Genomic DNA, 56,992 nt, shown 5'->3' on the forward strand with positions numbered 1-56,992 from the left:
CGGCTTTTATTTGGCCACTTGATTTGGTATAAAGGCCACGTACTGGATCTTCTTCAAACCCAAATTTATCGAACTTAATAGCGAAAGTGTCTTGCACGGTTACCAATTCATAGGTGCCTTCACCTCTAAAGCGATTGCGCGAAATGATTTCTATTTTGGCATCGTATAATCGGTGGTTTGTATTGGCCGTATCGAATACAATGATCGCATTTTCCATTACTCCAAGCTCAGAGTTTTCTAGAATCAGTACTTCATTATTTTCGGGAGTAATGAGTGCATCTGCCACAACAATGTATGGAATACCTTCCACTTTTAACTCTTGTTTTTCAATATCGTAATTGGCGTTTGTTCCCATAAACACCAGTGAATCCATGCTCTTTTTGGTTGAATAGAAAAACGACTTTTCCAACGCAACAGTGTCTGGTTTGGTCATGGTAATCATGTTATTCGCTATGTCCCATTCGGCTGTTGGAATAGAGGTTTTGTATTGTGCGAAAGGGAAGGCCAAAGCTGCGTTGCCTTGTACTTCGGGCTGAATGATGGCCCTGTTATTGGCTAAATCGTAATTCACACGTACATCGGCAGAACTCAATATTGGTTTTTGAGGGTTTCCAGAATCCAACTCAAAGTCTGAATTTCTAGATTCAAATGAGGTTTCTTCTAAAGTGTAATTTTCTGAATTAGTTTTAGAGCCCTGCATTTTCATTTCTCCTTTACCAAACAACCCCTTTGTAGATAGCGTAAGCATACCGCTAAATGCACCAAGGCTGTCATACATTTTAAATGGGGCTTCCAAGTTTCTTAGATTCATGCTGTCCTTTTTGGCCAGCCAGTTTACTTCATATCGGGCTAATTTTACCGCAGGATAGGAAACACCATCTAATGTGCCTGACAAAATTTGACCTTCAATTCCCTTTTTCGAATACATGGAATCCAGGTAAAAAGTAACCGATTCGGTATTGAAATTACCTGTAAGAAAATCGATTGCCCCCGGTGACTGAAGGCCTGCTTGATCCATTTTTATTTCGCCATAAAGCTTGCCTGTAGTGCCATAAAGGCTGTAACCAGAATCTGGAATGGTGTGAATAAAGCCAAACGATTTATCGGGCATGGCCCTAAGGCTTTCTTTGAATTCAGGAAAAATTCCGTTGGAATAGAAAGTTCCTTCAAAAGCATAAGCTGAAGGGTCGGCTTTAGAGGCACTATCAAGTTGAAAAGGCGGTACATCAAAGTAAACAGTGCTGTCATAAGCTCCGCCTAAAACGCCATTTTTATCGAACATCACGCTGGCGCTTTCATTTGAGGTGAAAATAGGGTACTCAGGTTTCGAAATTCTTGCCGACTTGTTATTTGGGTCGTTAATATTCAAAACTCCTGAGGTATTTACCAACTGGTTATTCAGGGCTTCTTTTCTGCCTTCTTCTAGTTCTACTTGTAGTTTAATCGAATCAATTTGAGGCAACTCGACTAAAAAGTTGTTATAGTCGAATTTGAATTTCTGGCCATTGAACTGGAAGTTACCCGCTTCTAGTGCACCATCAAATTCTATGGTTCTATTATTAGAAATTTTAACCACTCCGTTGGTGGGAGTAATCATTACATCGAGCGAATCGCTCACATAAAACTTTTCCACTCCTCTAACCGTCAGGGTATCATTTACCAAATTGATAGTGGCATTGGGTGAAGAACTGATTACCGAAGGAATTACTAGGTCGTCAAAATCAGATTCATCTCGGCCAGAATCGTAATAATGAAGCCCTTTTGGGGTAATAATTACCTTACCAGTGTATTCGTTGTAGAGCACCAATCCTTTCGACATTAAGTCGATCATGCTTCTTTTTAAAATTCCGAGGCTAATTTTTCGGTCTTCTGACAGCTCAGAAATGTAGAACTCATTTTTAGGGTCATATTTTTGGGCCTGTCGTACCGAAAGAATTAAGGGATTAAAATCATACAATTGCGAAAGGCTGTAAAACCTTGATGAACTGAAGAAGTTCTTCGATTCCACAATGAGTGGAACTTCACTTCGGGCTGAACCAATGGTGAGGTGTAAGGAATCAGATTTCAAATCCCAAATAAGCCTGTCACCCGTGAGGTCCACACCATAATAGGAAGAACTAAAAGGTGTACTCCCAAAATCGCCTTTATTTGGTTCAAGATTTAGGTGGTAATTTCCATAGTTATAAACCATCTCTACGCTCGGGTTATAGATTGAGTCTGTACCATGGTAAATCGTTACTTTAGCCACGGTAGAACTCACCATGGAGTCTGCTTTATTGAAAACAAAGTTGGGCGCCTCTGCCCTAAATTTTAATTCCCCGTTCAGAAAGCCTTCTACCCTTGAAAGTTCGTTGAAGGCAGATTTACTGTAAAAATCTCTTCCTTCATAACTTACCCCACCTCGATACGTCAGGTCGCTGGTGCCTAAATCGTTTATGGGTGCGTCAGCAAAGTCTGATACGAACTTAGGGTAGGTATCTACTGTGCTTCGCTGCGGTGCAAGGGTAATTTCCACAGCGCCTACTACGGGTTGATCTAATTTGCCTTCGTAATGAAAATAGGCTTCGTCAAACTTTATGTCAGTTTGGGTAACTGAGAAAAAGTAATTGCGCAGCTTGGCATAAGTAGTTTCTGCTGGTAACCCTACATTCGTCCAGTCAATGGCTCCATCTTGGCCTGTGAATTCGAGTGTTTCGAAAGAGAAATTCCCTTGTGTGTTTCGGAGATATATTGTGTCTAAACGATTTACAAAGGCTAGATCTAGTTTTTTAAACTCAATTACTGGCCCCATTTGGGTGGGCATGGCTGGCAAAGGGGCTTCTACCTGTGGCTCGTTGGTGATAATATCTTCTTCACTTGAAATTAAGCCTTGCTGCTTCATGAGTAAAAGCTCAATGGCATCGGGACCTTTTTGAGCCTCGGCTACAAATGGTTCTTCTTCAGAAATGTCTTCACTTCCGTTGAATTTCAATGCATAATCTGCATTCTCTACATAAATGCCATAACTACGGTCTTTAAAAAGCGCCATATCGCCCAAAAAGAAAGCAGCATATTGGTGAAACTGGTCAATGATTTTCTTATCGTAGTTTTCCGAAACTTTCAGGCAAGCCTTCACTAAATCGTCTAGTTGAGTTTGACTGAAGTTTCGTTTTTCTTTGGCAAGAATCAATATGTTAAAGATTGCTTTGAAATCGAAGCGGGGCCTAAAACCCTTTTTTTCCATGTTTAATAGGGCCTGGCCTAATTGGTTTTTTTGGGTTTGGGTAAAGATATTCCCTTGCCAAGCTTCTATAAAAGGTTTGTAATCTACCCCAAAACTTGCGGGGTTGGGAGTGGTTAAAATTCGGGCAATATCTGGGGTATAAACAATAGAATCCGTTTGAGTTGCTTCTTGCGCAAAAGTGTTTGGCAGAAACAACAACAGTATCAATAAACTATATATAATCCTTTTGACCAGAAATTGCATATGACCCCTCAACTGACCTTTAATAACGATAAAAAGACGGAAATAATACTTAGAAACTACAGTTTCTTTAAAAGTATGGCCGCCCAGTTTTTCCTTTCTGTAGAATTCAATTTTTCAAAACCGTTTGCTGCGGTACACTCCAGAATATCGGCCTCATCATAAGTGTAAAAGCCACTCAAGAATAAATGCCCTCCTGGTTTTGTGAGTTTTGCATAATATTCCATTTCAGCCAAAAGCACATTTTTATTGATGTTGGCGTAAAGAATATCGAAAGGTTCATCAAAACTTAACTCATCGATGGTGCCCAATAATACATCTTTCGGTGCAATACCATTCAATGCAAAATTCTCCTTAGCGTTGTCAATGCACCAATCGTCAATGTCGGTAGCAGATACTTCTGAAGCACCAAGTTTCGAAGCCATAATGGCCAAAATCCCTGTTCCAGCGCCTACATCTAAAACCTTTTTCCCTTGATGGTCTAGCGTCATTTCTAGCGCCAGCATTTGGTGGGTGGTTTCGTGGTGCCCTGTTCCGAACGACATCTGCGGATGGATAATTATTTCGTGCTTAAAGCCGGGCTTCGATTCATGAAAGGTAGCACGTACAAAAATATCTGTACCTACTTCAATCGGATCGTAGTTCTTTTCCCACTCTTCGTTCCAATTTTGCTTTTCAATTTTTTTCAATTCATACCAAATACGGGTTTGCTTGCGGTAATTATTGAAAAGTTGCTGTAAAGCGGGGTGACTAAAAACGTCTTCCGAAATATATGCGTCAAAACCCACCTCGGTTTCAACGAAGGTGTCAAAGTCCAATTCGCCCATTTCGGCAATTAAAATTTCGCCAAAAGGCGGGTCGCAATGGACTTTGATTTCTATGTAATTCATGGGTTTCAATTAAAATGACTTAGCAATTTCTACAAAGTCTCTGGCTTTTAAAGATGCTCCGCCAATTAGGCCGCCATCCACATCGGGCTGAGCAAAAAGTTCTTTTGCATTATCTGGCTTGGCGCTTCCTCCGTAAAGAATAGAGATTTTATCGGCCACTTCTTGCCCAAACTGACCTGCCAAGAAATCGCGTATGGCTTTGTGCATGTCTTGTGCTTGTTGCGATGAAGCCGTTTTTCCTGTTCCAATTGCCCAAATGGGTTCGTAGGCAATTACAATTTTCTGAATTTCATCTTCTGTAAGATGGAAAAGGCTTTCTGTAAGTTGGTTGCACACGTAGCTCACTTCTTTGCCAGATTCTCTGATTTCAAGCGATTCGCCACAGCAGAAAATTGGGTTTAAGCCTATTTCTAAAGCTAAATCTACTCGCTTGGCAAGTTGCTCGTTTGTTTCGTTGTGGTATTCTCTTCTTTCGCTATGACCAAGAATAACGTATTCTGCACCTACAGACTTAATCATTTCGGCAGAAATATCACCTGTATAAGCACCTGAAGCGTGTTCGCTCATGTTTTGCGCACCTACAAATACCTTGTCGCTTTCTTGGGCATTTTTTGCTACTTGGGCCAGGTGAATAAAAGGAGAACACATGATTACGGTTACATCATCATTCAGTTCATCGTTCACAATGTTTACCACTTCAGAGGCCAGTGTAAGGCCTTCACTGAAGTTTTTGTTCATTTTCCAGTTACCTGCAACAATCTTTTTTCTCATTATCGGTTTGTTGTGTTTTGCCCAAAGATAATTCATTCTAACTTAGTTCGATGGCTTTTCAATACGAAGAACGTAAACCAAAGCGACTAGACCCCAAAGTGGCCAAACTTAAAGCTGCCGATTTTTGCGCTTATCAGGAGCGTTCGCAGCAAGAGGTACGCGATAAGCTGTATGGCTATGGCCTTCATCATGACGAGGTTGAGGAAATTTTGTCGGAACTTATTACCGAAAATTTCATTAATGAAGAGCGTTTTGCTAAGGCTTATGTGGGTGGAAAGTTTAGGATTAAGGGTTGGGGCAAACGCAAAATTTTGCAAGGGCTGAAACAGCATCGTATTTCTGATTACTGTATAAAGAAAGGCTTTCAAGAAATTGACCCCGATGATTATTATGCTACCCTAAAACGCCATGCAGAGAAAAAATTACCGACCATTAAAGCCGAAAACCAATACACTGTGCGTGGCAAACTAACACAGCATTTGGTAATGAAAGGCTTTGAGGGTGATTTGATAAGAGAGGTAATTGAGGAGCTGTTAAAATAAGAATACATCATTATGGAAATGCGGTCTGACCTTCGGTACCTACCGATTACACGAGACGCTACTCAAAGGTCGGCACCGAAGGTCAGACCTAGATTTCCCTTTCAATTCACCTTTCTATTGTTCTAAAAGTCAAGTTCACTTAAGGATTTCTTATTAGAAAATGGGCTCAACTCGATCATTAAAACACATTATTTAGGAATGACTTTGTCATAATGGAGTTGAGTTATCCATTGGTATTTAAGCTCGTGCTTGGTCAACTCTGCAATTAGTTGTTACTAGATTGAGCGTCCATAATTAATGCCAATCAACCTCTTTCCCAGAAAAAAGGAGGCTCAATATCTAAAGTGCGCAGGTATACATAACCTTGCCCTCTGTGGTGAATTTCGTTATCGATACAGTAAAAAATCAAAGCGTGATTGGTGCCCTCATATTGGCCAAAAGCTTTTTCTACTTCCTGAAAACGCTCAATTTTAATTTGAGGAAATAACTCATTCAGTTTTTCTGTTGACTCGTCCCAAAGCTTGAGCAGCTCTGCTTTAGTAGTAGGTTTTTCTTCTGCCTCTGATTCGCCAAAAGTTTTCCATTCTCCAGTAATGATTCCAGCTACGCTCGGCACAGCCATGTGAATCATTTCTAGGGCTAATTCAGAAAAGGGACGCATTCCGCCTACTGAGTAACTAAAAAGTTTGTCTTCTGGAAAAGCTTCAATTACTCTTCGGGTAAGGCTTCGGTGTCCTTGCCATTGGGCTAGTAGGTCGTTTGAGCTAATGACTACTGGTGCTAATGTTTCGTTTTTCATATCGTGCGATTTAAGATTATGGAATAAACTTAAAGGGCACTTATGACAACCCTATGTCAGTAGGTTTTTGAGAAGGAAGATTTTTTTTGGTTTGCGCTTGGCTCAGAAATAGACACGGTCTGACCTTCGGTACCGACCGATTGCATCAGGAGCTACTCTAAGGTCAGACCTGAAATGATAACAGCTTTCCATTTTATGGACATTATAGGGGTTAATTTTGTTGTAAAGGAATAGCTAGAGAGAGTAGTTATTGAAATTACCTTAATTTGAGATTCATTATAAGCCTTATATTATTGACCCAATATTAGATTTTTTGAATAATGAATGATAAAAGAATTGCTGAATTACTTAAGGCTATTGCAGATCAATTTAAGACAAAGCTTGAAAATTATTCTGATAGTGCCCCGTTGGTGCTAATTGATGAAAGCATCATTCAAAGTGAGAGGCTAAATTTATTGTTTAAAATAAGTAAAGCTGCTTCTGTTTCTGTTTTGAATACCAATGTAAAACTTAGTCTGACTATTTCCGATTTTGAATCTTCAGCATTTACCATAAGCATGCACAATGGAATTTTTAGGGTGTTCGAAAAAAAGAGATATATCACTGCGGGAGATAGTGATAATAAGTTTGCTAAATATTGGATTTATGAATTGGAAAAGAATCAGGTTTCTGGACTCACATCTTTTCGTCTCGCTGTTCAAAGTAATGTGTTTAGCCTAGATATAAGAACTCCTCATTTGAATAATATAGAAAAGGTTTTGTTAATTCTCTTAACTTTTTCTAGAGCCCAAATAGAATGAGTAATGTGTCAAAGTATCTGGCTTTTCTTTTCTAAGAGTTCAGCGCAGGATAGTAAACAAATTGCAAATGGAAGAATTCTCATCTTTTTTGGGGTACGGTCTGACCTTCGGTACCGACCGATCACAATGGGGCTCTTCTAAGGTCGGCACCGAAGGTCAGACCTGAATATCAATTTTAACTTACCTCTCTATCGTTCTGAAAGTCAAATTCACCCTTGGGGCATTTACTTTTTTGGTGGGAGGCAAACGATGAAGCCAATGGCTTTGGGTAGCATCTTTCATCACTAAGAGACTGCCGTGTTCTAAGAAAATATCAACCTTCTCTTTGGTTTCTTTGTGCTTAAAAGCGAATTTTCTTTCCGCCCCAAAACTCACCGAAGCAATTGCTCCATTTTTCTTCAAGTCCTTTTCGCCATCGCTGTGCCAAGCCATTCCTTCTTCGCCTGTGTGGTATAAATTGAGCAAACAAGAGTTGAATTTTTCACCCGTTTTTCCTTCTACTATAGCTTTTAAGCTTAGAAGTTCAGGTGTCCAAAGCAGGGCTTTTTTGGTGACGTTGGAATAACTGTATTCGTAGGGTTGGTCGGCATACCAAGCTACTTTGCGTTTGGTAATGTAATGCTTACCAAAAATAACGGCTTCATCGTTTCTCCATTCAATTGTATCGTAGAGTTTTCTGAAATAGAAGTTGGCGTCTTCTTCAGAAACTAATTTTCCATAATAGTTAACCGTACCTTCTTTGGGCAACCAGTTTTTGGTTTCGTCTATTTCTTCAGGAAAGAGGTTCATTTCCCTAATTTAGGTATTCGGTTTTTATTGAATGTGAAAACCTGCTGATTTTAGTTTTAACAAATGAATTGAAAAAGGGATAGGCTAGACTATTTCAGGGTTAGGTTTTGGTTTAATGTTCGCGTCATTCCGAACAGAAACAGGAATAGGCTGACCTTCTTGGTAAATTTTAAGTTCAATAATATCCGCAGGCATATTGAAGCCAGCTTCTGATAAACGCAATAATACCTGATGCATTACCACACTTTTGAGCTGTAAAGACGAGCCTGTAAAATCATAAGTGTTAATCCAAAAGTAGGTTTTTAAGTTGATGGTGCTGGTTCCAAAATCATTGATAATTACAAAAGGCTCAACCCCTTCAGCTTTGGTGATATTTGCCATATTGTTTAATTCATCTATAATTACTCTAATGGCTTCGGCAATATTATCTCCATAATCAAGCCCAATTATAAAGTCATAACGCATTAGGCCATCGCGGGTAAAGTTGGTTAAGGGGCTCTTGATAAGCATTGAATTTGGAATAAATACGTCTCGGCCATCGAAAGTGCGGACATGTGTATTTCTGAAGTTCAGCGCTCTGGCTTTGCCTGTAATATCTGTTACCTGAATTACATCGCCAATGCTAAAAGGGCGACTGAAGGCTAAAAAGAAGCCGGCCAAAAAATTCTCTCCTATATCTTTAAATGCCAAGCCGATAATCAATGCAGAAACACCTGCGCCTGCCAGCAAACCACCAGCCGCTTGGCCCAAGCCAATTTGATTTAAAAACATGACTATACCGATAATCAGGAAAATCAAAAAAATGAGCCTTCCAATAAAATTAGAAAGTAGCTGATCATTAATGCGCACCATGATTCTCTTCTTAACCAATCGAGAAATGAGCACAGCCAAGCCCCACATTATAAACAAGAGCACTAGGCCTAAAACAATTGAAGGACTTTTGTCAAGTATGGTTTCCCAAAACTCTTGAAAAGAAGAAATAAAACGATCTTTCATTGCGAGAGATGATCAGAATTAATTTGGTTCAAAGAGAAAGAATTAATCACGTTTGGGTGATTCATATATGTTTCCGCTTTTGCTTTTTATGCCTTCAATCTCAATTCCTTTGTTCACAAAGTCATAAGCAGAGTGCACAAAAAAGACAGTGTTATTCAGCATTGCAATTGGCGTTTTCAGTATTTCTGGGTGTTGCTTTACGATTTTCATCATTTCTTCATTCGAAAAGCGCTGATCCTTAATCTCATTTAAATAAGCGTCTGATTTTTTATCTATTAAATCAAGAATCTGTAATCCCATATCGTTTGCTACTTGGTTCAGCTGTGTTTCGGTCAGTGGGTTTTTATCTATGTTTCTTTCGTTCACGGTATATTTTTGAACGGCACTTGCATAGCCTAGTACTTTTGTGTCATGCGACTTTCGACCATTATAAATAAGAAGAATTTCGTTTTCCTGTGGTTTCATAATAATAAGTTAAAAAGTGGAGAAGAATTCGGGATGTTAATTCAGAACGGTTTCTGAATTTTCAGAAACCGTTCTATCTAATCTATATAAAGAGTAGTGCCTATCGTCCACTGGTGACTCCTCTTAAAAGAGAGACAACAAGCAGTACCACGAAAATGAAGAATACAATTTTAGCCAAAGAAGCAGCACCAGCGGCAATGCCTCCAAAACCTAAAATACCTGCAATAATTGCTATAACTAAGAATGTGATTGTCCAACGTAACATATCTGTGGGGTTTTAGTGATTAATTGATTTCACTCCCACTAGTAGCAAAACTGTGCCAAGCCAATTTTCAGCAAAAAATCAGGTTTTTATTGAATTTAATGAGACGTTAAGACCCAGCTTGTAGAGATGTCTCCACAACAAGGTGTTTGAAAATGAGATGCTTAGTGCAGGCTATGCCAAACCCTTTACCCATAAAAAGGCATACCGCACAGCTAAGAGTAACATGATTGGTAGTAAGGCAATGGAAAATACTTGTAGTTGGAAAACCCAAATAAAGGTCATTCCAATTAAAAGAATAAACAGAAAGCGGACATAGCCTCTAGTCCATACAGGTGCATTTTTTTTCACTACATAGAAAGCCACAATAAGGTTAGGGGCAAAAGCCCAAAGCAAGTTTAGGTTTTTGGCCGTAGCGGTATGGTCTGTAGCAAACCAAAGCAAGGCTACAACTACCCCGACTAAACCTGTTAAGAATAGAATGGTGAAATCTAAATATCGTGCCCTTGTGTTTTGGAGCGTGTCTTTGTAAGTGAATACTACAACAACGAGCAATAGGATTGAAAATATCATCCAAGGCGAAATGGTTTCTCGGTGTGTCTCGTAATAATCCGATTCGAAAAGCTTATTGGTTGCTTTTACTGCCGGAACTTCCTCCCCATCTCTGGTGATCGTAGCATTGGCATAAGCCTGCATAACGTAATCGGGCAAAAACATATGCTCTGCTGCAGTGGCATTTACATCAATTACAGCTCCTAAGGCAAGGTCAATTCCAAAATCCCACCAAGGAAAGTTGAAGGTGTTTTCTTGAATTAGGTCTCGAAAGGTTTTTTCTTCTGTAAGGTGGCTGTTATTAAATGTAAGCTTGTCGCCTAACACATCACCCACCACATCACGTAATTTGGTAGCACAGTTATCGTAGAAGAAATCGTATAAATAATAACTGTTTTCGGGAATGGCATTGTTTTCTAAGAATTCGAAAATCTCTTGCTTCTCGGCTTGAGTCAGACTTAAAACCTGTTCGGTTATCCAACGGTTTTGAGCTTGGTAGTTCCCTAGAAAACGATTGAAGTCCTGAATTGAAAGTTTATAATTGAGTTTTCCCTGTGCAAATTTCAAGTAGAAACCATCTTCAAAAGAATCAAATGTTCCATAATTATAAACCCTGTCAATACTCAAATAAGGGTCTTGAACTCTAATTGCACCATGCCCAAAGCTGTCATATAAATTTTCACCTGGCCCAATGGTAATAATACTAATTTCAGCTTGGCCAGAAAGTCCTGGAAACTGTGCCTTCGCGCTGAAAACAAAAAGGAGCAAACTGAAAAAAAGTACAAACCGCTTCATTCGTAATTAGATTGTGTTGTACGAAGATAAAGAGACTTATTTGATTAAAAACCCTTAAGGGTTTTGAAAGTGAACTTTGCCAACCTAATTTGACGCAATGAACAGAAATTTCACCGATGGACTTAATTATGCGTCAAAACTGACGCCCCTTCGGCTGTGGAATATGTTTCAATTGGTGGGTAGTTATTGGCTTTCTAAAATCACCAAAAAGGCAAGTCATTCTGGAATGCCTACCAGCATTAGCTTAGAGCCGACCACTTCCTGCAATTTACGTTGCCCCGAATGTCCTAGTGGAATGCGCAGTTTTTCTCGAGATACGGGAATGCTCACTGACGAAATTTTTCAGAAAACCATTGATGAACTGGCGCCAAGGCTCACTTATCTTATTTTCTACTTTCAGGGCGAACCTTATTTAAACGCCAGTTTTTTAGATCACGTAAAGTATGCTTCGCGAAAGAAAATCTATACGGCTACTTCGACCAATGCACATTACCTCCACGATAAAAATGCGAAGGCCACAGTTGAATCAGGTTTAGACCGACTTATTATTTCCATTGATGGTACCACACAAGAAACCTATGAGCAATACCGCGTTGGCGGAAAACTGGAAAAGGTAATTGAAGGCACAAAGAATATTATCCGTTGGAAGAAGGAACTGAAGAGTAAAACCCCACATGTCATTTTTCAATATTTGGTGGTAAAGCCAAATCAGCATCAGTTAGATGATGTACAAAAGCTGGCCAAAGAATTGGGTGTGGGCGAAGTGGCTTTTAAAACCGCACAGATTTATGATTACGAAAACGGTTCAGAGCTTATTCCAACTATAGAAAAGTATGCACGTTACCGCCAAACGGCCAATGGAAAATGGGAGATCAAAAACCGATTACTCAACCATTGTTGGAAAATGTGGCACTCCTGCGTAATCACTTGGGACGGAAAAGTAGTGCCCTGCTGTTTCGATAAAGACGCCCATTACCAATTGGGCAGCATGCAGGCCGAAAGTTTTCAGCAGGTTTGGAAAGGAAAAGCCTATCAGAGTTTCCGTCAGGCACTGATTAAATCCAGAAGTGAAATTGAAATGTGTAAGAATTGTTCAGAAGGAACCAGGGTTTGGGCTTAATTCTTTAAATGCTCAGGCATTTTAAAGTCCATCTTTTTCACCTCTTTAGAAATATCACAAGAGCCACAGCCTTTCGGGCAACCGCTTTCGGACTTGTATTGATTATAAAAGTGTCTTCCAATAAAGATTAGCGCTACTAAAAAAACTATACCGACAATTACCTCTTGCATTTCGCTGAACTTTTGAAGGGTTAACCCAAAACTCGCTGGCGAAGTTCGGTTTTATTTAGAATTATTCCAAATAAAGTAGATGCCTATTGATACCTCTTTTGTTCCTTTCTATGAAGCCTCTGAGTCAGAATGAAAAGCAGTGTGCATACAATTAAAACTGGTAGTGAATACTCCATCGGGATGGACTCTCCTCAAAATGACTGTAGTAGAAATGATTTATTTCCTGTCCTGACTCCGAGACTTTGGAGGAAAGATCTAAAGTTTCAAAAAGACACTTAATTTCAAGGCTATACATAAATAAAGCCCCAATTCAGTGAGGCTTTATGTTGTGGATTTGAATTTATATAGGTTTTTAAAAATCTAGCTTGGCGAGTGAGGCCTTGGTTGTTTTCTCCCATTCTGCTTTTTGTTGTGCCGCTCTTATTTTATCTTTTTCATATTTCTCGTTGGTGGTCAAGTCTAATTGATATGTGTAGATTTTCTCTTTTTTGGCATTACGATATAGGTTACTCTTAGAGTAATGAGAAAAATCCGAAGCCTTGTAATTGCTCATAACAGAATTGTCTACTTTTTTGCCATCGATCCAAATTCCATAAATGGTGGAGTCACTCCAATTGTCTACAATTTCTTGTGTTGGCTGACTTTTTTCAAAATATGGGAGTGGTGATAAAGTAAGAGACTTTAAAGCTTGGGTTTGCTCAACAGATAGGTTTGCCATGTCTTTAATAATAGGCTTCTCATTCTTCCTTATGAATATGGCTTTATTGTCATCATAGATAACTTTTTCGTATTCAAACCCAGAGCCCAAGCTTACATCGTAATGCTCTTCTTCTACAGCATAGACTGCTACATTTTTTGGGTCTCTTGATTTTTGTTCCAGGATTAAGATGGCTGGACGAGTTGGTGTATCAGAAGTCGCCTTATAATAATCTTTCGGGTCGACCTTTTCGCCATTTTTGATTACCTCATAATGAAGATGCGGGCCTGTACTGTGGCCTGTGTTGCCAACTTTTCCAATCAGCTGTCCTTTTTCTACTTTATCACCCACCTGAACGTCCATTTCGCTAAGCTGTGCATACAGGCTTTGGTATTGTTCGTCATGCTTAATTTGAATGTAATTGCCATAACCACCCTTCAGAGATTCTACCTTTTCTACTGTTCCTGAGGCGGTAGCAATTACTGGCGTTCCTGTTTTGGCTGAAAAATCTACTCCTTTATGCATTTTGTCTTTTTTGGTCACAGGGTCTTTACGCATGCCATAAGTGGAAGTGGTGCGTAGGTATTTATAATCCCCTAAAGGATGTAGCTCTGGTTTGTTCTCTTGAAAAATGGAATTTTCAATGGTGGAAATAAGCTCGCTAGCGTTGTTACCAATGGCTTCTGCCTTAATTTTTAAACTGAAGCAAAGCGTGGTCACTGCCAATAACGGCAGCAAAATAGCCGCACGAACCAGAGCAGCCATTTTAGTGGTTTGTTGTGTCATCATTTTGAATCTTTTTTTAGTTAATGAATAATTTGAAAGGCAGGCCAAGTTCATTTCATTGCTGTGGTTGCGGTTGGTAAACTTGAGCAACAGACGCTGATAAGTGGCGATGTCATTAAACTTGCCAAGCACCATCGCATCTGCTAAATACTCGTGGTTCAGCCGAATGGCTTTGGCATAGAAATAATACATTGGATTGAACCAGAACAGCACTTGAAGCAACTCTACCAATAGAATGTCTAATGAATGTCGTTGCAGCGCATGACCAAGCTCATGTGCTAAAAGTTGTTCCCTCAAAGCTTCCTTTTTATAGTCTTCATTATACATGAAAATGAATTTTAGGAAGTTATGAGGAATTGTGGGTTGCCGAAGAAGCACCACTTTAGCCGATTTGTACGGAATGCGAGTGTTGTTTTTAGCCTTAGTAAAGAGTCTGCGAATATTCCTTCCGAAACGAATTAGCAGAACAAAGGCAATTACCAAATAAAGCCCACCAATTGCCCAAGCTGAATAGTTGGTGTTCGTTTTAGGTTTTGCTTCGGTGACTTCCGGTGGGCTAACAGCTTCTAGAGTTACCGCCTGCTCATTGGCTACTACTTCGTAAAGTGTTTCCGAAATCATTTCTCCGGTTGGAATCATGATTTTATCCGAACTGATTTCTAGGTTCAACCAAGGGGTGGTCAATGAGAAAATCAAAGCGAAAAGGAGGTAAAACCTTTTTACTCGGTGCAGCGCAGTTTGCTCTAAAACCAGTTTATAAATGCCAAAGAGCACCAATAAGCATAAGAAGATTTCGAATAGACCCGCAATCATTGTTTCTTCTTTATCTGTTCGTCAATCATTTTTTTAAGGTCTTCCAATTCTTCTGTGCTCAAATCAGTTTCGTTAGTAAAAAACGAGGCAAACTGAGTGCTCGAATCATTAAAGAAATCCTTAATTAATCCTTTGAGGTGCTGCGAAAAATATTCGCTTTTACGCACCAGCGGATAGTATTCTCGTGAGTTTCCAAAAAGTTTGTAATCCACAAAACCCTTGTCTTTCATTCTTTTTAAGAGCGTAGCTACTGTAGTGGTAGCAGGCTTTGGTTCAGGAAACTCAGTGAGTAAATCTTTCATGAAGGCTTTTTTTAGCTTCCATAAATAATTCATCAGTTGTTCTTCGCTTTTCGATAAATTCATGCTCTACTTCTTTAGAGTGTATTCTACAAATGTAGAGTATTAAATTTAATTTCCAAATTCTTTCTAAGTGCGAGATAAAATCACAGAATTGATACTTAATCGAAAGCCTTTTATATTTTTGCTACATGCACATTAATCTTTTCGATCCGCCCCAAATCAGGGAGAATCTTCTTCCTTTTACTTTTACCAGACCAGTGGCCTGCATTCGTGTTGGAATTTTAACCATTGGCGAAAAATGGGAGAAATATGGTTTTCATGTTGGTTTCGAAACCCAAGATTACTTGGGAAAGAAGTTTGAGGCCTTGCCAACAAACGTAAAAGTGAATGGCGCGTTGTGTCCGTCAAAAGAATTATCTGAAGCAATTTTAGCCTTAACAGCAAATACAAAACTGGTGTCGGGAGATACCGTTTTAGCAGTTTCAGGAAATGGCTCGGAAGAAGTAAGTTATGAGGGCACCTTTAGAATGATCAACCAGCCTTGGGAGATTTTTCAATTCAACAAAGAACAGATTGAAGCGGATTTTTCGCTCATCACCAAAGGCCGAACTTCTCAGCCCATCATCGATCCGCATACGGTGGTGTATGGAAAGGAAAATGTGTTTTTGGAAGAGGGCGCTACAATTCGGGCAGCCATTATTAATGCTGAAAACGGCCCTGTGTATATCGGTAAGAATGCGCATGTGCACGAAGGAGCGATTATTAGCGGAGCCTTTGCTTTGTGTGAAGGAGCGCATGTAAATATGGGTGCAAAAATAAAAGGAGATAGCACGGTAGGTCCTCATTCTAAAGTGGGGGGTGAGGTAAGCAATTCAGTTATTTTTGGTTTCAGCAACAAAGGACACGATGGTTTTTTGGGCAATTCAGTGATTGGCGAATGGTGTAACCTAGGTGCCGATACCAACACTTCTAACCTAAAAAATAACTACGCACCTGTTAAGCTTTGGAACTACACCAGCGAACGTTTTGTGCAAACAGGCTTACAGTTTTGTGGGCTGATGATGGGCGACCATGCCAAGTGCGGTATTAATACTATGTTTAATACAGGTACAGTGGTGGGCGTAGGGTCGAATATATTTGGCGCTGGCTTTCCAAAAAACTTTATTCCTTCTTTCTCTTGGGGTGGGTCTTCTGGTTTAATTACCTTCCAACCAAGAAAGTTTTATGAAGTAGCCGAAGCGGTAATGCAGCGCAGAGGAATGGCTTTTGATGATACCGAAAAAGAGATCATCGACCGAATTTTTGAAATTACCACCCAATACAGAACTTGGGATAAAAAATAAACATGCGTTTTCAAGACATACCCGGTTTAGACGAAGTTAAGAATAAGCTCATTGAGGCCGTTAAGGTAGATCATGTGGCGCATGCACAGCTCTTTTTAGGCGCTGAAGGCTCGGCAAATTTGCCTATGGCGCTGGCTTTTGCTACCTATTTAAACTGTGAAAACAAACAGGAGAATGATGCCTGCGGAGAGTGTTCGTCTTGCACAAAACAGTCAAAACACATTCACCCCGATGTTCACTTTGTTTTTCCAACTGCGGCAACCCCTAAAATTAAAAGGGAAGACGCTACCAGTGAAAAATTCCTGAAAGAATGGAGGGAATACCTTCTAAAATCACCTTACGGAAACGTAAGCGATTGGAGCTTTCACTTTGGTTGGGAAAACAAGCAGTTGCTTATTCCCCGTCAGGAAAGTAGAAATATTATTACCAACCTTTCGCTTAAGGCTTTTGAGGGCAGATATAAGGTAATGCTCATTTGGTTGCCTGAGCTAATGAATAGCAATGCGGCCAACGGAATTTTGAAAGTATTAGAAGAACCGCCAGAGAAAACTATTTTCTTGATGGTGTCGAATGATGAGAATAAGCTGCTTACCACCATTCGTTCTAGGGTTCAGTTAATGAAAATCCCTTCTTTTACCGATGAGAACATTCTTTCCACAGTAAGTAAAGCGGAAGGCGTGAGTACTGAACGCGCCCAAGAAATCACCTATTTGGCCGAAGGAAATATGCGCGAGGCGTTGCACTTGGTGCAAGGCGGACAAGATGCAATGGGTGTGCAGTTTAAGCAGTGGATGCGTCTGTGTTTTACTTATGATTTTCAGGCTTTGGTAAAAATGGCCGATGAATTTCAGAGTGGTGGAAAGGAGTTTCAGAAAGGGCTGCTCAATACCGGAAGTAAAGTAATGCGCGATACCCTGATTCACCAATACGGAGTTAGTGAACTGGAAAGAATTCCAGATACAGAAAAGGATTTTGTAGCCAACTTTGGTAAGGTATTCAATGCAGAAAAAATAACAGAAGTGGTGCCTAAAATCGAAGAGGCCAACTATCATATAGAGCGGAATGCTAACCCTAAGATTCTCTTTCTTGATTTATCTCTGGCGATTGCACAAATTGCACGTTCTAAAAAGTAGAATGTCGAAACCATTACAGCTAATAGGAAGGCAAGATTTCATCAATCTGCCAGAATTCGGATTGAAAGATGTAAACGCTAAAATTGACACTGGCGCTTACACTTCGTCTATTAACTGTTCAAAAGTAAAACTAACCAAGGTGGAAGGTGTGCCAACACTTACCTTTCAATTATCGGCCAATAAGATTCATGAAAAAAAGGCCAGAAAGTTTTCGACCACTAATTTTAAGAAGAAGAAAATTCGGAGCTCAAATGGAGTAACCGAAGAACGTTTTATTATCAAAACAACGGTAGTACTAATGAAGAGGCGCATTAATGCAGAGTTCTCTTTATCAGACCGGAGCAAGATGAAATTCCCTATACTTTTAGGCCGAAAGTTGCTCACGAATCGTTTTATTGTGGATGTAAGTCAAAAGGATCTTTCCCTTAAGATGACACCCAAAAGTATCAAGGCCGAAAGTGCCGAATAATCTAAAAACCAAGAAAAAATGAAGATTGCAGTGCTCTCTCGAAATTCAGCCCTTTACAGTACAAAGCGGTTGGTAGAAGCGATTGAAACCAGGGGGCATGAAGCCGTCATATTGGACCATCTAAAATGCGACCTCGTTATTGAAGATGCTGGCCCAGCAGTATATTATATGGGAGAAAGAGTGGAAGGTATTGATGCCGTAATTCCTAGAATAGGTGCTTCAGTTACCTTTTACGGAACAGCCACAGTTCGTCAGTTCGAAATGATGGGCGTTTTTAGCACTACCGATTCTCAGGCCATAGTTCGTTCTAGAGATAAACTAAGGTCGATGCAGATTTTAGCAGGAGCTGGTTTGCCAATGCCACGCACAGCCTTTACCAATTATTCTAAAGAAGAAAAATCTTTGATAGAGCACGTAGGCGGAGCACCCGTAATTATTAAATTATTAGAAGGAACTCAAGGTTTGGGCGTTGTTTTGGCCGAAACCCGAAAAGCCGCACAGTCGGTAATTGAGGCTTTTCATGGCTTAAAAGCACGAATTTTAGTGCAAGAATTTATTAAAGAAGCCAAAGCTACCGACATACGCGTTTTCGTTGTGAATGGCAAAGTAGTAGGCGCCATGCGCAGAAGAGGAATGGAGGGCGAGTTTCGTTCTAACCTTCACCGTGGCGGTTCGGCCGAGGTAATTAAACTCTCAAGGCAAGAGAGATCGGTTGCGGTAAAAGCAGCCAACGCAATGGGACTTTCCGTAGCAGGTGTTGATATGCTACCATCATCAAGAGGGCCATTGGTTTTAGAAGTAAATTCTTCGCCAGGTTTAGAAGGAATAGAAAAGGCAACAGGAGTAGATATTGCAGGAACCATCGTTGAGTTTATTGAGAACAATCAGCCTAAGAAAAGAGGATCGAAAGCAAAATTGAACGCTTAAATGAAAATTAGAATAGGAACACGAGGTAGTAAGTTGGCCCTATGGCAAGCTTATTTTGTGGAAGATAAGCTGGTAGCGGCTGGTGTAAAAACTGAAATTGTTAAAATAGAAACCAAAGGAGATAAAATCTTAGATGTTTCAATTTCCAAGATTGGAAGCAAAGGGGTTTTTACCGAGGAAATAGAAGAGCAATTGGCCAATGGAGCGATTGACATTGCCGTGCATAGCGCCAAAGACATGCAGTCTACCCTTCCTGATGGCTTCGAACTCATTTCGTTTTCAGAACGCGAATTGGCCAATGATGTACTGATTAGTGATAATAAGGAAGCTTCACTTAATAATAAAAATCTAGTAGTCGGTACTTCTTCCAATAGAAGAATTGCCACGTTAAAACACTTTTATCCTCATATCAAAACCGTTCCAGTTCGGGGCAATCTTCAAACCAGAATAATGCGAATGGAAGAAGGAGCCTGCGATGCTTTATTGCTCGCATATGCGGGAGTACACAGAATGGGCTACGATGACAAAATTGTTCAAAAGCTAAATTTAACAGAGTTTACGCCCGCTGTAGGGCAAGGCTCTGTAGCCATTGAAGTACACAAAGGATTGAGTAAAGCCAAGAAAGATTTAGTTAGAAAAGCACTGAACCATGAACCTACTGAGGTGTGCCTTTTGGCTGAGCGATCGTTCTTAAAAACCATGGATGGAGGCTGTTCAATTCCGGTATTCGGTTTGGCTCAAATCAAAGATGACAGCCTTCAAATGACTGGAGGAATTACCAGTTTGGATGGCAAAGAAATGATTCGTAAAGTGTTCATTGGTAAGCTAAAGGATGCCAAATCAATAGGCAAAAAACTTGCCGAAGAAGTATTATCTTCGGGCGGAGATCGCATATTAAAATCCATAAAAACCGAATTATCAAACCAATGAAAAAGTATATACAGTTGGCCATAATGGCCTTGCTAATTGCAGTTGTCGCTTCATGCGGAGGCTCAGGCGAAGAAAAAGTAAAGGGCAATGATTATTTGGTGACTATCAAAACCGACATGGGCGAAATGAAGGCCATTCTTTATGATGAAACCCCAAAGCACAAAGAGAACTTTCTTAAACTGGCCAAAGAAGGCTTTTTCGATAGCCTTTTGTTTCACAGAGTAATGACTGGCTTTATGATTCAGGGTGGTGACCCAAATTCAAAAGATGCCGAACCAGGAGCTCGTTTAGGCTCTGGAGGCCCGGGGTATACCATTCCTGCAGAATTTGTAAAGAGCTTCTTCCATAAAAAGGGGGCATTATCTGCTGCCAGACAGCCAGATTATGTAAACCCAGAAAAAGCATCGAGCGGAAGCCAGTTTTTCATAGTTCAAGGTAGAGTGTTTACAGAACAAGAAACAGGTATGGACATGCAGGCTTTGTCGCAATCCATATCTACTTTAAGAAGAACTGATCCAGACAACCCTTTGAATAAAGAATTGGAAGATTCTTTTAATGAAGGAGGGGATGAAACCTTTAGGGTTAAGGCAATGGAACTGGCAGACAAATTAAGTGAGGCTACTGGAATCATGATTAAAATGCCAGCAGAAAGAGTAGAGGCTTATACTACTGTAGGAGGCTACCCTCCGTTGGATGAGGAATATACAGTTTTTGGTCAGGTAATTCAGGGCTTAGAAGTGATTGATGCTATTACCACGGTTGGGGTAGACCCAAACAACAGGCCTTTTGAAGATGTGCGTATGTATATCTCGGTAGAAGAAATGCCAAAAGAAGAAATCGTAAAAAAATACGGCCCAGTTTATCAATAATTAGCCATGAAAAAGACTTTTTTAAACTTAGCGTTCCTTGTTTCTTTCAGTCTGTTTTTTTCAGCCTGTAATACTGAAATGGATGAGATAGTAGTAATTTCAACTCCTTATGGAGATATGACAGCTGTGCTGTATGATGATACTCCGCTACACAAGGCCAATTTTTTGAGTTTGGCCAAAGAAGGAAAATACGATTCGGTGATCTTCCATAGAGTGATTGAAAACTTTATGATTCAGACGGGTGATCTGTCTACGGGTACTCAAGAAAAGGATGCCAATTATAGAATAGATGCCGAATTTCTTCCTGAAAAATATATTCATGTAAAAGGAGCTTTGGCGGCTGCCCGAATGGGAGATAACGTCAACCCTCAAAAGCAATCAAGCGGATCTCAATTTTATATTGTCGATGGCGAAGTGTACGATCAGGCGAGTTTGCAAACCAGAGCAGATAGAAGGGAATATTTAAAGCTTAATGGTTTATTTGACCGCATGCGCAAAATGGACAAATACATTGAGTTGAATGAGAAGTATAACTACCATGTAAATAAGTATCAAGAAGATACTACTTACGATTTCCAACAGGCGCAGCGCGAACTGGTTTTTAATTCGAAAGATTTGATTGAAGAAGAATTTGGACCACAGGTAGACCCTGGATTTACTACCCAACAAGTGGAGGCTTATACAACCGTTGGTGGCGCACCACATTTGGATGGAGAATACACAGTTTTTGGTCAGGTGGTTGAAGGTTTAGATGTAATCGATAAAATTGCTGCGGTAGAAACCAATAGAAGAGACAAGCCAACAGAAGACATTCGAATGACTATTGCTGTTATCGAAATGTCGAAAAAAGAGATTACAAAGAAATACGGAATAGAATACCCTAAAAAGGAGCAATGAAAATTTTAGTTACAGGTTCTAACGGTTTACTTGGTCAAAAGCTGGTTCAGCTTATTTTAGATGAAGCAAATCACCAATTGGTGGCTACTGCCAGAGGAACTAACCGACTACCTATTCCCGAAGAAAAATATACTTTTCAATCGCTTGATATCACCAATCGCGAACAAGTACTAGAAGTAATTGCCCAGCACAAACCCGATGTGGTAATTCATACCGCAGCCATGACCAACGTGGACCAATGTGAATTAGAAAAAGAGGCCTGCTGGGATTTAAATGTTACTGCTGTAAAACATTTGGTTGAAGCTTGTAAATTGAATAATGCCTTTCTAGTACACCTTTCTACCGACTTTATTTTTGATGGTGAAAATGGTCCATACGATGAAGAAGCCGAAGCCAACCCGATTAGCTATTATGGAGAAAGTAAACTTGCTGCCGAGCGTATAATAGAAGAAAGTAAAATTGATTGGGCTATTGCTCGTACTGTTTTGGTGTACGGCATTGCGCACGACATGAGCCGTTCTAACATTATTCTTTGGGTGAAGAATAGCTTGGAAGAAGGCAAAGAAATTAAGGTGGTAGATGACCAATTGCGAAGCCCTACCTTGGCAGAAGATTTGGCCAGGGGCTGTTTGCTAATTTCAGAACAAAAGGCGAATGGTATTTTTAACGTTAGCGGAAGCGATTTACTGACCCCTTATGAAATGGCGATTAAAACTGCCCAGTTCTTCAACCTAAGTACGGCTACTATGCAAAAGGCCGATGCTTCTACCTTTACTCAAACTGCCAAAAGACCTCCGAAAACTGGGCTATTAATAGAAAAGGCCCGCACCGTTTTGGGGTACGAGCCTCATACTTTTGACCAAGGTATAGCCATCGTTTCCGAACAAATGGCTGGTAAGTAAGTCAAAGTTTATTCTTCTGCGTTTGCGTTTTCAGTTTTCTTATCTGATTTAAGTGCGATTGTAAGAAAGGTGATGAAACCTCCGAAGGTAATCGCTAAACATATGATCATTCCTATTATAGCTTCTTGACTCATTTTTTCACGAATTTTTTGTAGAACCATCCATTAAATACAATTGCAATAATGAGGGCAATGGCCCATTGTGTTACAATTGAAGCATTACTAAACGTATCGAATACGTTCCAATTACCCTTTTCATCAAACCAAGGGTATTTGCTGTAGCCTTGGTCCATCCACCAATACACCAAGAATAGCCCGGCAAAAAAGATAAAGTAGATCATGCCAGTAAAGTATTTAGAAGAGACTTTAAAATCGGAGTTTTCATCTATAAAGTCCCTCTTAAATTTCGATGGGCCATAACGCATAATAAGAAAGGAAATGAAAATTCCGCTCACTAAAAGACCCACACCCCAAACCCAATCTTGATTTTCGAATATGGCAAGGCTCCATGCCGAAGGAAAACCAATGATAAAACATGCAGCACCTGTGATTAATGCGGCCTGTTTTTTAGAAATGTTATAGTCCGTTAAGTTTCTGATTATTAATTGCATCATGGGGAGTACCGAACTAAATGCCGCCATAGCGAATGCGCCAAAGAAAATCCATGATAAGAATGGTCCGCCTGTCATTTGGGAGAATAGTTGAGGCAGCACGGTAAACACTAATGCTGTGTTACCGCCATGCAAAAAATCAATGGCATCGGCCGATGTAGCTGACATGGCAAAAACGGCTGGTAAAATAGCCATGGCCGCTAAAAGTGCTGCCGAGTTGTTTCCAAACGCTCCTAAGAATGTATTAAGCGTTACATCTTCCTTCTTCCTTGAGAACGACCCAATAGTAATCATTAGCCCCCAGCCTGCCCCTGTACTCCAAGCAGAGTCGGTAATAGCCTGAATCCAAATGTTAGGGTCTTTAAAAAGCTCAACATTAATTGTGAATAAGTACTCAAGCCCTTTTACTCCTCCTGGCATCTGAATAGCAAAAGCGGCCACAACCATAAGTAGAATGAAGAGCGTAGGAATTAATATCTTATTTACCTTCTCTAACCCTTGTTTAATTCCTTTGCTCAAAACCCATATGGCTATGGCAATGGTAAACATATAACAAAGAACTGCCTCCCAGCTTGAGTTAGATAAATGCGCCCAAAAGTTGTCCATGTAGTTCACGTTGGGGTCTGCAAACTTCTCGTTCATGGCGCCTGAACCAAAAATATAATCGACTAAGTTTTGTGTGTTGAGGAGGAAGTACCTGAAAGACCAACCCGTTACCACGGAGTAATAAAAGGCAATGCCCATGGTGACAAGCGTAACAAACACGCCCATCCAATTAAATTTTTTGCCCGACAAACTACCAAGGGCGCCTATGGTTCCCTTTTTATAGTGTTTACCTATGGCCAATTCGGCCATAAGTAAAGGTATAGACCATATTACAAGGAAAAACATCCATAAAATAATGAATGTTCCACCGTACTCTCCTGCTATTCTTGGGAAGCGCCAAAGGTTACCCGCCCCAATGGCCATACCTAAGGCGGCTAAAATAATTCCCCACCGATTACTAAATTCTTCTGGTTTTTCTTGCGTGCTCAATTACCTGTAAGTTTTGTTCAAAGTTTAAGAAAAATCGATTTTCAAGCCGCACAAGGTAGTTTTTTGAGGCACAAACCCAAGCTTTACAGGGTTTTTCTCACATAAAACTTTATTTACGGTAAATCTGATTTAAAAATTTTGGTAGCCACAGGTGTTCTAACCACTTGGTTTTTAAGAAGAAAATTCTCAATATTCTACGTTATTTTTTTCAATACTCAACTCAATTTTTAAGAATATGGCGGTTAACGTTAGTAATGAGGGCAGAGGCCAGTGGGGGTCCAAATTTGGATTTATCATGGCTGCGGCCGGTTCAGCTGTCGGGTTAGGGAACATCTGGAGATTCCCTTACATCACAGGTCAGAATGGAGGCGGAGCCTTTGTTTTGGTTTATTTGCTTTGTGTAATACTTATTGGAGTGCCTTTGCTCTTTACAGAGATGGGCTTTGGTAGGTACACAAAAAAGGGCACCATTGGTGCATTTAAAGATACTGGCGCCAATCCTCTGTTTATGGGTTTGGGTGCCATTATGGCTTTGTTGGTCAGCTTTTTTGTGCTTTCTTATTATGGCAATATTGCTGGTTGGACAATCGGCTATATTTTCAAATCGTTAAGTGGTAGCGAAGTTCCTTTTGAAGAATTTGCCTCAAACCCAATGAACACAATTCCCTTAATGGGACTGTTTACGCTGGTTACAATTCTTATTGTGCGAAAAGGGATTTCTGGAGGAATTGAAAAGGCCGCCAAAATATTGATGCCTGTACTCTTCTTGCTTATTCTTATTGTGGCCATTCGAAGTATGTCATTAGAAGGCGCAATGAAAGGCGTAGACTTCTACTTAAACCCAGATTTCAGTAAAATTTCGGGTCAAACGTTTTTGGTAGCTCTAGGGCAAGCTTTCTTTTCTATGAGTATTGGTTGGGGAATTATGATTACTTATGGCTCATATTTACCAAAAACAGCCAATATTGTTAGTAGCGGTGTTTGGGTAGGTTTGATGGACGCTGGTGTTGCTTTGCTTGCAGGTTTCATGATCTTCCCTGCTGTTTTTGCTTTCGGAAAAGATCCTGCCGCTGGCCCTACTTTGGTGTTTCAGGTATTGCCTGAGATTTTCAGCAGTATGCCGGGCGGAGCCATTATAGGTGCCTTCTTCTTCCTTTTATTAATGGTGGCAGCTTTAACATCTTCTATTTCCATGTTGGAGGTACCCGCCTCTTATTTTATGGATGAGAAAAAATGGAGCAGAAATAAATCTGCTTGGGTAGTTGGTATTTTACTTTTCATTGTAGGTATTCCTTCAGCGCTTTCACAAGGCGGTTCTGAATTTTTCTCCACCATGAATGTCACGGTTTTCGGAGCAACATACACTGGTTTTCAAGATATTCTCGACTTCTTCTTTGGTACCTTCTTTATTGTAGTGGTGGCTTTGATTACTTGTATTTATGTGGCTTGGAAAATGCCAATCAAGAATATAGTCTCCGAAATTGATTTGGGAGCACCAGGTTGGAAACCAGGTACATTTGCTTCTAATGCTTTTGTCTTTTTTATCCGTTACGTATGCCCAGTAGTTATTCTTATTGTATTACTGAACATGATGGGCTTATTCGGAATTTTTGGTGGAGGCGGTTAATAGATGCTGGACAGAATCGATCAAAATGACACTCTAAGGGGTGTCATTTTTTGTTTGAGTAGTTCAGAATGCTCAACTTAGCTTTATGGCAAAAGATCACAGCAACTTTTTTAATAATGTTTACGAAGTAGTTAAACTCATTCCTGCAGGGCGAGTTACTTCATATGGAGCCATTGCTCAATATTTAGGCACAAAGGGTGGCGCCCGAATGGTAGGCTGGGCCATGAATGCAGCGCATGGACTTAGCGATGTCCCTGCGCATAGGGTAGTAAACCGATCTGGAGTTTTAACCGGTCGTCATCATTTTCAGACACCCACCCTGATGCAAGAACGTTTAGAAGCCGAAGGAGTAAAAGTGAGCGAAGATAAAATTGTGGGGTTTAAAGAGGTGTATTGGGAACCGATTAAAGAGTTAGAATTTTAAACTTTTTTGGCTCGAAATTCCGTTAATTTTGCAGTGGATTTATAATCATGATTAAGACGAGAGTAAAAGCAAATAAGCCTATTGATCAGGCAAAAAAGGAAGGAAGAAGACGACTGTTTTTCTTCCTGAAATTTATTGTGCTGGTGATTATATTGGTTTGGAGGTTTTGGTTAAAACCTGACTTTGAAGAAGGGAGCTTTTTTGGAACTAGAATAGTCCCTGCGGTTATCTCTTACATCTCAGGTATATTGCTTGTGTCGCTCGGTCGAATCTTGATGGTGTATTTCTACCTCAAGCGAAAGAAGAAAGGAACTGACTTTAAAGATAACTTCATTTTAGGGATCAATGGAATCTCAGCTATTCTCCATGTTATCATTTTACTGTTTGCATTGTTGGCTCTTTTTGGCTTAGATGCTAAGGAGTTTTTCACTTCCATTAGTATTGTTGCTGCTGCGATTGCCATTATTTCTAAGGATTACATAGCAAACACCATCAACGGATTTATTCTTATGTTCTCCAATCAGCTTTCGTTGAACGACTATATTGTTATTGAAGAACACAGTGGCAGAATAACTGATATTACTTTGCTGAACGTGGTGCTGTTAAGCGATGAAGACGAGATTATTTATGTGCCTAATACTTTGCTTGTTACCCATAATGTGGTGAATACCAGTAAAAAGAATTTTAAAAAACTAAGCTTCGATTTTGAAATGGACAGGCAAACTTTGGGCAATCCAGACGATCTTGAAGAGTATATCATAAAGGCCCTTAAGTCTGAGTTTCCTAGTATCAATCTTGAAAAATTTAGCTTAAGGGTTTTCCATATTCTGAAGGATACGGTGAATCTGAAACTTTACATTACACTCGATAAAAAGAGCAAGGAAATGGAAAGGGCGGTTTGGAGGTTTACCAATAAAACCATTCTGAATTACGCCAAAGAAAACTATGTGCCTCTTGCCCAACAATAAACTGTCAATTTGAATGGAAGCATTACTTACATCAGAAGGCCTTGTCGCACTATTAACCCTTACTTTTTTAGAGGTTATTCTCGGGGTCGATAATATTATTTTCATTTCCATTGTATCAAACCGATTGCCAGAAGCTGATAGAAAAAAAACTCGAAACTTAGGTTTGGGACTCGCCTTGATCATGCGTATTGGTTTGCTTTTGGGAATCAGCTGGATCATTGGTTTTACTGAACCCCTCTTTACCGTTTTAGAGCATGATGTAAGTATAAAAGACTTGATTTTAATTTTGGGAGGTTTATTCCTAATCGGAAAAAGTACGACCGAAATCCACCATACTTTAGAAGGGGATGAGCATCAGGTAAAAAAGAGTAAGGGTGTTACGGTAAGCAAAGTGATTCTTCAAACCGTAGCTTTAGATATCGTTTTCTCTTTCGACTCAATACTGACTGCGGTGGGGCTTACGGATCAAATCACGATCATGATTATTGCAGTTACTTTAGCTATGATTGTGATGATGTCTTCTGCAGGAAAAATCAGTGCTTTTATCAACAAACATCCATCGCTGCAAATGTTGGCCATGTCGTTTTTGATTTTAATTGGTTTTATGCTAGTGCTCGAAGGCATTGGTGAACACATTGAAAAGGGCTATATCTACTTTGCGGTATTCTTCTCGTTAGCGGTGGAAGCTCTCAATATGAGAAAGCGTAGCAAAGACCGCGTGGTGAAACTCAGAAAGAGAATTGTTGGAGAAGAATAGTCTAAACTCTCTTCTCTATTTCTTCCTTAAAACCTTTCTTATCATCTAAATGAATGGCAAGTTTAGTGAAGGTCTTATTAATGCCATACAACCCCTTTGCATTAATGTCAGTATTGAAAGTTAAGAGAACATTGGCATCTCCAGTCAGTGCAAAATTTTGAAAACTTTCCTTTTCTTTATCGGGTGTTCTATATTCAATTGTCTCAATTTGACTATATAAAGCTTTAGTTCTCCATCTCAGTCCAGCCCGAAAAACGATTCCTTCATCCGTAAAGAAGATGGGGCGTAAACGGGCAGCATTTAAGTCGCCCATCAAGAAGAAGGATGAGTAAATGCTTATTCCTGTTAATATCCATGCTAAAATACTGTTCCAGCCTGCTATCCAAATATGAAGGATTACAGTTTCAGCAATTAGCGCTAATGCGATGGTTATCATAAAGGCCACATAACCATTTTCTTTATGATAAGTGAAGTAAGTAGAATTTTCAGTTTCTATTTTCTTTTTCCACCCCAAAAGAGCATAATGAAATACTGAAATTTCTGTGGACAAAACGTTGGCAAAAACACCTTTCCCAAAAGCATTTTCTGTGGCTTGATTTACGGTTTCTATGAAGCCTAAATGTTGACCCTCACCTTTCTGATGACGATAAGCTTTAATCGTTTTTCGAACATTATAAATGGTAAAACCGATAACGAATAACTCCAAAAGTGGAATAGCATATTCAATAACAGAAAGTGTTTGCTGATGCTCTTTCGGTAATAAAATACTTGCTGCAATAAAGCTGAGCACAAACACAGGAATCACTGTAAGCTTGGGGATATAGCTCTTCCGAATAAAAAGAAAATAAATGCCCGGAATCAGTATTGTAATATCTAAGGTTGAAGCCATGGCCATTAGGCTTGGCATTTCCTTAAACTGTGGGGAATTAATGATAAAATAAGAGGCGGTAATAATACCCGCTGCCAATAGAAAAAAGGGCAAGAGGGTGTTCCGAAGCACTTGAAGCATAATCTCTTGAGTTTAGATTTTATGAATTTGCACTTTCTTAATTCTAATAAGAAGACTGAGTAAGAGGGGCGGTTAAGGCTATGGTTTAAAGGAGGAAATTAGGGCTTGGCAAAAAGAGAAACAAATTCACTTACTTGATCTGCATGTGAAACTATCAAAAAATGTGAGCCATTCTCAATACGTAAATCAATCTTTTGGTTTCTTAAAGGGAGGATTCGATCTTTGCCACCATGTATTCTTATTGCCATTCCATTTTCTTTTGGATCCCATTTTACTATCGCACCTAATGCCCATTTCAGGAACTTGACCTCAGTGTTTCTAATTATCTCATTGAGCAGTTTCTTTTCAGTTACACAAGAAGTTCCAAAAAGGAATTGAGCGAAAAAGTTAGGTGTTCTGAAAAATAGATCAGGTACAATATTGTATAATTTGGTTCGTGCCAAAAGCCTGAACAGGAAGGGAATTTCTAATGAACTTTGAGCGCTGGAAACGAGAAAAACATTTGAAGGATTAGTAATCTTTGAAGCTTCTATGGCAATCATTCCACCAAAAGAAACCCCCATAAATGAATACGGAGTTTGTAAATCCAAAGTGTTTACGATTTTTTGGCTATAACTTTCTAGTGATTCGTTTTTGAGCGGTTGAATCCATTCTACAAAATGCAATTTTACTTCTTCAATTTTAAGATACTGGAAAACAGTTTTGTCTGCTCCAAGCCCACTAAAACAGTAGATGTTCATTAGGCCAATTGTTCTGATGAACGTTTCGATATTATCAACATCCCTAAGAAAGTCAACGCTCCATTAAAAATTAGAATAAAGAAACCAAACTGAAAGCCGTTGAACCAGGCAGCTGAGTTCATATCTACTAGGTAAGATATAGCTGGAGAAAGTAAACAAACAGGCAGTACCAGATTGTCCCTCACTTTCAACTTGGTCATTAAACCAAAACTGAAAAGGCCTAATAACGGGCCATAAGTATAGCCAGCCACTTTAAAAATCGCACTAATTACACTACTGTCGTTTATCGCGTTAAAGATAATGATGACGATGAAGAGCAACACAGAAAAGCCCAAGTGCACTTTAAGCCTAATCGGTTTCTTTACCGATTCTTCTTTCTTTTCAAAATTTAAGAAATCGACACAAAAAGCGGTGGTAAGTGAAGTAAGGGCAGAGTCGGCACTGGAGTAAGCCGCAGCCACAATGCCCAATAAGAATACAATTCCGCCAAAAGTACCGAGGTGATTCAAAGCGATTAGAGGATAGAAGTTATCCGTTCTTGTCGGAATTTCAATTCCATTTTGGCCTGCATACAAATAGAGCAGTGCACCCATTCCCAAGAAAAGGATATTAGCAATCACCAAAGCTATAGTGAACCAGAAAATATTTTTCTGAGCGTCCTTCAAGGTTCTGCAGGTTAGGTTTTTCTGCATCATGTCTTGGTCTAAACCCGTCATCACGATGGCAATAAATACCCCAGAAATAAACTGTTTGAAGAAATCCTTTTTGTCGTTCCAATCGAAGAAGAAAGTTTTGGAATACTCACTGTCGCTAATTTGAGTAATGGCATCGCCAAGTCCAATACCCATTTCTTTGGTGATAATATAAATGGTGATGACCACTGCTGAGAGCATAAAAAAGGTTTGTAGCGTATCCGTCCACACAATGGTTTTTATTCCGCCTCTAAAAGTGTACACCCAAATAAGGGCGATAGTAACGAGTACCGAAACCCAAAATGGAACACCATAACTATCGAAAAGCGCAATCTGAAGTACACTGGCCACCAAAAAAAGGCGAAACGAAGCTCCAACGGTTCGGGAAAGCATAAAGAAAAACGAACCCGTTTTGTATGACCAAAAACCAAAGCGCTGTTCTAAATAGGTATATATAGAAACCAAATTCAGACGGTAATAAAGGGGCATCAACACCGTAGCAATAATGAGGTAACCAACGATATACCCCAAAACAACCTGAAAATAAGAGAAGAAGCTATTCCCTACTTCACCGGGGACAGAAATAAAGGTAACTCCCGACAAGGAAGCCCCAATCATTCCGAAAGCTACCAAATACCAAGGCGACTGTTTGTTGGCCGTAAAAAAGGTAGCCGAATCAGCCCCTTTCGAAGTAAATCGAGAAATGAGAATCAGCAGTAAAAAATAACCGCCTATAATTGAAATGACTAAAGTGGGGTTCATACCAAAGAACTAGTAAATTAAAGCTTGAATATCCGTGAAAAAACTGTGGACACCAAAAAGGCTTTCGAACCATTTTGACAAAGCCAGGGTTTATGGAGCAAGTGTTTTTTTGTACATTTGTAAAAAATTAAAAACATGAATTTCAGCTATCAAGAAGATGAGTTAGTCGAGGTACTCGAAAAAACTACAGATGAGGAATTATGTGATTTGGTAGTTTTTAATGATGACTTTAACACGTTTGAACACGTGATTAATATTTTAATGAAGGTATGTAAACATACTGCAGAGCAGGCAGAGCAGTGTACACTGTTGATTCATTATAAAGGAAAGTGCACAGTTAAAAATGGATCGTTTACAGAATTGAAGCCAATGTGCGAGAGTATTCTTTCAGCAGGAATTACTGCCACTGTGTTATAATTAGAAAGATTTTCATCATAGCTCAATTTGAACTTCCCTCCCAAAATTGTCGACAATGCCATTGAGGAAATCTCTAAACTTCCGGGCATAGGAAAAAAGACCGCCTTAAGGCTGGTACTTCATTTACTAAAACAAGACCCCATCAGTACGGCTCATTTAACCACTGCGCTTAACGAGTTGCGTGATGGAATAAAGTACTGTGGTACTTGCCATATTATTTCCGACACGACAGACTGTACTTGCCGTACGATTAAACGCGATTTGACCACTATTTGCGTGGTTACCGACACGCCTGATGTAATGGCCATTGAAAACACGGCTCAATACAGAGGGCTTTATCATGTTCTGGGTGGTGTTATTTCTCCGATTGAAGGGATTGGTCCAAGCGATATTCATATCGACTCTTTGGTAGAGCGAATTCAACTGAGCGAACCAAAGATAGAAGAAGTGATTTTAGCCCTAAGCCCTACCATGGAAGGTGATACCACAGCTTTCTACATTACCAAAAGGCTGAAGGAATTCGGAGTGAAGATTACTTCGATTGCACGTGGAATCCCGATGGGTGGAGAATTAGAATACACCGATGAAATTACTTTGGGTCGAAGCATTATGACTCGTTCTGAATACAAATAAAATTGCTTCAACAGCACAGACATAAAAACACGAAGGGCGATCATTTCGATCGCCCTTCGTCATCTATAGCTACGGCTAAAAGCCTAATTGATTTCGCTTAACATACCCGATGCATAAAAGCGCTGGGTATTCAAGGCTGATAATAGAATGCTCAAGTTGTTCGAAGCTTCATTCAAATCACTGATTCTTATGTTTGAATGTGGAGTTGAAGCCACTTCCTCAAGCTCTGTAAGAACTTTACTTACTTTAGATTTCAATACATCAATCATTTCTAGATCGTTGTATTTCCAAAAACGAATTTGAGCATATACTAAAGCTGGCGCCCAGTTGGTACCATACAAAAGATGTAGGTCTTTGGTAGAGGCACCAATGCTTTTGAAAAGCAAGGCCCTGGTGTTTGATAAATTATTTTCGTGAATGGCGAAGTAATCTTTAGAATCTTCTGATACAGCAAATTTGTTCATGAAGTGGGCAATCTTAGCTGCGTCAGCAATTTTCTTAATTACTCTTTTCAATTTTTCCGGGCTAGTTTCTAAAGTTTTCATAACCATGTCGTTTGACTAGTCTATATGTGATAACCGTGCCAAACCAAAGAATCATTCGAAATTTTAATGTATGGCTCGTTTTTATGTTGGAGTATAGAAATGAGGTGGGGAAATATTTTCTACAATCGAGAAATATTCGGTCGTTTTGATTCAACAGTTTGTGGAATTGTAGAACATTCCAATTGGTTTTTGGTACAACAATCTATAAATAGCTACTTTTGCCCCACATTGAATTAATCGCATGTCTACAATGGTATCTGATAGAGTAAAGAACATGGCCGAATCGGCCACATTAGCCATGGCTGCCAAAGCCCGAGAGCTAAAAGAAAAAGGCATTAACGTGATCAGTTTGAGTTTGGGCGAGCCCGACTTTAAAACTCCGAAACATATTCAAGAGGGCGCTAAAGCAGCGATTGATGAAGGTAAATACTTTGCTTACCCTCCTGTAAATGGTTATTTAGACCTAAGACAAGCCATTTCGGCTAAATTCAAAAACGAGAATAACTTAGATTATTCACCTGATCAGATTGTGGTTTCTAATGGAGCCAAGCAATCTATCGCCAACGTATTTTTAGCTTTATTGAATGAAGGTGATGAAGTGGTAGTCTTTTCTCCATTTTGGGTGAGTTATTCTTCACTTATTGAATTAGCGGGCGGTGTACCTGTGTATGTAAAAGGAGGAATTGAGTCAGATTTTAAAGTAACTCCAGAGCAATTGGCGCAAGCGATTACGCCAAAAACCAAAGCCATTATTTATTCTTCGCCATGTAACCCAACAGGTTCTGTATTTACACTCGAAGAGTTAACAGCGATTTCTGAAGTGATTAAAAAACACAAAGACATTGTGGTTATTGCAGACGAAATCTACGAGCACATCAATTACACAGGTGCTCACGCCAGTATTGGAGCCATTGAAGGAATGATTGACAGAACCGTAACCATTAATGGTATGGCCAAAGGTTTTGCTATGACGGGCTGGAGAGTTGGATATCTAGGCGCACCACTTTGGTTGGCCAAAGCATGTAATAAAATTCAAGGACAAATTACTTCTGCCAACTGTAGCATTGCCCAAAGAGCAGCCTTAACCGCACTTACTACGGATCTTGCTCCAACAGTAGAAATGTCGAAGGAATATTTAAGAAGAAGAGATATAGTAAAAGCATTATTGGACGAAGTGCCAGGCTTTAAAACCAATTTACCAACGGGTGCTTTCTACTTCTTTCCAGATGTAACAGCGCTTTTCGGTAAAACAGATGGAAACGTAACCATTAACAATGCAGATGACCTAAGCCTATACCTTTTAGATCAGGCGCAGGTGTCTGTGGTAACTGGCGATGCTTTTGGCGATGCCAACTGTATTCGTTTGTCATATGCAGCATCTGAAGAAGATTTACGCGAAGCCATTACCAGAATTAAAATAGCAGTTTCTAAACTTTCTTAATGGAATTCTCAAGCGTTAACGAACTTTTCGAAGCCTTCTCCAAACTTAGAGTATTGGTGATTGGCGATGTAATGGTAGACTCTTATGTGTTTGGTAAAGTGTCTAGAATTTCGCCAGAGGCGCCTGTGCCTGTGGTGCTTACAGAAAGAAAAGAGAAACGTTTGGGAGGTGCTGCAAATGTAGCCTTGAATGTACAAGCATTAGGGGCTACTCCAATTCCATGTGCCATTGTGGGCAACGATTTAGACGGTGAATTTTTCTTGAACAGATTGGAAGAAAAAGGAATTCCAAGCAATGGAGTATTGACGAGCTCTGAAAGAGATACTACGGTGAAGGAGCGTATTTTGGCCGGAGCGCATCAAATGCTGAGGGTAGATACTGAAACCGATAAGGAGCTCAGTACTACTGAACAAGCACAGCTATTGGCCAATATCAAGCGTTTATTGCCCGATTGCGATGTGGTGGTTTTTGAAGATTACGATAAGGGTGTAATTAACGCCACTATCATTGAAGAAACCGTTAAGGAGGCAACCCGATTAGGCATAGCAACGGTGGTAGATCCCAAAAAGCGCAACTTTATGGACTATAAAGGGGTGACCCTTTTTAAGCCTAATTTGAAAGAATTGAGAGAAGGATTGAACATTCAAGTGGATCCTAAAAACATAGATTCGGTGCGCGATGGAGTGACGTTGCTTCAGAATAAACTGAATGCCAAAATGGTGATGGTGACTCTTTCGGAATACGGGGTTTTCATTAAAGACAATGGCGAAACACACCTTATCCCTGCCCATATCCGTCATATTTCTGATGTTTCTGGCGCTGGCGACACAGTAATCAGTGTAATGGCTTGCGCTTTGGCAGTGGGAATGTCGGCTCAAAAAGCTGCGGCCTTGGCCAATTTAGCGGGTGGCTTGGTCTGCGAACATGTAGGCGTAGTGCCCATCAATAAAGAAGACTTAATGGAAGAAGCCGAAGACAATAAGATTCTGAATTGATTCTTATTTTAACTTATTCGTTATAGGGAAAGTCTGCAATCGTACCTTGTTCCTGATGAGAAAAAAATGAGGAAATTAATTCCTCATTCCCATGCTATATTCCTTCACTGTATTCACAAACACCTTCACCTTCTCAGGATCGATATCAGGGTAAACACCGTGACCTAAATTGGCAATATGACGGTCTGGCCCAAAAGCATCAAGCATCTTTTTGGTAGCTGCCTCTACTTCGGTATTAGAGCCATAAAGCGCACATGGATCAAGATTTCCTTGCAAAGTTTTATTTGGCCCAACTAGCTCACGACTTTCTTTAATGTCCATGTTCCAGTCCAGCCCGATGGTTTCGCAATCTAAAGTAGCCATAGATTTTCTAGCAAAATAAGCTCCTTTGGCAAAAACAGTTACGGGCACTTCGGTAATGGCCGAACAAATCTGACGAATGTATTTCATCGAGAATTGTTCGTATTGATCTGCCGGCAAAATACCTGCCCACGAATCGAATACTTGAACAATATTGGCGCCTGCTTCAATTTGAGCTTTCAAGTAAGTAATGGTGCTGTCGGTAATCATCTGCATCAGCTTTTCGGCCAAAGCAGGTTGAGTGTACAGCATTTTTCGGGCGTTGGAGAAGGTCTTACTTCCGTGGCCTTCTACCATATAGCAGAAAATAGTCCATGGTGCTCCTGCAAAGCCAATCAAAGGCACACGCCCAGCCAGTTCTCTTTTGGTTACTTTAATGGCATCAATAACATAACCCAAATCAGAAGAAGAATCGGCAATTCTGATGTTTTTTAAGTCTGCCTCAGACTTTATGGTGTTCGGAAACCAAGGCCCTTTCTTTTCGATCATTTCGTAAGGCAAGCCCATGGCTTCTGGAATCACGAGAATATCTGAGAAAATAATGGCCGCATCTACTCCCAAAATATCTACAGGTTGAATAGTTACCTCGGCAGCCAAGTCTGGATTTTTCACCAACTCAATAAATCCGCTCAGGCTATTTCTAACCGCACGATATTCAGGTAAAATTCTGCCTGCCTGGCGCATTAACCATACTGGAGTTCTTTCAGTCTTTTCGCCTCTGGCCGCACGTAAAATCAGATCGTTCTTCAATTCCATGCCGCAAAGATAGGAATTGTTCGTTCTAAACCCTTTCTCAAAACAATGAATAGTACTATCTGTTTTCCCTTTATCTTAAGGGACATAGGCTTTCTCAATTTGCTTGCAATCCTTTCCCTTAATTCCCTTAGCTTTGTGTAAAAGGTATACAGTTATGAGCTTTCTTTTCGATGATTTTAAAGGTTGGAAGTCCTATTGTGAGGCAAATGATATGAAGCTTTTTGAACCCGTAATTGAATACGAGGTGCAGCAAAAGCAACGCAATGAAGAATTCATTTGGGCCAGCTTAGAGAATGCCTATACCGTAATGAAGGAGGCAGTTCAAACAGGTCTCACCGAAGACATGACTTCTCGCTCTGGCATGATCAACAACGGAGCAAAGAAAGTGTACAACCACCCGGTAACTGTATTGAGTAAGGAATTTCAAGTTTTAATTTCTCGTGCACTGGCTGCTAAGGAAGTGAACTCATGCATGGGTCGCGTTGTGGCTGCTCCAACTGCAGGTGCTTCGGGAATTATCCCAGGAGTGCTAGTTACTTTTCAAGAATTACACGATGTACCAGACCGTAAGATTCATGAAGGGCTTTTGGTAAGTGCAGGTATTGCCTTGATTATGGAAAAACGCGCTTCAATTGCGGGCGCAGTAGGTGGTTGCCAAGCCGAAACGGGTAGCGCAGCAGCAATGGCTTCTGGTGCTATTGTGTATTGTTTAGGCGGCTCAATCGACCAAGTTTTTAATGCAGTGGCCATTACCATTCAGTGTATGCTAGGTTTGATTTGTGATCCTGTTGCAGGTTTGGTTGAAGTGCCTTGCGTGGTACGAAATGCAAGTGCAGCCGCTATTGCCAATAGTTCGGCACAAATAGCGCTGGCAAATGTAAGCGCAGTAATTCCGGTAGACGAATGTGTTGAAGCCATGGGCGAAGTAGGTCAAAGCATGGAAACCCGCTATAAAGAAACTGCCTTGGGTGGATTAGCCGCTACACTCACGGGTCAAGCCATTTCAAAAAAAGTATTGATTCAAGACATTGAAATGTTACCTGATGAGGGAGAGGAGTAAGGAATTTCTTCTATTTAATGTGGTCTGACCTTCACTACCGACCGATTACTCGATGGACTACTTTTAGGTCGGCACCGAAGGTCAGACCTGTATATCAATCTTATGCCTCACCTCGCCAGCGAGGGGGATAGTTATCTCAAGAATGCTTCCTAGTATTCAGTACTACCTCGAATTAATCAAACCCAAATCTATCAGCCAATCCACTGAGAATGTCCAGACAATAGACCAAAACAGACCAAAAATAAACATGTAAAAAAATACCTGTTTGCGAGGAGCACCCACAGTTGAAACCAAAAGAGAACCACCCACAGGAGATAGGATTAGAGGGGTAAGAAAGCAGGTGCCAATAATGCCATACTTCGTCCAAATTCTTACCATTCTGCGGCTTTGAGGCGAAAATTTACCTTTCTTTCTAATGAAAATAGGGAGCACATTCTTTTTTATTTTCTCTCCTAAAAAAGAAAATAAGACTACACTGGTCATTAGTCCAGCCATGGTAATAATGATAATCTCTAAGGGGCTCATGCCAGCAGCCGGCCCTAATAAAGGAGGAAGAATTGACTTGAGGCAAGCCAACAAATAAATGCCAAGGTAAGTAAGAAACTTCTCTAACATTACTTCAATAAGAAAAACACATAGACTAGATATGAGCCAATCAGAATAATTCCAGAAGGCGTTCCTAGTCTTTTACGGAAGACCATCAAAGGAAGGATAAGTATTGTAATACCGATCATCCAAGGGAAATCGGTATGGAGCATGTCCATGTTTACCGAAAGGGGCTTTATAATGCTTGTAATCCCTATAATGGAAAGTACATTGAAAATATTGGAACCCAATAAATTTCCTAAGGCAAGATCGGTTTCTCCTTTTCGGGCCGCAATTACAGAAGTGAAAAGTTCGGGTAAACTTGTGCCCAAGGCCAATACTGTCAGTCCGATAATGCGCTGCGAAACCCCTAAATCTACGGCAATTTCTTCAGCACCTCCAATAAACCAATCAGCTCCAAAATAGAGGCAAACAATGCCCAAACTCACCTGAAAAATATCTTTAACAATTCCCCATTTTTCTAGCTTGTCTGGCTCTTCAACATCAAGTTTGATCTGTTCTTTGCGCGTAGTATACAGCAATGAACCTAAATAAATCACCAATAGAATCACTAGAATTGTGCCTTCTAAATTAGAAATCATGCCGTTGTAAGCGAAAATATAGAGGAGCACTGATGAGCCTAATGTTACAGGCCAATCTCTTCTTGCGCTATCTTTTTTTATGGGAATAAACCCAAAAAGAGCGGCTGTTCCTAGCACTAAAGCCAAGTTGGAAATGTTGGAGCCGATTACATTGCCCAAAGCAAAATCAGGTGCACCTTTCAAGGCTGAATTCAAGCTGACAAGTAACTCTGGTGCCGAGGTACCAAAAGCAACTACGGTAAGGCCAACCACCAAGCTGCTCACGTTAAAACGCAAGGCCAATTTTGACGCTCCTTTTACAAGCACCTCACCACCAACAATTAGGGTAGCCAAACCCAAAACAAGAATTAGAATCGTACTCAATAGCATGAATTAAAGTTTTGACCCGAATGAAAGATCACCCGCATCGCCCAAACCGGGCACTATGTATGATTTATCGTTTAACTTTTCATCTACCGCCCATATCCATAACTCATGGTCGACCTCGATGTTCCGTTTTAGGTATTCAATACCCTCTGGTGCGGCAATTACTGAAGCCAAATAAATACCGGCTGGTTTGCCGTTTTTAAGAATTTGATTCAGACTGGCTACCAGCGATTTGCCAGTTGCCAACATTGGGTCTATTAAAATCAATGTTTTTCCCTCTAAGTTTGGTGCAGCTGAATACTCCAACGCTACTTCAATATTTTCGGTTTCTTCTTTTCGCCATGCCCCAATAAAGCCAACTTCCGAATGGTCAAATACATCTAAGAAACCATTCATAAAGGGCACCGCAGCCCGTAAAATAGACACCAATACAATTGAGTCGCTAATGGTTTGTTCAGCAGTAATGGCCAGCGGGGTTTGAATTTTTTGTTTTTCAAAATGAAGTGTTTTCGAAATTTCATAGGCCATCAAAGTTCCCAGTCGCTGCAAGTTTGTTCTGAAGCGCAACCGGTCGTTTTGCACCTCAACATTCCTGAGTTCGGCCAAATAAGTATTGGCAATGCTGTTTATTGTATTGAGTACTCTCATTCAATTTCAAATTCGCTGCAAATTTAATGGAAACATTCGCTCATTCAGACAATATCGGTTGAAAGGTGAATTTGCCTGACAATGCTAGGCTATCACAAAAGACCAACTTAATTTTGGCCAAATTCTCACTTATGGATTTCAAACTGCTTAAAACCCTTTGCCAAATTCATGCGCCTTCTGGAAACGAAGTTGCCATGAAAGAGTTCATCTTAAATTACGTGGAGGTCAATGCTTCTAAATGGAAGACCAAACCTGAAGTGATTTTTGGAGATAAATTCCAAGACTGCGTCATGCTCAAATTCGGTACACCTCGAACTGCCATTTTTGCCCACATGGACAGCATTGGTTTTACAGTGCGCTATAACGATCAGTTAGTGGCCATTGGAGGGCCCAAAGCAGAAACTGGCTATAAGTTGGTGGGAGAAGATTCAATGGGGCCTATTGAGTGCGAATTGCTTGAAGACGATGGAAACCTTTATTACAAGTTTCCAAGAGGTATTGATCGAGGAACAGAGCTAGTTTTTAAGTGCGATTTCCGCGAAGATGATGAATACATTCAGTCTTGTTATATGGACAACCGTTTGGGGGTGTTCAATGCATTAAAAGTAGCTGAAACCTTAGAAGACGGAGTAATTGCTTTTGGTTGTTGGGAAGAGCACGGAGGAGGAGCAGTGCCCTATTTGGCCAAACACATGTATGAACAGTGGGGAGTGAAACAAGCTTTGATCTCAGATATTACTTGGGTAACCGAAGGCGTTCCGCATGGAGAAGGGGTAGCCATTTCAATGCGCGACAGAAATATTCCGCGCAGAAGCTATATTCAAAAAATCATCAAAATTGCCGAGGAATCAGGCATTGACTTTCAACTTGAAGTAGAAGGTGCTGGCTCTAGCGATGGTCGCGAACTTCAGCTTTCGCCTTATCCGTTTGATTGGTGTTTTGTTGGCGCACCCGAAGATCATGTGCACAGCCCCGATGAAAAAGTACACAAGCACGACATCGACTGCATGATTGCTTTGTACAAAGTGCTGATGGAGCGGTTGTAATTATTAACTTGCGCCAAAATTTATTACCTGTGAATACAATCAAAGTTCGAGAGAAGGAGTTTGAGGTTTACTTAGACGAAACCAAAATTCAACAGCGCATAGCGGAAATAGGCGAAGAGATAAATGAGGAGTACGCTAATAAAAATCCATTGTTTATTGGCATTTTGAATGGCTCATTTATGTTCGCCAGCGACTTGATGAAGGCCGTAAATGTGCCTTCAGAAATAGCTTTCATCCGAATGGCATCCTACAAAGGAATGGAGAGCACTGGGAGTGTAAAACAAGTGCTCGGATTACAAGAAAACGTATTTGGAAGGCACCTTATTCTCATTGAAGACATTGTAGATTCAGGCCTTACTATGGAACAAGTAATTAAATTTTTTCAGGAAAGAGGGCCGAAATCTATAAGAGTAGCTACACTACTCTTAAAGCCCGAAAAGCTTGAAAAAGACCTAAAACTCGACTATGTAGGGTTTGAGATCCCTGAAAAATTTGTGGTTGGTTACGGCCTAGATTACAACGGCCATGGCCGAAATCTCAAAGATATTTATCAATTGAAGGAAGCCTAAAAATTTCCTTCACTATATTTGAACCCTCAAAATCTAATTCTGTAAATGGTTAATATAGTTTTATTCGGCCCTCCAGGAGCGGGGAAAGGTACACAAAGCGAAAACATCATTAAAAAGTACGGGCTGAAACACATTTCCACAGGAGATTTATTCAGAAAGCATTTAGGAGAAGGCACCGAGTTGGGCAAAAAGGCACAAGGCTTTATGGACAACGGAAAACTTGTTCCAGACGAAGTAGTGATTGGAATGGTGGGTGAAACAGTGAAGGAATTTCAAACAGCACCTGGTTTTATTTTCGATGGCTTCCCCAGAACTGTAGCCCAAGCAGAGGCTTTAGATGAACTTTTAGCTAAATATGATACTTCCATTTCTTGCATGGTGATGCTCGAAGTGCCGGTTGAAGAACTGAAAAAGCGTTTGTTGGAAAGAGGCAAAACCTCTGGCCGAGCAGACGATCAAAATGAAGAAAAAATTAACGTTAGAATTCAGGAGTACAATAATAAAACGGTTCCCGTTGCTGAGTTTTACGCCAAACAAAATAAAATCTGCAGGGTTAATGGAGTGGGTACTATCGACTCAATTTTCGCTCAGATAGAAAAGGCAATAGATGGGCATTACGCTTAATATTGCTTGAAAAAATTAGTAATTTGAAGATGGTCACTTTCGGGTTGATCATCTTTTTTATTTTCATAAAGCCCTTTTTAATCTGCGGGTTAGGGGGCGTTCTTAATTCGAACAAAAGTTAAATACGTATTATGGCCAGTTCCAATTTTATCGATCACGTCCGACTTTATTGCCGATCGGGCAATGGAGGCGCAGGCGCTGTACACATGCGTAGAGAAAAACACGTACCCAAAGGTGGTCCCGATGGCGGTGATGGCGGTCGTGGTGGGCATATCATCCTTCGCGGAAGCTCAAACCTTTGGACATTGCTTCACCTTCGATATCAGAAACACGTTTTCGCTCAAAATGGCGAAGGTGGATCAGGACATGGCAGTACTGGTGCCGATGGGAAAGACATTATACTGGAAGTGCCTTTAGGTACCGTAGCACGCAATGCCGAAACCAATGAAATTGTTTGTGAAATTACCGAGCACAACGAAGAAATTATACTTGCCAAAGGCGGAAGAGGGGGCTTAGGAAATCAACATTTCAACACTTCTACCAATCAAACACCAAGGTATGCACAACCTGGAGAGCCTGGGATTGATACTATTTTTGTGCTCGAACTTAAGCTTTTGGCCGATGTAGGCTTAGTAGGTTTTCCAAATGCGGGTAAATCAACTTTGCTTTCAGTGCTTTCGGCTGCCAAGCCAGAAATTGCGGATTACCCATTCACTACCCTTGTTCCTAATTTGGGCGTGGTGTCTTATCGCGACCACCGTTCTTTTGTAATGGCCGATATTCCTGGAATTATTGAAGGGGCAGCAGAAGGAAAAGGGTTAGGATTAAGGTTTTTACGTCATATTGAGCGCAATTCATTGTTGCTATTTTTAGTGCCTGCCGATGCCGATGATGTAGCCAAAGAATATGAAATCCTTTTAGGGGAACTCACAAAATACAATCCTGAACTGCTAGATAAAGAGCGAATTCTAGCAATTTCTAAAACCGATATGTTAGATGAGCAAATGATTGAAGAGATGAAGGAAATGTTGCCTAAAACACTGCCTACATTATTTATTTCATCAGTGGCTAATATTGGGCTGCAAGAACTGAAAGACTTACTTTGGTCAAAACTGAATCCCGCTAAACCTTAGCAGGGGAACTGCCATTTACCTTCTTTCTTTTTACATCTTATGTCAGAATGACACAAAACTACGCTTGGCAATATAATTGTAGCCGAGCGTCTGTTTTTAAGGAGGTAAAATGGCGAGAATTAAGAAAATGTTTTCGGCATTTTTAAAAACTGATAGAGAATCGATGAAGAAGAAAAACAAAGCGCAAGAGAACGAGGAAGTGGTAAAGGATAACCTTACTGCTGAAGAGACAGAAGCTAATGAGGCTGCTGAAGCGCAGAACGAAGAAATAGAAGAGCCTGTTGAGTTAACTGCTGAAGAAAAGTTGACCATTGAGGTAGCAGAAGCAAAAGACAAATACCTAAGGTTGTATTCTGAGTTCGAGAACTTCAGAAGAAGAAACGCTAAAGAAAGAATAGATTTGATTAAAACAGCCTCGCAAGACTTAATGGCTGATTTAATCCCTACCATAGATGATTTTGAAAGGGCTCAACAAGCCAATCAAAAGCAAGAAGATGTAGAAGTGATGAAAGAAGGCTTTGATTTAATTCATAAAAAGCTTTTGAAAACACTTGAGGCAAAGGGACTTAAATTAATGAATACGGAAAAAGGAACGGCTTTCGATGCAGACTTGCACGAGGCAGTTACGCAGTTTCCGGTTGAAGAAGAAGAGTTAAAAGGTAAGATTATAGATACCGTTGAAAAGGGCTATTTCTTAGGTGAAAAAGTAGTTCGTTTCGCAAAGGTGGTGATAGGAGCATAAGATGGCAAAAAGAGACTACTACGACATATTAGGGGTAAGTAAAACAGCAACAGACGATGAGCTAAAAAAGGCTTATCGTAAAATGGCTATTAAATATCACCCTGATAAAAACCCAGACGATCCTCAAGCAGAAGATAAGTTCAAAGAAGCTGCCGAAGCTTATGAAGTATTGAGCAACGCAGACAAGCGTGCACAATACGATCGTTTCGGACATGATGGCATGCGTGCTGGTGCAGGCGGCCATGGTGGCGGAATGAATATGGATGACATCTTCTCGCAATTCGGAGACATCTTTGGAGGTGGAGGCGGTAGTCCGTTCGAAAGCTTTTTTGGAGGCGGGGGCGGAGGCCGAAGTCGTCAACGAAAAGGATCGAATTTGCGCATAAAGCTTAAGCTTACATTAAATGAAATTGCCGAGGGCGTAGAGAAGAAAATAAAAGTTAACCGTTTGGTGAATGCTAGCGGAGTTACTTTCAAAACCTGTTCTACTTGCGGTGGCTCTGGCCAGCAAAAGAAAGTGGTCAATACCATGTTGGGGCAAATGGTTTCGGCCAGTACTTGTTCTACATGCCACGGTAGCGGTAAAATTATCGATCAGCGCCCTCCTGGTGTTGATAGCACTGGTTTGGAAATGAAGGAAGAAATTATTCCTATTAAAATACCAGCAGGTGTAGCCGAAGGAATGCAGCTTTCAATGTCGGGTAAAGGTAATATGGCGCCAGGTGGCGGCATTGCTGGCGACTTATTGATTGTAATCGAAGAAAAAGAGCATGAAGAACTAAAGAGAGACGGCAATAATGTGTTGTACGATCTCTATATCAGCTTTACAGAAGCAGCCTTAGGTACGAGTATAGAAGTGCCAACCATTGATGGTAAAGTGCGCATTAAGATTGATCCTGGAACCCAAAGCGGAAAGATTCTTCGCTTAAGAGGAAAAGGAATTAAAGACCTTAATGGCTATGGAAAAGGAGATCAGCTGATTCATTTAAATGTTTGGACCCCGAAAAAATTAACATCGGAAGAGCGTGCAATGCTTGAGAAGTTGAGTACTTCAGACAACATGAGACCTAAACCAGAAAAGGGTGAAAAAGGCTTTTTTGAAAAGGTGAAAGAGTTTTTCTAGACAGATTTAAAATTCAGGATTATATTTGAGGAGTCGGTGTAAACCAACTCCTTTTTTATTTGTGTCGAATATCAGTAATATTTTTGTTTTGCAACCCTATTTCCTACAACTCGTATTCAAGTCCATGTATAGGGTAATATTGCTGGCAATTGTAAGTATTGGAATTGCAGACATGGTTGTGTGGGGACAAACAAAAACCCATTTTGCAGTGCAGGAAGATGCTTCCTGTGAAAAAATCAATTTTTATCTCAAAGCCAGTTCTGGCACTTGTGAAATTCGAACAAGAAATGGCGACACACCCATTAGTATTATGGGCTTGTGTGAGGAAGAGTATGTAACTCCTGAATTTGGTCAACAGATGGAAGGAAACGTACTCAATGCTTGGTTAAACTTGAACGACAGCGGAAAAGAAGGCTTCACTAGCAAACTGACAAAGATTTTTGGAAGAAAATCCACAGATACTAAAAACTACTGGAACATTTATCTGTCTCATTTCAAGCCTTATAATCTCGACCTGAACTACGGAGTAGGCAAGGCGTATATAGACTTGTCGAATATTGCAGTGGAGAATATGAAAATTACTTCGGGCAATGCGCATGTCAAAGTAGGCTACCATTCTAAAATGGAAAATCTAATTGAAATGGACACCTTTATGGTGAACGTGGATTTAGGTGATGTGGAAATTGACAGGTTGAATATGGCAAGGGCCAAAACGGTTATTGCCGAAGTAGGCTTTGGTACTCTGACCATGAATTTTGGAGAAAGTCCTGAGCTAGCGAGTGAAATTTGGGCGCGTGTTGGCGCTGGAAGCCTCACCATTAATCTTCCCTTAGAAGAAATACCCATGATGATCCGCATTAAAGATACGTCCTTCAGGAAGCTAAAAATGCCTAGCAACTTTGTGTCTATTGGCGATAACGTTTATGTGAACCCTTCCTACAAAGAGGATTCTCCAAACCTGCTCACATTCAATATAGACCTTTCTATGGGCAACGTGATTTTTGCCAAAAACTAAAAGGCCGGAGCCTCAAAAATCCACAAATCGACAACATCTTCCGCTCAGCAGGTTCTTGACTATATTTAGGATTTCAATTTTAATCTTGTGTTACTTTTAAAGGTGCTTAGTACCGATTAACTTTAAAGTATTCACAAAATCACAAAACCTTGAATATACTCGAAGCCAATCACATTTCGAAAAGCTATGCCGAGCATAGAGCTTTGAACGATGTGAGCATAAGCATTCCCAAGCAGTCTATTTTTGGCCTATTAGGGCCAAACGGGGCAGGGAAAACCACACTCATCAGAATCATCAATCAAATCATTATGGCCGATGAAGGCGAAGTACTCATAAATGGGGAAAAGCTAAATCCACGTCATGTAGAAATTATTGGTTATTTGCCCGAAGAGCGAGGTCTGTATAAGAAAATGAAAGTAGGCGAACAGCTTATGTATTTGGCACAGCTGAAAGGCATGTCGAAGACTGAGGCTAAAGCCAAAATCAAAAAATGGCTTGAAAAACTTAGTCTAACCGAGTGGGCGGGTCAGAAAGTAGAAGACCTTTCAAAAGGGATGGCGCAGAAAATTCAGTTTATCGCTACGGTAATCCACGAACCACAGTTGCTTATTCTAGATGAGCCGTTCTCTGGTTTCGATCCAGTAAACGCCAATTTGATCAAAGACGAAATTCTTGAATTGAGAGATAAAGGGGCAACCATTATTTTTTCTACCCACAGAATGGAATCTGTAGAGCAGCTTTGTGAGCACATTGCCATGATCAATAAGTCGGAGAAAATTTTGGATGGTACTAAAAAGGAAATCAAGAATTCTTTCCGATCAGATAAATACAAAGTAGAGTACAAGGGAGATTTCTCTGGTTTAGGTGCCGAATATGAATTGCTGGACACCAAGCATTTGGAAGACGGTTATTATGAAGCGATTATTCAATCGAAAAACGGGCATAACCCGAATCACCTTCTCAGTCAGTTAATTGCTAAAACCGAAGTGCATTCGTTTGTAGAAGTCATTCCTTCAGTGAATGATATATTTATTTCAATTGTGGAAGGAGGGAACAAAAGATGAAACAGATATTTTTAGTACTCAAAAGAGAATATTCTACCAGGGTAAAGAAGAAGTCATTTTTACTGGCCACCATTCTTATTCCCCTGATTTTCCCAGCTGTTATTTTCGGGATTGTTTATTTAGGAACAAGTGATGGTGACTCTTCAAAAGAGGTGTATGTGCTCGATGAAAGCGGTTATTTCCAAGATTCATTCAGCAACGCTGGTTACACCTATACTTACCTTACCAGCAATTTAGAAGATGCAAAAGCCAAACTTCAAGAAGATGATGTCTACGGGTTAATTCATATTCCAGAAATTGACCTTGACGATGCTTCTAAAACGCGTTATAGTGAGTTTTCTTTTTACTCTGAAACCAACCCTGGTAATCAGGCCATGAAAAATTTCGAGTCTGAAATTAAGAGAGAACTTGAAGCGGTAAAGCTGGATAGATCGGGTTTAGACCCAGCAGTGATTAATTCACTCAAAGTAAGTGTCAGTTTGAATTCTTTCAATTTATCTGAGTCTGGAGAAGCCAAAGAGAGCAATACAAACCTGAGTTCAGCAGTAGGTTATGTTTTCGGCTTTTTGATTTACATGTTCATTTTCATCTACGGTAGCCAGATTATGCAGTCCGTGCTTGATGAGAAAACCAGTAGAATTGTAGAGGTAATTGTATCTTCTGTGCGTCCTTTCCAACTGATGATGGGGAAAGTATTGGGCGTTGGAGCTGTCGGTGTTACCCAACTTCTTATCTGGATTGTATTGATGTTTACACTTTTCTCCGTGGGGATTACTGCGCTTGGAGGCGGAATGGAAACCATGGCAGGTCAGATGCCTGCTGAGGTGGATATGACCCAAAACCAAGAAATTGCCGCCAATATTCAGGGAATGCTCGATACCATTCCTGTGGCGCAAATTGTAGTTTCATTCTTGTTTTACTTCTTAGGGGCTTATTTTCTATATGGAGCGCTTTACGCTGCCATCGGCTCTGCGGTAGATAGTATCCAAGATGCTCAGCAGTTTATGTTGCCTATTATGTTGCCTATCATTGTAGGAATTGTGTCATTGACATTTGTACTGCAAGATCCACATAGCCCAATGGCGGTTACCCTGTCCATGATTCCATTTACATCGCCCATTGTAATGATGGCCCGATTGCCATTTGGAGTACCAACATGGCAGCTATTGCTTTCTATGGTGCTTTTGGTATTAGGCTTTATTGGCACCATATGGATGGCCGGAAGAATCTATCGCGTAGGGATATTAATGTACGGAGCAAAAGTGAATTGGAAGACCATCGCCAAGTGGTTTACTATGAAAGTATAACTGAAAAATATATCAATATTAGAGGCCGTCTTCAGTAGCAACTGAGGTGGCCTTTTTGTTTTCGCTTAAGGCTCTTTCGGAAGAACCCTACACAAGCTAATGATTCTATACTCTCAGGAATTAATGGGTTTAAGGAGAAGGATTTTTGGGGATTCTCAATAGAAAGAGAAAACTGATATGCTAGAAAGCTAGTGCGAGGCGGCTAATGAAACAAAAAAGGCAACCCATGAGCTGCCTTTTTGTGCGCTCTAAATTATGACCAATTAGTTGTCGAGCATATTTTTTGAGAATTTACGACCGTTAATGTCGGTGTATTTAGAGTCGATATCCCAACGCACATATAGATTGTTGATGTCGAAATCGCCTCTTACTTTGGTGTATTTAATGTCCAATGATCTTTCAAAACGAGCCGAAGAAAGGTTGACCCCATCTCTGAATTTTGTGTATTTGAAAATGGCATTTTCATCAAAGCTGGTGTTAGAAAAATCTGCTAATCTAGAAAATTCAGCATATTTAAAAGTGGATTCATCTTTGAAAGTAGAACCTGCAAATGAAGCTTCTCGCTCAAATTCTGAATACTTGAACATGGCGTCACGTTCAAATTTGCAGTTTTTGAAAACTACATTTTCTTCAAAATCAGCTGTAAAAGTATATTCCGATCTGTCATCGTGAAAGTAAGCGATTACATCATTTTCGAAAACTACATTTTCGAAAGTGATTTTACTTTTGATCAATTCATTAACGGTGTTGTCTCCGCCATTTCTCCACCAGCTTCTTCTGCGGGGCAAATCGGGCGCTTTTTCATCCATATAAGTGAAATCCAGCGTTCCAGTAACGGTTATATTAGAATACTTAATGTCTTCCCCGTTTTTCATTGCTTTCATAATATCCGAAGCCTTCACCGTAGATTGTGCTTGGGCATTGAATGAAAATAATGAGACCAGAAGGAAAGTGAAAAAGGTGAGTTTGAGTGTGATTTGTTGTGTTTTCATGTTGTTTTAAGTTTTGACCTTTTAGTATAGACTGATAAACCAAGAATAGGTTACAGTACTTTTAACAGATGCGAAAATGGAGCGAGGGGTTGCATGGGGTAAATGCTAAGTTCATTTTATCAAAATGCTTAGATTTGAGATAGGGTTATTTGACACTACTACCAGTATGATCTAATTAGTCACGTTAATCCAACGGACTCTTTCAAGCCAATTTTCAATCGAAACTATATAAAAACAAAGAGTGGCCGATACTCAATTCACCTACGAATGACGATTGATCGAGAGATTCAGTCTGTCAGTCCTAAATGACGACTCTCCACTTCTTTTATTACACTCAATTTAAAGTGTAGTTAGGCTGGGTGTGCTTAAAATACTCTCTCTCTCTCTCTTAATAACATTACTTTTTGTGTAATGCTATTTCAGGACGACACATAATAACTGATGCCGAATATTTGAATCTACAAATAATTATTACTTTTGAGTATGACCAAAAGTATTCGGCAACGACTCTATATCATAATTTTTGAAGCAGATACTCCCGCTGGAAAAGCCTTTGATGTGGCCTTACTTTGGGCCATCGTAATCAGTGTTTTAGCTGTAATATTAGAAAGCGTAAAATCGCTTAACGAGCATTATGGTCAGTTTTTTAAAATAGTAGAGTGGGTACTCACCATAGGTTTCTCTATTGAGTTTATACTACGCTTGTACGTTTCTGAAACCCCCAAAAAGTACGCTTTTAGTTTTTACGGAATTATTGATTTACTGGCAGTATTACCGGCTTATATCAGCTTGGTTTTTACAGGAACTCAATACCTACTTATTATTCGTGCATTAAGATTGCTGAGGGTGTTCAGAATTTTAAAACTAGGCCGCTTTGTGGGTGAAGGCGAGCAATTGGCCAGGGCTTTAAAGGCCAGTAGGCATAAAATTACAGTGTTTTTAGGTTCGGTACTTACGGTAGTAATGATTACCGGAACGGCCATGTATATGATTGAAGGAGGCGAAAACGGCTTTACCAGTATTCCAGTTAGTATGTATTGGGCCATTGTAACACTTACTACAGTAGGCTATGGCGATATTGCCCCGCAAACTGTAATTGGTCAGTCATTGGCTTCGTTTATTATGATTATGGGTTATGCAATTATAGCCGTACCTACAGGTATTGTAACAGCAGAACTGACCAAAGACAACGCTGAAAGAAAAAAAGTAAAGTGCCCGAATTGCCATCAATCGGGGCATGAAGCAATTGCGCACTACTGCAAATTTTGTGGCACTGCGTTAATACTTCCAGATGAAAAATAAGCAAAAATTAGAAGCATACTCTGCCGAAGAAGAATTGGCTAACGCATGGACGCACGGAATTGGGGCCGTTTTAGCGATTGTTGGGACGGTAGTCTTATTATTGAACACCCCAGCAAATGCTACTGAAAAACAAGTTGGCTTCTTAGTGTTTGGCCTAAGCATGGTTTTACTTTATGTTGCTTCAACGGCTTATCACAGCGTTAAATCCCAACAGCGAAAATCATTATATAAGAAACTAGACCACATTGCCATTTACTTTCTCATTGCTGGTACTTTTACCCCTTTTTGCTGGGTGGTGCTTCGCGAAGAGGCCTTGGGGGTGAATGTGCTAATCGCTGTGTGGGCAATTGCTTTTGCAGGCACCATTTTCAAGATTTTCTTTACTGGAAAGCTCGAAGTGCTTTCTCTCATTTCTTATTTGGGAATGGGCTGGTTGGGCTTCACGCTATTCTCGCGTTTGTCAGAGTTGATTTCTACAGAAGCTGTAAACCTGATGCTTTATGGCGGATTGTGCTACACGGGGGGCGTGGTTTTTTACCTAATGCGTAAACTGAAATACCATCATGCCATTTGGCACATTTTCGTTATGGGCGGAACCGCATTTCATTTTGCAGCAGTCTATTTGTTCGTGCTTCCCTTCGGGAATTAATTTTCAGCCTTGAAAACAAATTCATGAAACGGATGCCACTGCTTGCCGTCATGTTTTAATAGCCAAAAAGAATTGACTTCGATTTCGCCCTCAAAGCTTTTGTGCTCAAATTCGGGCCAAGCTTTATAAAAACCTTCCTTCTTTAAATCTCGAAAAGCCACGGTTATGTGCGGATGAAACCCTCGATTGTGGGTAGGGTTAAAAAGCTTCATCTCACGCCAAGTAAAGCGGGTAAGTTGCTCTTGAAATGCACTTAATTCGGCACAAGTTTTATTTTTAATGAAAACAGCTTTCGGGGGGAAAGCTCCAAAACCATCCAGTTCAATTTTAAATGAATTTACATTAGTTGTCTGTGCAAGTAAATCAATCAGTTGAGCTTCTTTTTTTGCTTTCCATAAAAAAGGCATGTGTAATGTAAGGTGCGCTGGCGACCGCAATGCCCCCTTACTTCCATAAGCTTCCACAAAATACTGTTTGACTTTCATGATTTCAGAAGCCAAAGGTTCGGTGGGAAGAATAGCGATGAAGTAGCGGTTCACAGTTGTGGGTTTAGTATTCAAAATTAGGTTTACTTTTTTTGAACAAGAGTCTTTGGGCGTAATAATTCTTTCTTAAAAAAGGAGAGGTGTCAAAGTACAGTTTTAAGGTTTATGGCATAACCTTTGGTAACGACTGCTTAAATTTGAACCCTTTATGCAAGCACCAAAATATTTTTTAGCCATACTACTTTCTTTTACCTTTTTAATGGGTTGTAAAAACGATGATGACTCCCCAAAAATTAAGTTCTCAGCAGAACAACTAAAAATGGTATATGGCGACTCTCAAAAGTCATGGAGAGTGACTGCTCATTATGATAATTATGCCTATACTCAATTTAGTGCTTTTAATGATTGTTATAAGGATGACATCTATACTTTTAAGGCAGAAACCGAAGAGGTAGAGGTTACATTAGGCAGTTTGGGCTGTTATTGGGCGTCCCCAGATGAACAGGTAGCCACGGTTTCTTACTTCTATGTTGAAGATGAAGGACGGTTTTACCTAGAACATGGAAGGGGTGAGGGGAGTGGAGTTCATTTTGCATCTAAATTCTTTATTCTTGAATTAGAAGAAATAAGCGAAACACGTTTGTTATTTGCCGCTGGCGAAAAAGGAAGGTATTCAAAGGCTCTAATTTTAGAAACTGTTAATTGAGAATTGACTTAGAATATGGTCAAGCAATAAGAGAAACCAACCTTAATTATGAGTTATAGGAAGGGGATTCCTCAACTTTGATTTAACCAATCAGGAAAATCAAGTTTGGCAAGAAATTAATTAGCCGTAAATTCCTCGCTGTTAACTCTACATTTATGAAAAGAACACTCCTCTGCCTGTGCCTTTTGGCATTCACACTTTTTCAAACCCAAGCGCAATCGCTTAAAAGCCCTGATGAATTTTTGGGCTACAAATTGGGTACACGATTTACACCTAATTATAAAGTGGTAGACTACTATGAGTATGTTACAAATCAACTGAGCAATGCAAAAATTCATCAGTACGGCCAAACCAATGAGCTGCGTCCTTTGGTTGCCGCAATTGTATCGTCTCAAGAAAATATCGATAACTGGGAAACCATTCGTACCGATAACCTGAAAAGAGCAAAACTGATGGAAGGTGAGCCTTCTGGGAAGAAAATCGGGATTGTATGGTTAAGTTATAACGTGCATGGCAACGAAGCGAACTCTACAGAAACGGCCATGAAAACGCTTTATGAAATTGCAAGGCCAGACAATACAACCTCAAGAGAATGGTTGAAGAACACAGTCATAATTTTCGACCCTTGCGTCAACCCTGATGGTCGCGATCGCTACTCTAACTGGATCAATCAGGTAGCAGGAACTACGCCCAATCCAAATCCAGAGGCTGCCGAACACAACGAGCCTTGGCCAGGAGGAAGAGCAAACCATTATTTGTTTGATTTGAACAGAGACTGGGCTTGGCAAACACAAGTAGAATCTCAGCAGCGTATGAAATTCTACAATACTATAATGCCGCATATTCATGTGGATTTTCATGAGCAGGGTAGCAATAGCCCTTATTATTTCGCGCCAGCTGCAGAGCCAGTTCACGATCAGGTAACGCAATGGCAAAGAGATTTTCAAGACATTATTGGTAAAAACCACGCCAAGTATTTTGACGAAAACGGTTGGTTATTCTTTACTAAAGAAAGCTTCGATATGCTGTACCCAAGTTATGGTGACTCTTATCCGATGTTCAACGGAGCTATTGGAATGACTTATGAGCAAGGGAGCAGCGATTTGGCCATTCTTACAGATGAGGGCGACACCTTGAAACTAGAAGATGCAATTGCGCACCACTATACTACTGGAATGTCTACGGTAGAAACGGCTTCTAAATACAGCGAAAAAATGGTGGATGAGTTTGCTAACTTCTTTAATAAATCAGTAAACAACCCTAAAGCCAAGTATAAAACTTATATCGTAAGAGGAACGAACCACCCAGACAAACTTAAAAAGTTGACTGATTTTTTAGATAGCCAGCAAATTGTTTATGGCATTGGTTCTTCTAGCAAGGCAGTGTCTTCATTTAATTACCTAACAGGTAAAACGGAGAATGCTGGTGTTCAGAATGGTGATATCTTGATTAGTGCTTTTCAACCTAAAGCAGTTTTGGTTCAGGCATTTTTCGAACCAAATACTTTTGCCAGTACTTCCGATACCTATGACATTACCGCTTGGGCTGTGCCATACATGATGGGATTAGACGCCTATGCTACTGAAACCAAAATGGACGTAAAGCCAGCTAAGTACTCTAAACCACAAGGTCAGGTAAACGTAGGCAGCAAACCAGCCGCTTATTTATTGAAGTGGGAGACTTTAGAGGATGCTAAGTTCTTAGGGCATTTACTTAAAAACGACATTAAATTAAGATTTGCAGAAGAGCCGTTTTCAGTAGCAGGCAACTCTTATGCAACTGGAACGCTAATCATTACCAGAAAAGGAAACATGCACATGGGCAGTAAGTTTGACGACATTGTGAAAAACGCTGCAAAGACTTACGACAGAAATCTTACTTCTACCCCAACTACTTTTGTGGAAACGGGTAAAGATTTTGGTTCGAATGGAGTGAAATTTTTGGATGCGCCTAAAATCTTGGTATTAAGAGGAGATGGTGTTTCTTCACTTGGTTTTGGTGAGTTTTGGTATTTTATGGAACAAGAGTTGAACTACCCAATCACTATGGTAGATGTAAACGACTTCGGGCGTATTAACCTCGACAACTACAATACTTTGGTATTGCCAAGTGGTTCTTACGGAAGTGCTTTGGGCGGTAGCCGAATGGATGATGTGAAAAGTTGGGTACGTGGAGGAGGAAAGATCATCGCTATCGAACGTTCAATAAACACTTTTGCAGGAAAAGATGGTTTCAGCTTAAAAAATTATGCCAGCGATTCTGACCAGAAAGAAGCCAATAAGAAAACAGATGAAGAAAAGGAAAAAGAGGCATTAACACCTTATGCCGATAGAGGTGATCTTTTCGCAAGCTCTCGTTTGCCGGGCGCAATTTTTAAATTGAAAGTGGACAATACTCATCCACTTGCTTTCGGATATCCTGATTACTACTTCACCTTAAAAAACAACAGCAGCCGTTATGCTTACTTAGCTGGTGGGGGTAATGTTGGAATTATTGAAGGAGTTGACTCTTACGTAAGCGGAGTAGCTGGAGATAAGGCCAAAGAAAGACTAGCCAAATCTGTAGTCTTCGGTGTTGAAAGCTATGGTAGAGGTTCTATAGTTTACATGGCCGATAACCCACTTTTCCGTGCCTTCTGGCAAAACGGAAAGCTGTTCGTTGCCAACTCAATTTTCTTTGTAGGGCAGTAACCTATTGACTTATATTTAGAAAGCCCCATAACTCAATTGAGTTATGGGGCTTTCTAATTTTTAATTGGTATTGTTATGTTTTTTTTCCTTTGAAATAAAAATGTAGATTTTTCTTTGATGTTTTTTCGTCTTTTAATTTAAGGTTATTTTTTGATCCCCAGTGGTTTACAGACTAGTGTGTTATTCATAGTATAAGCATGAGCTCTGGTGGTTCTCCAATAAAATAATCGAACTGAAATTAATAATATTTCGAATTAATAATATGTTGCTTTGCTTATCTGGTTAAGACAGGAAAGTCAAAAATCAGCTTACAGAGACTCAATTTATTTCGTATATGTGCTATTTGTTATTTTCATTCGAAGATGACCGTGATTTTATTATTCAAGAATTTTCATTTCTAGGCTTCAAGCCATCACCTGATGAACTTTTAACAATGGTGTTATGAGTTTAAAGGTTTCTCATATTAAACCCAAGCATGAGCTTTTGAACGTAGTTCATTCTTTATTTGTAATGGAGTATGACGAGCAAACAGAACGCGCAGATTTTTTATTGCCAAGCGGAAGATCTGCATTTTTTTATATAGAAACTGATGAAGAATTTTACGTTGAATATGACGGACTGAATCGTAAATCTTTGGTAGATAGCGGCTTTTATTTGGCTTGTATTGACAATATGGCTAAGTATTCTCATAAGAAGATCCGTGTGGTAGGCGCTTCTATACATCCAATTTATTTAGGACTCCTTTTTCGGATAAAACCTAAGGATATCTTAAACAACTTCACAAGGCTCGATACTATTGATAAGCTAGAAGGTAATAAATTACCATTGCCTAATATTCAACTGAAGACTTTAGATGTAGTTGACAGCATGGAGGCATTTATGAATGAGCAACTTGAAAATAACCCGATACGAGTCGATGTTGAGCGAATTTATAAAAGAATAGTAAACACTAATGCATTTACGATAACGGTAACCGATTTGGCCGAATGGATGGGGTATACAGAACGCCATATTGTGAATATTTTCAAAGAGTATGTTGGCCTTAGCCCAAAAAGATTCATTCAGTTGACACGTTTCAACGAATCGCTTAAAATGCTCGACAAGATGAAGGATACGGATAAACTGTCAGATATTGCTTATCAAATGGGCTACCACGATCAGGCGCATTTTAGTCGTGATTTCAAGAGTTTCTGTGGAAAAACCCCAAAAGAATTACAAAATGAACGTTCCTCTATTGCCTATCTTCTTCGCCAAGGCTTCTAATATCAGATAATAATCCTCATTTCCGATTTCTACAATTTACTTTCTTCTAAAGGCCGTTTTTTTGTCTCTGAAAAAATCTGCAACTGTGACTTCACCTCACAATTATAGTTGCACATAATTTTTATAACATGAGAATCACCAAATCCCTAGGCAAAAGCATACTACTCTGTTTTTTTCTACTTCTTTCTACATCCTCGTTTAAGTTAAAAACGGAGGAGGGTCCAGATGCACCTATTAGTAATACACTCACCCATGGCGATATCGCCTTTATTGGAGTAAATGAAGACCCAGGGCCAACGTCCGGCCGTGACCATAGCTTCACTTGGGTAGCCTTGAAAGACATACCGGCTGGAGAGGTGATATACTTTACCGAAGAGGGTTGGAGAACCAGAAACACAGACACAGGTGTAGACGCTAATTTTACTCCAAGTGGTTACTGGGTAGGAACCTCCGAAGGGCATTTTAAATGGACAGCTCCTGCTGGAGGTCTTCCAAAAGGTTCGATAGTCCATATCTACGAAACAGGTACTGACGTGATGAACGTAATAGGAGGAGGTACCGTATCTGGTATTCTGGCTGGTACAGGGTGGAGCTTATCGACTGGAGATCAGGTAATTGCCTACCAAACTTCCACAGGTGCAAGACCAGCTGGAGTTGTACCTACCTTTTTAGCTGCTATTCATTTAGATGATGGTCTTAGTCCTTCTTTAGGCTATGATGCCACTACAGGCTGGTCAGGTTTAACTGAAAACGGTGGTTCAGCTTATA

The 56,992-nt window shown here is 40.1% G+C and carries 59 protein-coding genes (2 of these 59 only partly in view); 35 read left to right on the top strand and 24 right to left on the bottom strand.

Features of this window, described 5'->3' with window-relative positions:
* From OB69_RS11860 to tpiA, 3 genes are all read right to left on the bottom strand, one after another.
* Positions 1-3,430 carry the 5' portion of a hypothetical protein gene (locus tag OB69_RS11860; protein WP_157608562.1) on the bottom strand. It extends 1,244 nt beyond the left edge of the window, so the window shows 3,430 of its 4,674 coding nt (coding positions 1-3,430); its start codon is at positions 3,428-3,430; the stop codon falls past the left edge of the window.
* A 92-nt stretch (positions 3,431-3,522) separates the two neighbouring features.
* A complete protein-coding gene (prmA, locus tag OB69_RS11865) occupies positions 3,523-4,353 on the bottom strand; it encodes a 50S ribosomal protein L11 methyltransferase (protein ID WP_053223956.1) in 831 nt (276 codons plus the stop codon).
* Positions 4,354-4,362: 9 nt separating this feature from the next.
* Positions 4,363-5,124 carry a triose-phosphate isomerase gene (gene tpiA, locus OB69_RS11870; protein WP_053223957.1) on the bottom strand — a complete coding sequence of 254 codons (762 nt, stop codon included), beginning with the start codon at positions 5,122-5,124 and terminating at the stop codon, positions 4,363-4,365.
* Positions 5,125-5,174: 50 nt separating this feature from the next.
* Between tpiA and OB69_RS11875 the strand changes: the two genes are divergently transcribed.
* A complete protein-coding gene (locus OB69_RS11875; protein ID WP_053223958.1) occupies positions 5,175-5,666 on the top strand; it encodes a regulatory protein RecX in 492 nt (163 codons plus the stop codon).
* Between the two features lie 304 nt (positions 5,667-5,970).
* On the opposite strand, the gene OB69_RS11880 is transcribed toward OB69_RS11875, so the two are convergent.
* Positions 5,971-6,465: a DinB family protein gene (locus OB69_RS11880; RefSeq protein ID WP_053223959.1), complete on the bottom strand. Its 495-nt coding sequence runs from the start codon at positions 6,463-6,465 to the stop codon at positions 5,971-5,973.
* A gap of 320 nt (positions 6,466-6,785) precedes the next feature.
* Between OB69_RS11880 and OB69_RS11885 the strand changes: the two genes are divergently transcribed.
* On the top strand, positions 6,786-7,265 hold the full coding sequence (locus tag OB69_RS11885) for a hypothetical protein (RefSeq protein ID WP_053223960.1): 480 nt from the start codon (positions 6,786-6,788) through the stop codon (positions 7,263-7,265).
* Positions 7,266-7,445: 180 nt separating this feature from the next.
* Here the strand turns inward: OB69_RS11885 and OB69_RS11890 are convergent, their stop codons facing one another.
* The 5 genes from OB69_RS11890 to OB69_RS11905 all read right to left on the bottom strand — a co-directional run bounded on the left by OB69_RS11890 (position 7,446) and on the right by OB69_RS11905 (position 11,124).
* On the bottom strand, positions 7,446-8,054 hold the full coding sequence (locus tag OB69_RS11890) for an alpha-ketoglutarate-dependent dioxygenase AlkB family protein (protein WP_053223961.1): 609 nt from the start codon (positions 8,052-8,054) through the stop codon (positions 7,446-7,448).
* 84 nt (positions 8,055-8,138) lie between these two features.
* Positions 8,139-9,050 carry a mechanosensitive ion channel family protein gene (locus OB69_RS11895; protein WP_053223962.1) on the bottom strand — a complete coding sequence of 304 codons (912 nt, stop codon included), beginning with the start codon at positions 9,048-9,050 and terminating at the stop codon, positions 8,139-8,141.
* 42 nt (positions 9,051-9,092) lie between these two features.
* On the bottom strand, positions 9,093-9,515 hold the full coding sequence (locus tag OB69_RS11900; RefSeq protein WP_053223963.1) for an arsenate reductase family protein: 423 nt from the start codon (positions 9,513-9,515) through the stop codon (positions 9,093-9,095).
* A 100-nt stretch (positions 9,516-9,615) separates the two neighbouring features.
* Positions 9,616-9,780 (bottom strand): DUF1328 domain-containing protein, encoded by a 165-nt coding sequence (locus OB69_RS18240; RefSeq protein ID WP_071387084.1) that lies wholly within the window; start codon positions 9,778-9,780, stop codon positions 9,616-9,618.
* 171 nt (positions 9,781-9,951) lie between these two features.
* Complete coding sequence (locus tag OB69_RS11905) at positions 9,952-11,124, bottom strand: lipoprotein N-acyltransferase Lnb domain-containing protein (RefSeq protein WP_053223964.1); 1,173 nt, start codon at positions 11,122-11,124, stop codon at positions 9,952-9,954.
* A gap of 97 nt (positions 11,125-11,221) precedes the next feature.
* On the opposite strand from OB69_RS11905, the gene OB69_RS11910 reads away from it, so the two are divergent.
* The gene (locus OB69_RS11910) at positions 11,222-12,244 is read left to right on the top strand and encodes an SPASM domain-containing protein (protein WP_053223965.1); all 1,023 of its coding nucleotides are present in this window, start codon (positions 11,222-11,224) and stop codon (positions 12,242-12,244) included.
* Here OB69_RS11910 and OB69_RS18480 read toward each other — a convergent pair.
* From OB69_RS18480 to OB69_RS11920, 3 genes are all read right to left on the bottom strand, one after another.
* Complete coding sequence (locus OB69_RS18480) at positions 12,241-12,414, bottom strand: FeoB-associated Cys-rich membrane protein (protein WP_082338171.1); 174 nt, start codon at positions 12,412-12,414, stop codon at positions 12,241-12,243. The two genes, OB69_RS11910 and OB69_RS18480, sit on opposite strands and share 4 nt — an antisense overlap.
* Before the next feature lie 352 nt (positions 12,415-12,766).
* Positions 12,767-14,710, bottom strand: a complete 1,944-nt coding sequence (locus OB69_RS11915; protein ID WP_053223966.1) for a M23/M56 family metallopeptidase — start codon at positions 14,708-14,710, stop codon at positions 12,767-12,769.
* The gene (locus OB69_RS11920) at positions 14,707-15,075 is read right to left on the bottom strand and encodes a BlaI/MecI/CopY family transcriptional regulator (RefSeq protein ID WP_053223967.1); all 369 of its coding nucleotides are present in this window, start codon (positions 15,073-15,075) and stop codon (positions 14,707-14,709) included. The genes OB69_RS11915 and OB69_RS11920 overlap by 4 nt, the downstream gene beginning before the upstream one ends.
* Positions 15,076-15,200: 125 nt before the next feature.
* Between OB69_RS11920 and OB69_RS11925 the strand changes: the two genes are divergently transcribed.
* From OB69_RS11925 to OB69_RS11960, 8 genes are read left to right on the top strand one after another with little or no spacing between them, the layout of a single operon-like run.
* Entirely contained in the window at positions 15,201-16,355 is a 1,155-nt protein-coding gene (locus OB69_RS11925; RefSeq protein WP_053223968.1) for a GlmU family protein, read from the top strand.
* Positions 16,356-16,357: 2 nt separating this feature from the next.
* Positions 16,358-17,488, top strand: coding sequence for a DNA polymerase III subunit (locus OB69_RS11930; protein ID WP_053223969.1), 1,131 nt, complete (start codon positions 16,358-16,360; stop codon positions 17,486-17,488).
* Position 17,489: 1 nt separating this feature from the next.
* Positions 17,490-17,957, top strand: a complete 468-nt coding sequence (locus OB69_RS11935; protein WP_053223970.1) for an ATP-dependent zinc protease family protein — start codon at positions 17,490-17,492, stop codon at positions 17,955-17,957.
* A gap of 18 nt (positions 17,958-17,975) precedes the next feature.
* Positions 17,976-18,884 carry a 30S ribosomal protein S6--L-glutamate ligase gene (rimK, locus tag OB69_RS11940; RefSeq protein WP_053223971.1) on the top strand — a complete coding sequence of 303 codons (909 nt, stop codon included), beginning with the start codon at positions 17,976-17,978 and terminating at the stop codon, positions 18,882-18,884.
* A complete protein-coding gene (gene hemC / locus OB69_RS11945; RefSeq protein WP_053223972.1) occupies positions 18,885-19,814 on the top strand; it encodes a hydroxymethylbilane synthase in 930 nt (309 codons plus the stop codon).
* Positions 19,811-20,683, top strand: a complete 873-nt coding sequence (locus OB69_RS11950; RefSeq protein ID WP_053223973.1) for a peptidylprolyl isomerase — start codon at positions 19,811-19,813, stop codon at positions 20,681-20,683. The genes hemC and OB69_RS11950 overlap by 4 nt, the downstream gene beginning before the upstream one ends.
* Positions 20,684-20,689: 6 nt before the next feature.
* Entirely contained in the window at positions 20,690-21,580 is an 891-nt protein-coding gene (locus tag OB69_RS11955; RefSeq protein ID WP_053223974.1) for a peptidylprolyl isomerase, read from the top strand.
* A complete protein-coding gene (locus OB69_RS11960) occupies positions 21,577-22,482 on the top strand; it encodes an SDR family oxidoreductase (protein ID WP_053223975.1) in 906 nt (301 codons plus the stop codon). The genes OB69_RS11955 and OB69_RS11960 overlap by 4 nt, the downstream gene beginning before the upstream one ends.
* An 8-nt stretch (positions 22,483-22,490) precedes the next feature.
* Here the strand turns inward: OB69_RS11960 and OB69_RS18615 are convergent, their stop codons facing one another.
* Positions 22,491-22,616: a MetS family NSS transporter small subunit gene (locus OB69_RS18615; protein WP_185096905.1), complete on the bottom strand. Its 126-nt coding sequence runs from the start codon at positions 22,614-22,616 to the stop codon at positions 22,491-22,493.
* Positions 22,613-24,127, bottom strand: a complete 1,515-nt coding sequence (locus tag OB69_RS11965) for a sodium-dependent transporter (protein WP_245620810.1) — start codon at positions 24,125-24,127, stop codon at positions 22,613-22,615. The genes OB69_RS18615 and OB69_RS11965 overlap by 4 nt, the downstream gene beginning before the upstream one ends.
* A gap of 235 nt (positions 24,128-24,362) precedes the next feature.
* On the opposite strand from OB69_RS11965, the gene OB69_RS11970 reads away from it, so the two are divergent.
* The 4 genes from OB69_RS11970 (at position 24,363) to OB69_RS11985 (ending at position 27,903) form a co-directional block, all read left to right on the top strand.
* The gene (locus OB69_RS11970) at positions 24,363-25,754 is read left to right on the top strand and encodes a sodium-dependent transporter (RefSeq protein WP_053223976.1); all 1,392 of its coding nucleotides are present in this window, start codon (positions 24,363-24,365) and stop codon (positions 25,752-25,754) included.
* An 85-nt stretch (positions 25,755-25,839) separates the two neighbouring features.
* Positions 25,840-26,178 carry an MGMT family protein gene (locus tag OB69_RS11975; RefSeq protein WP_053223977.1) on the top strand — a complete coding sequence of 113 codons (339 nt, stop codon included), beginning with the start codon at positions 25,840-25,842 and terminating at the stop codon, positions 26,176-26,178.
* A 47-nt stretch (positions 26,179-26,225) separates the two neighbouring features.
* Entirely contained in the window at positions 26,226-27,146 is a 921-nt protein-coding gene (locus tag OB69_RS11980; protein WP_053223978.1) for a mechanosensitive ion channel domain-containing protein, read from the top strand.
* A gap of 13 nt (positions 27,147-27,159) precedes the next feature.
* Positions 27,160-27,903 (top strand): TerC family protein, encoded by a 744-nt coding sequence (locus OB69_RS11985; protein WP_053223979.1) that lies wholly within the window; start codon positions 27,160-27,162, stop codon positions 27,901-27,903.
* A gap of 1 nt (position 27,904) precedes the next feature.
* Here the strand turns inward: OB69_RS11985 and OB69_RS11990 are convergent, their stop codons facing one another.
* The 3 genes from OB69_RS11990 to OB69_RS12000 all read right to left on the bottom strand — a co-directional run bounded on the left by OB69_RS11990 (position 27,905) and on the right by OB69_RS12000 (position 31,106).
* Positions 27,905-28,912, bottom strand: coding sequence for a hypothetical protein (locus tag OB69_RS11990; protein ID WP_053223980.1), 1,008 nt, complete (start codon positions 28,910-28,912; stop codon positions 27,905-27,907).
* Positions 28,913-29,010: 98 nt separating this feature from the next.
* Complete coding sequence (locus tag OB69_RS11995; protein WP_053223981.1) at positions 29,011-29,652, bottom strand: alpha/beta hydrolase; 642 nt, start codon at positions 29,650-29,652, stop codon at positions 29,011-29,013.
* Positions 29,652-31,106 carry a sodium:solute symporter gene (locus OB69_RS12000; protein WP_053223982.1) on the bottom strand — a complete coding sequence of 485 codons (1,455 nt, stop codon included), beginning with the start codon at positions 31,104-31,106 and terminating at the stop codon, positions 29,652-29,654. The genes OB69_RS11995 and OB69_RS12000 overlap by 1 nt, the downstream gene beginning before the upstream one ends.
* Before the next feature lie 135 nt (positions 31,107-31,241).
* Between OB69_RS12000 and OB69_RS12005 the strand changes: the two genes are divergently transcribed.
* Entirely contained in the window at positions 31,242-31,523 is a 282-nt protein-coding gene (locus OB69_RS12005; RefSeq protein ID WP_053223983.1) for an ATP-dependent Clp protease adaptor ClpS, read from the top strand.
* A 27-nt stretch (positions 31,524-31,550) separates the two neighbouring features.
* The gene (gene recR, locus OB69_RS12010) at positions 31,551-32,156 is read left to right on the top strand and encodes a recombination mediator RecR (protein WP_053223984.1); all 606 of its coding nucleotides are present in this window, start codon (positions 31,551-31,553) and stop codon (positions 32,154-32,156) included.
* 83 nt (positions 32,157-32,239) lie between these two features.
* On the opposite strand, the gene OB69_RS12015 is transcribed toward recR, so the two are convergent.
* Complete coding sequence (locus tag OB69_RS12015) at positions 32,240-32,701, bottom strand: hypothetical protein (protein WP_141655428.1); 462 nt, start codon at positions 32,699-32,701, stop codon at positions 32,240-32,242.
* Positions 32,702-32,942: 241 nt separating this feature from the next.
* Here OB69_RS12015 and OB69_RS12020 point away from each other — a divergent pair, with 241 nt between their 5' ends.
* Positions 32,943-34,142, top strand: coding sequence for a pyridoxal phosphate-dependent aminotransferase (locus tag OB69_RS12020; protein WP_053223986.1), 1,200 nt, complete (start codon positions 32,943-32,945; stop codon positions 34,140-34,142).
* Complete coding sequence (locus OB69_RS12025) at positions 34,142-35,137, top strand: bifunctional heptose 7-phosphate kinase/heptose 1-phosphate adenyltransferase (RefSeq protein WP_053223987.1); 996 nt, start codon at positions 34,142-34,144, stop codon at positions 35,135-35,137. Before OB69_RS12020 ends, OB69_RS12025 begins: the two co-directional genes overlap by 1 nt.
* A 75-nt stretch (positions 35,138-35,212) precedes the next feature.
* Here OB69_RS12025 and hemE read toward each other — a convergent pair whose 3' ends face one another.
* Complete coding sequence (hemE, locus tag OB69_RS12030; protein ID WP_053223988.1) at positions 35,213-36,253, bottom strand: uroporphyrinogen decarboxylase; 1,041 nt, start codon at positions 36,251-36,253, stop codon at positions 35,213-35,215.
* Between the two features lie 154 nt (positions 36,254-36,407).
* On the opposite strand from hemE, the gene sdaAA reads away from it, so the two are divergent.
* Entirely contained in the window at positions 36,408-37,313 is a 906-nt protein-coding gene (gene sdaAA, locus OB69_RS12035) for an L-serine ammonia-lyase, iron-sulfur-dependent, subunit alpha (RefSeq protein WP_053223989.1), read from the top strand.
* Between the two features lie 162 nt (positions 37,314-37,475).
* Here sdaAA and OB69_RS12040 read toward each other — a convergent pair whose 3' ends face one another.
* Genes OB69_RS12040 through upp form a run of 3 tightly spaced genes read right to left on the bottom strand, consistent with a single transcriptional unit; the run spans position 37,476 to position 39,514 of the window.
* Positions 37,476-37,928: a hypothetical protein gene (locus tag OB69_RS12040; RefSeq protein WP_053223990.1), complete on the bottom strand. Its 453-nt coding sequence runs from the start codon at positions 37,926-37,928 to the stop codon at positions 37,476-37,478.
* A complete protein-coding gene (locus OB69_RS12045) occupies positions 37,928-38,869 on the bottom strand; it encodes a calcium/sodium antiporter (protein ID WP_053223991.1) in 942 nt (313 codons plus the stop codon). Before OB69_RS12045 ends, OB69_RS12040 begins: the two co-directional genes overlap by 1 nt.
* A 3-nt stretch (positions 38,870-38,872) precedes the next feature.
* Complete coding sequence (gene upp, locus OB69_RS12050) at positions 38,873-39,514, bottom strand: uracil phosphoribosyltransferase (protein ID WP_053223992.1); 642 nt, start codon at positions 39,512-39,514, stop codon at positions 38,873-38,875.
* 131 nt (positions 39,515-39,645) lie between these two features.
* Here upp and OB69_RS12055 point away from each other — a divergent pair, with 131 nt between their 5' ends.
* The 9 genes from OB69_RS12055 to OB69_RS12095 all read left to right on the top strand — a co-directional run bounded on the left by OB69_RS12055 (position 39,646) and on the right by OB69_RS12095 (position 48,137).
* On the top strand, positions 39,646-40,560 hold the full coding sequence (locus tag OB69_RS12055) for a M20/M25/M40 family metallo-hydrolase (RefSeq protein ID WP_053223993.1): 915 nt from the start codon (positions 39,646-39,648) through the stop codon (positions 40,558-40,560).
* 29 nt (positions 40,561-40,589) lie between these two features.
* Positions 40,590-41,129, top strand: a complete 540-nt coding sequence (gene hpt / locus OB69_RS12060) for a hypoxanthine phosphoribosyltransferase (RefSeq protein WP_053224010.1) — start codon at positions 40,590-40,592, stop codon at positions 41,127-41,129.
* Positions 41,130-41,174: 45 nt separating this feature from the next.
* Positions 41,175-41,753, top strand: coding sequence for an adenylate kinase (locus OB69_RS12065; protein WP_053223994.1), 579 nt, complete (start codon positions 41,175-41,177; stop codon positions 41,751-41,753).
* Between the two features lie 131 nt (positions 41,754-41,884).
* Positions 41,885-42,886, top strand: coding sequence for a GTPase ObgE (gene obgE / locus OB69_RS12070; protein ID WP_053223995.1), 1,002 nt, complete (start codon positions 41,885-41,887; stop codon positions 42,884-42,886).
* 109 nt (positions 42,887-42,995) lie between these two features.
* Entirely contained in the window at positions 42,996-43,628 is a 633-nt protein-coding gene (locus OB69_RS12075; RefSeq protein ID WP_245620812.1) for a nucleotide exchange factor GrpE, read from the top strand.
* 1 nt (position 43,629) lies between these two features.
* On the top strand, positions 43,630-44,751 hold the full coding sequence (dnaJ, locus tag OB69_RS12080) for a molecular chaperone DnaJ (protein WP_053223996.1): 1,122 nt from the start codon (positions 43,630-43,632) through the stop codon (positions 44,749-44,751).
* Between the two features lie 124 nt (positions 44,752-44,875).
* Positions 44,876-45,766, top strand: a complete 891-nt coding sequence (locus OB69_RS12085; protein WP_053223997.1) for a hypothetical protein — start codon at positions 44,876-44,878, stop codon at positions 45,764-45,766.
* A gap of 149 nt (positions 45,767-45,915) precedes the next feature.
* Positions 45,916-46,830 carry an ABC transporter ATP-binding protein gene (locus OB69_RS12090; protein WP_053223998.1) on the top strand — a complete coding sequence of 305 codons (915 nt, stop codon included), beginning with the start codon at positions 45,916-45,918 and terminating at the stop codon, positions 46,828-46,830.
* The gene (locus tag OB69_RS12095) at positions 46,827-48,137 is read left to right on the top strand and encodes an ABC transporter permease (RefSeq protein WP_053223999.1); all 1,311 of its coding nucleotides are present in this window, start codon (positions 46,827-46,829) and stop codon (positions 48,135-48,137) included. The genes OB69_RS12090 and OB69_RS12095 overlap by 4 nt, the downstream gene beginning before the upstream one ends.
* Positions 48,138-48,400: 263 nt before the next feature.
* Here the strand turns inward: OB69_RS12095 and OB69_RS12100 are convergent, their stop codons facing one another.
* The gene (locus OB69_RS12100) at positions 48,401-49,129 is read right to left on the bottom strand and encodes a pentapeptide repeat-containing protein (RefSeq protein ID WP_053224000.1); all 729 of its coding nucleotides are present in this window, start codon (positions 49,127-49,129) and stop codon (positions 48,401-48,403) included.
* Between the two features lie 483 nt (positions 49,130-49,612).
* On the opposite strand from OB69_RS12100, the gene OB69_RS12105 reads away from it, so the two are divergent.
* Positions 49,613-50,431 carry an ion transporter gene (locus OB69_RS12105; RefSeq protein WP_053224001.1) on the top strand — a complete coding sequence of 273 codons (819 nt, stop codon included), beginning with the start codon at positions 49,613-49,615 and terminating at the stop codon, positions 50,429-50,431.
* The gene (gene trhA, locus OB69_RS12110; RefSeq protein WP_053224002.1) at positions 50,421-51,080 is read left to right on the top strand and encodes a PAQR family membrane homeostasis protein TrhA; all 660 of its coding nucleotides are present in this window, start codon (positions 50,421-50,423) and stop codon (positions 51,078-51,080) included. Before OB69_RS12105 ends, trhA begins: the two co-directional genes overlap by 11 nt.
* Here the strand turns inward: trhA and OB69_RS12115 are convergent.
* Positions 51,077-51,619 (bottom strand): 2'-5' RNA ligase family protein, encoded by a 543-nt coding sequence (locus OB69_RS12115; RefSeq protein WP_053224003.1) that lies wholly within the window; start codon positions 51,617-51,619, stop codon positions 51,077-51,079. The genes trhA and OB69_RS12115 overlap by 4 nt on opposite strands.
* A gap of 154 nt (positions 51,620-51,773) precedes the next feature.
* Between OB69_RS12115 and OB69_RS12120 the strand changes: the two genes are divergently transcribed.
* The 4 genes from OB69_RS12120 to OB69_RS12135 all read left to right on the top strand — a co-directional run.
* The gene (locus OB69_RS12120) at positions 51,774-52,271 is read left to right on the top strand and encodes a hypothetical protein (protein ID WP_053224004.1); all 498 of its coding nucleotides are present in this window, start codon (positions 51,774-51,776) and stop codon (positions 52,269-52,271) included.
* A 155-nt stretch (positions 52,272-52,426) separates the two neighbouring features.
* On the top strand, positions 52,427-54,961 hold the full coding sequence (locus OB69_RS12125) for a M14 family metallopeptidase (RefSeq protein ID WP_053224005.1): 2,535 nt from the start codon (positions 52,427-52,429) through the stop codon (positions 54,959-54,961).
* A gap of 441 nt (positions 54,962-55,402) precedes the next feature.
* The gene (locus OB69_RS12130; RefSeq protein ID WP_053224006.1) at positions 55,403-56,224 is read left to right on the top strand and encodes a helix-turn-helix domain-containing protein; all 822 of its coding nucleotides are present in this window, start codon (positions 55,403-55,405) and stop codon (positions 56,222-56,224) included.
* Positions 56,225-56,352: 128 nt separating this feature from the next.
* The coding region annotated (locus OB69_RS12135) for a hypothetical protein (RefSeq protein WP_221404878.1) crosses the window boundary (this coding region is incomplete at its 3' end): on the top strand, positions 56,353-56,992 show 640 of its 6,243 nt. The annotated region continues 5,603 nt past the right edge of the window.

It is taken from the genome of Roseivirga seohaensis subsp. aquiponti (assembly GCF_001267955.1).
Classification (GTDB): Bacteria; Bacteroidota; Bacteroidia; order Cytophagales; family Cyclobacteriaceae; genus Roseivirga; species Roseivirga seohaensis.

What these genes read in the sequence shown, in the direction of transcription:
- OB69_RS11990 (WP_053223980.1), bottom strand. Translation starts at nt 28,912, where the DNA reads ATGCTTCAAGTGCTTCGGAACACCCTCTTGCCCTTTTTTCTATTGGCA.
- OB69_RS12025 (WP_053223987.1), top strand. Translation starts at nt 34,142, where the DNA reads ATGGAATTCTCAAGCGTTAACGAACTTTTCGAAGCCTTCTCCAAACTT.
- OB69_RS12065 (WP_053223994.1), top strand. Translation starts at nt 41,175, where the DNA reads ATGGTTAATATAGTTTTATTCGGCCCTCCAGGAGCGGGGAAAGGTACA.
- OB69_RS18240 (WP_071387084.1), bottom strand. Translation starts at nt 9,780, where the DNA reads ATGTTACGTTGGACAATCACATTCTTAGTTATAGCAATTATTGCAGGT.
- OB69_RS11895 (WP_053223962.1), bottom strand. Translation starts at nt 9,050, where the DNA reads ATGAAAGATCGTTTTATTTCTTCTTTTCAAGAGTTTTGGGAAACCATA.
- OB69_RS11960 (WP_053223975.1), top strand. Translation starts at nt 21,577, where the DNA reads ATGAAAATTTTAGTTACAGGTTCTAACGGTTTACTTGGTCAAAAGCTG.
- OB69_RS11970 (WP_053223976.1), top strand. Translation starts at nt 24,363, where the DNA reads ATGGCGGTTAACGTTAGTAATGAGGGCAGAGGCCAGTGGGGGTCCAAA.
- OB69_RS12130 (WP_053224006.1), top strand. Translation starts at nt 55,403, where the DNA reads ATGAGTTTAAAGGTTTCTCATATTAAACCCAAGCATGAGCTTTTGAAC.
- OB69_RS11985 (WP_053223979.1), top strand. Translation starts at nt 27,160, where the DNA reads ATGGAAGCATTACTTACATCAGAAGGCCTTGTCGCACTATTAACCCTT.
- OB69_RS18615 (WP_185096905.1), bottom strand. Translation starts at nt 22,616, where the DNA reads ATGAGTCAAGAAGCTATAATAGGAATGATCATATGTTTAGCGATTACC.
- OB69_RS12015 (WP_141655428.1), bottom strand. Translation starts at nt 32,701, where the DNA reads ATGAAAACTTTAGAAACTAGCCCGGAAAAATTGAAAAGAGTAATTAAG.
- hemE (WP_053223988.1), bottom strand. Translation starts at nt 36,253, where the DNA reads ATGGAATTGAAGAACGATCTGATTTTACGTGCGGCCAGAGGCGAAAAG.
- OB69_RS11900 (WP_053223963.1), bottom strand. Translation starts at nt 9,515, where the DNA reads ATGAAACCACAGGAAAACGAAATTCTTCTTATTTATAATGGTCGAAAG.
- OB69_RS11920 (WP_053223967.1), bottom strand. Translation starts at nt 15,075, where the DNA reads ATGAATTTATCGAAAAGCGAAGAACAACTGATGAATTATTTATGGAAG.
- OB69_RS12040 (WP_053223990.1), bottom strand. Translation starts at nt 37,928, where the DNA reads ATGTTAGAGAAGTTTCTTACTTACCTTGGCATTTATTTGTTGGCTTGC.
- OB69_RS11890 (WP_053223961.1), bottom strand. Translation starts at nt 8,054, where the DNA reads ATGAACCTCTTTCCTGAAGAAATAGACGAAACCAAAAACTGGTTGCCC.
- OB69_RS12000 (WP_053223982.1), bottom strand. Translation starts at nt 31,106, where the DNA reads ATGAACCCCACTTTAGTCATTTCAATTATAGGCGGTTATTTTTTACTG.
- OB69_RS11915 (WP_053223966.1), bottom strand. Translation starts at nt 14,710, where the DNA reads ATGATTGCGGGTCTATTCGAAATCTTCTTATGCTTATTGGTGCTCTTT.
- OB69_RS11885 (WP_053223960.1), top strand. Translation starts at nt 6,786, where the DNA reads ATGAATGATAAAAGAATTGCTGAATTACTTAAGGCTATTGCAGATCAA.
- OB69_RS11950 (WP_053223973.1), top strand. Translation starts at nt 19,811, where the DNA reads ATGAAAAAGTATATACAGTTGGCCATAATGGCCTTGCTAATTGCAGTT.
- rimK (WP_053223971.1), top strand. Translation starts at nt 17,976, where the DNA reads ATGAAGATTGCAGTGCTCTCTCGAAATTCAGCCCTTTACAGTACAAAG.
- OB69_RS12095 (WP_053223999.1), top strand. Translation starts at nt 46,827, where the DNA reads ATGAAACAGATATTTTTAGTACTCAAAAGAGAATATTCTACCAGGGTA.
- tpiA (WP_053223957.1), bottom strand. Translation starts at nt 5,124, where the DNA reads ATGAGAAAAAAGATTGTTGCAGGTAACTGGAAAATGAACAAAAACTTC.
- hemC (WP_053223972.1), top strand. Translation starts at nt 18,885, where the DNA reads ATGAAAATTAGAATAGGAACACGAGGTAGTAAGTTGGCCCTATGGCAA.
- OB69_RS11935 (WP_053223970.1), top strand. Translation starts at nt 17,490, where the DNA reads ATGTCGAAACCATTACAGCTAATAGGAAGGCAAGATTTCATCAATCTG.
- OB69_RS11955 (WP_053223974.1), top strand. Translation starts at nt 20,690, where the DNA reads ATGAAAAAGACTTTTTTAAACTTAGCGTTCCTTGTTTCTTTCAGTCTG.
- OB69_RS12105 (WP_053224001.1), top strand. Translation starts at nt 49,613, where the DNA reads ATGACCAAAAGTATTCGGCAACGACTCTATATCATAATTTTTGAAGCA.
- sdaAA (WP_053223989.1), top strand. Translation starts at nt 36,408, where the DNA reads ATGAGCTTTCTTTTCGATGATTTTAAAGGTTGGAAGTCCTATTGTGAG.
- OB69_RS12085 (WP_053223997.1), top strand. Translation starts at nt 44,876, where the DNA reads ATGTATAGGGTAATATTGCTGGCAATTGTAAGTATTGGAATTGCAGAC.
- OB69_RS11925 (WP_053223968.1), top strand. Translation starts at nt 15,201, where the DNA reads ATGCACATTAATCTTTTCGATCCGCCCCAAATCAGGGAGAATCTTCTT.
- OB69_RS11930 (WP_053223969.1), top strand. Translation starts at nt 16,358, where the DNA reads ATGCGTTTTCAAGACATACCCGGTTTAGACGAAGTTAAGAATAAGCTC.
- OB69_RS11880 (WP_053223959.1), bottom strand. Translation starts at nt 6,465, where the DNA reads ATGAAAAACGAAACATTAGCACCAGTAGTCATTAGCTCAAACGACCTA.
- OB69_RS12125 (WP_053224005.1), top strand. Translation starts at nt 52,427, where the DNA reads ATGAAAAGAACACTCCTCTGCCTGTGCCTTTTGGCATTCACACTTTTT.
- dnaJ (WP_053223996.1), top strand. Translation starts at nt 43,630, where the DNA reads ATGGCAAAAAGAGACTACTACGACATATTAGGGGTAAGTAAAACAGCA.
- OB69_RS12100 (WP_053224000.1), bottom strand. Translation starts at nt 49,129, where the DNA reads ATGAAAACACAACAAATCACACTCAAACTCACCTTTTTCACTTTCCTT.
- OB69_RS11910 (WP_053223965.1), top strand. Translation starts at nt 11,222, where the DNA reads ATGAACAGAAATTTCACCGATGGACTTAATTATGCGTCAAAACTGACG.
- OB69_RS12020 (WP_053223986.1), top strand. Translation starts at nt 32,943, where the DNA reads ATGTCTACAATGGTATCTGATAGAGTAAAGAACATGGCCGAATCGGCC.
- OB69_RS12045 (WP_053223991.1), bottom strand. Translation starts at nt 38,869, where the DNA reads ATGCTATTGAGTACGATTCTAATTCTTGTTTTGGGTTTGGCTACCCTA.
- trhA (WP_053224002.1), top strand. Translation starts at nt 50,421, where the DNA reads ATGAAAAATAAGCAAAAATTAGAAGCATACTCTGCCGAAGAAGAATTG.
- OB69_RS11995 (WP_053223981.1), bottom strand. Translation starts at nt 29,652, where the DNA reads ATGAACATCTACTGTTTTAGTGGGCTTGGAGCAGACAAAACTGTTTTC.
- OB69_RS12055 (WP_053223993.1), top strand. Translation starts at nt 39,646, where the DNA reads ATGGATTTCAAACTGCTTAAAACCCTTTGCCAAATTCATGCGCCTTCT.
- OB69_RS11875 (WP_053223958.1), top strand. Translation starts at nt 5,175, where the DNA reads ATGGCTTTTCAATACGAAGAACGTAAACCAAAGCGACTAGACCCCAAA.
- prmA (WP_053223956.1), bottom strand. Translation starts at nt 4,353, where the DNA reads ATGAATTACATAGAAATCAAAGTCCATTGCGACCCGCCTTTTGGCGAA.
- OB69_RS11980 (WP_053223978.1), top strand. Translation starts at nt 26,226, where the DNA reads ATGATTAAGACGAGAGTAAAAGCAAATAAGCCTATTGATCAGGCAAAA.
- OB69_RS12005 (WP_053223983.1), top strand. Translation starts at nt 31,242, where the DNA reads ATGAATTTCAGCTATCAAGAAGATGAGTTAGTCGAGGTACTCGAAAAA.
- obgE (WP_053223995.1), top strand. Translation starts at nt 41,885, where the DNA reads ATGGCCAGTTCCAATTTTATCGATCACGTCCGACTTTATTGCCGATCG.
- OB69_RS12075 (WP_245620812.1), top strand. Translation starts at nt 42,996, where the DNA reads ATGGCGAGAATTAAGAAAATGTTTTCGGCATTTTTAAAAACTGATAGA.
- upp (WP_053223992.1), bottom strand. Translation starts at nt 39,514, where the DNA reads ATGAGAGTACTCAATACAATAAACAGCATTGCCAATACTTATTTGGCC.
- OB69_RS12120 (WP_053224004.1), top strand. Translation starts at nt 51,774, where the DNA reads ATGCAAGCACCAAAATATTTTTTAGCCATACTACTTTCTTTTACCTTT.
- OB69_RS18480 (WP_082338171.1), bottom strand. Translation starts at nt 12,414, where the DNA reads ATGCAAGAGGTAATTGTCGGTATAGTTTTTTTAGTAGCGCTAATCTTT.
- OB69_RS11975 (WP_053223977.1), top strand. Translation starts at nt 25,840, where the DNA reads ATGGCAAAAGATCACAGCAACTTTTTTAATAATGTTTACGAAGTAGTT.
- OB69_RS11905 (WP_053223964.1), bottom strand. Translation starts at nt 11,124, where the DNA reads ATGAAGCGGTTTGTACTTTTTTTCAGTTTGCTCCTTTTTGTTTTCAGC.